Consider the following 55,514-nt stretch of genomic DNA (forward strand, 5'->3'; position numbering starts at 1 on the left):
CGCCAACGGTGGCGATCTGGACTTCGCCAAGCCCAGCAGCTACGTGCCCGAGTTCGCCGCTGCCGTGACCAAGCTGAAGAAGGGCGAAATGACCGATGAGCCGGTCAAGACCCAGTACGGCTTCCACATCATCAAGGTCGAAGACACCCGCGAAGCCCAGTTCCCGGCTTTCGATGATGTCAAGGCTCAGATCGTCCAGCGTCTGCAGCAGCAGAAGGTCGGCGCGTATCAGCAAGAGCTGAAGAGCAAGGCCAAGACGGACTACAAGTTCGCCAACTGATGAGGCCCGTGGTGCCGAGCTCAAGCAGCTGTCGGCTCAAGCGCTGACCGCGCTCGCAGGCACCACGTTTTCTTGTCCGTCCACACACGCCGTACCCGTCAGGCCCAGCCAGACCCAACCCGCGCAAGGCCCTCAGGCTTTCCGCGGGTTTTTTACGGCCAAGGGCACATCGTTCACCGATCGATCCGAGGTTTCGTTTGCCCGCATCCCGTCTCGCCCGCCGCGTCCTGCCGCACCCAGACACTCTGGCCCAGACACCGGGCCTGCGCTGGCTCGGCCATTACCTCGCCCCACGCCCCTGGCTGTGGGTGGCGCACCGGCGTCGGGTCGCCATGGGCGTGGCCGTGGGCCTGGCGATCGGTGTCATTCCGCTGCCGACGCAGATGGTGCTGGCGGCCGTGCTGGCCATCATCTGCCGCGCCAATGTCGCCGCGGCCATTGCGGCGACCTGGCTGACCAACCCCTTCACCCTGGTGCCGATCTGGAGCCTGGCCATCGCGCTCGGTCGCCTGGCTTCGGGGCACAGCGGGCCGATTGCCACGCCGGAGATGCTGGCCATCACCTGGAGCGAACCGGCCAGCTGGCTGCCCTCGGCCTGGGCCTGGGTGCAGGCGCTCGGTGAGCCGCTGCTGATTGGCTTGCCATTGGCCGGCCTGGCCTTGGGTGCGGCGGCCTATTTGGTCGTCTACATCGGCTGGTGGGCCGTCATCCGCGGCGAGCGCTGGCGGCGCCTGCGTCAGCGCGCACGCGCGGCCTGAGCGCGGCGCTCAGGCGGCGGCCGTCGCTTCGTCCCGGAGCTCCGTCGTTGTTTGTTCGACCAGGCGGCCGGCCTCGATCCGCAGCTGACGCTGGCAGCGACGCGCAATCGCCGGATCATGGGTGACCAGCACCAGGGTCGTGCCCGCTTCGCGGTTCAGCTCGAACATCAGCTCCATCACGGCCGCGCCGGTGGCGAAATCGAGGCTGCCGGTGGGTTCATCGGCCAGCAGCAAGGCGGGCCGCACGACAAAGGCGCGCGCCAGGGCCACACGCTGCTGTTCACCGCCAGAGAGCACGCGCGGGTAATGGCCCAGGCGCTCGGACAGCCCCACCCGGCCGAGCATCTGCGTGGCCAGACTGCGCGCCTGCGGCTCGCCGCGCAGCTCCAGCGGCAGCATCACGTTCTCCAGCGCTGTCAGATTGGGCAAGAGCTGGAAGCTCTGGAACACAAAGCCCAGCTCGGCGCCTCGCACCGCGGCCCGCTGGTCTTCATCGAGCACGAACAGGTCTTGCCCGCGCAGACGCACGGTGCCGCTGCTGGGCGTATCCAGCCCGGCAAGGATGGCCAGCAAGGTGCTCTTGCCTGAGCCCGAGGCACCGACGATGGCCACCGACTCCTGTGCCCGCAGGCTGAAGCTGATGTCATGCAGAATCACCAGCTCGCCGGTCGCGTCCTGCACCCGTTTGTTGATGTGATCGACTTCCACAAGAATTTCGGACATGGCGGAACCCAAAGAATGAAGGACAGAAAAGCAGAGCCCGTCACGCAAGCGGCCCGGCGGGCAGCACTGCGCATGGCCTTGCACTGTAGCGTCTGCATCGCGGGCAGTGGGCTCGCGGGTCTTGCCAGCGCACAGACGAACGCCGACGAGCGCACGCTGGTGGTGCTTGGTGACAGCCTGTCCGCCGAATACGGCCTGAGCCGCGGCCAAGGCTGGGTGGCCTTGCTGGAGCAGCGCCTGGCCGAGCAGAAGCTGCCCCAGGGGCGCCGCTACCGCGTCATCAATGCCAGCATCAGCGGCGACACCACGGCCGGCGGTCGTGCCCGCCTGGCCACTTTGCTCAAGCTGCACCGGCCCGCCGTGCTCATCATCGAACTCGGCGGCAACGACGCCTTGCGCGGCCTGCCTCTGGCCAACAGCCGCGAGAACCTGCTCGCCATGGTGCGCGCGGGCAAGGCGGCCGGCGCCAAGGTGCAGTTGCTCGGCATGCAGGTGCCGCCGAACTACGGCGCCAGCTACGGGCGCGAATTCGCCGGCCTGTTCAGCGAAGTGGCCAAGGCCGAGAAGGTGGCCCTGACCCCCTTCTTACTGGCCGGTTTTGCCGAGCGGCCGGATGCCCAGGATTGGTTCCAGGCCGACCGCATCCACCCCCTGGCCAAGGCCCATCCTCTGATGCTGGACCAGGTCTGGCCGGTGCTCAAACCCTTGCTCTGAGCGCAGAGCGACGGAGAAAGAGCAACGCCGCTGCGGCCCAAGGGCCGGCAGCGGCGCTGCAATCAAGAGTCAACCGGAGGTGCCTGTCTTAGCGCTCCCGCTCGCCGTTGCGGCGCGGCGGCCCGTCGGAGTTGCCACGATCCCGCTGCGGGCCTTGTGACTCGCTCTTGCTCGGCTGCTGCGGCTGAGCTTGAGGCTGCGGCGCTGGCGCCGGGCGCATGGGCAGAGAAGAAGGCTCGGCCGAGCGCATACGTTCGGGCGGACGCTCGACTGGGCGTTGTTCCATCGGTCGCTCAGCCGGGCGCTCGAATTGACGCTCCATGCGGCTGTCGCCACGATCCGGGCGCTGCGGGCCGGCCCGTTCGGAACGGTCGGCTCCCGGACGATCGGCCCAGGGCATGTTCGGCGGCACGGCCGGCTGCGCCGGAGCTTGGGGCTGCGCTTGCACCGGCGGCGCTGCACGGTCACGGTCACGGTCACGACCGCGCCAAGGCAGATCGGCCGGGCCGCCCGAACTCTGCGGCGCCGGAGCGCTGAGCTCGCCACGCTGCGGTCCGACGCGCTGTTCACGCGCATCCCTCTCCTCACGCGGGACTTGCTGATCGCGGCGGCGATTGGCGAACGGGTTGTCGTTGCGCCAAGGCACATCGGCCGCGCTGCGTCCAGCCGGGACCTCAGGGCTCATGGCGGGCCGCTGCGGCAGCATCGTGGCCAGCTCCTGGCGCGCCGGAGCCGCAGGCAAGGGCCGCACCGGGCCGCTGTCGGCGGCCGGCATGGCACGGACCGGCCCACCGGCGCCCGGCAGATAGCTGATGGCACCGCCGACTTCGCGGTTGCTGCGTGGCTTGTTGACGGTCACCGGGTCGCGATCGAAATGGTTGTTCAGGCGCTGGACATAGCCCGGGCTGTGGCGGAAGCCCGGCACATAGACTTCACGCGGGGCCAGCGGGTACCAGCCGTAATGCGGGCGCGGCGGGCGAGCGCCGCCCCCGATGCTGATGCCCACCGACACTGAGGGGCCACCCACCCAGGCCACCAAAGCCGGGGCATAGACCGGGCGCGCCACATAGCGGCCCGGTGACCAGCACCAGCGGCCATTCCAGCTGACCCAGCGGCCATAGTGGAAAGGCGCGAAGCCCCAGGGCGCATCGTCCACCCAGCTCCAGCCCCAGTGGCGCGTCCAGGCCCAGTGGCCGTAGCGATACGGTGCCCAGTCGGCCACGACCACGGAAGGGAACCAGACGGCGCCGTACTCGGGCGACTGTTCCCAGCGGCCATGGCGGTCCAGATCTTCAGCGCCGGTCATCTCGGGCGAGACATAGCGCTGGCTCAGGCCTGCGTTGATGCTGTCGCCCTCGCTGCGGCTCTGTGCGTTGAGCCAGTCAATGAAGCCATCACCCTGCAAGCGCTGGCGCTCGGTGCGCGGGCCGCCGGCCCACCAGAACTCGGCCTGCTCGCCGTCCTGCAGCCAGACCGGCAGCGTGCCCTCGCCCTTGCTCGATTCAAAGCGCAAACGGCCCTGCAGGGCAAAGCCACGGCTGCCGCGGTCCATCTGCTCGACCCGGTACAAGCCCTCGCGCTCGGCGAAGAACAGGCCCTCGCGGGTCATCACCTTGTATTCGCTGACGGCCTCCTGCGAACGCAGGCGCAGCCCCATATCGCCCTTGGCCAGCATCAGCAGCACGCGGCCCTCGTCGAGCTGGCTGATCTCCAGGTCGCTGCGCTCATCGAGCCAGAAGCTGCTGGAACCGACTCGCAGGCTGACGCGCGAGCGATCGTCGGTGCGCAGGCGGTCGCCCTCGGAGATGGTCTGGTTGCGCAACACGCGCGTCCATTCCTTGTTCTCGGCGTCAAACAGCCAGGCCTCGCCAATGACTTCGGAGACCCGGCCGGCACGCGTCGGCGGGTCGCTGCCTGGCGCGGCTTGGGCGTGGGCCAGCTGCCAAGCGCTGAGGCCCAGCACCAAGCAGGCCAAGCACAGCCAGCTGCGCCAGGCCCAGGCCAGCGCAGCAGTGGCAGACAAATTTCGGGCGGCAACTTTCATGACAAGCTCCTGTGACCCCAGCTCAACGCGCAGTCTGCTGCCGCGGAGGACCGTCTTTACAAACAATCACCACAGCAGAGTGCGAGGTGCAGGCCACGCACCCGAAAGGTGCGTCTCAATCGTCCGCCGCCGGGTCCAGCTCCGGGAACAGCACCGAGGTGAAGCCAAAGCGGCTGAAATCCTTGACCCGCATGGGATAGAGGACGCCGTCGAGGTGGTCGCACTCATGCTGGACCACGCGGGCATGGAAGCCTTCGGCCTCGCGCTCGAAGGCCTGGCCTTCGGCGTCAAAGCCGCGGTAGCGCAGGCGCGCATGACGCGGCACCACGCCGCGCAGGCCGGGCACCGAGAGGCAGCCCTCCCAGCCCTCTTCATCGGCCGCGCCGAGCAGCTCGATCTCGGGGTTGATCAGCACGGTGGGCGGCACGGGCGGCGCGTCCGGATAGCGCACATTGCTCTGGTAGCCAAAGATGACCAGGCGCAGGTCGACACCGATCTGCGGCGCGGCCAGGCCGGCGCCGTTGGCTGCCTTCATGGTCTCGAACATGTCGGCGATCAGGTCGCGCAGCTCCGGCGTACCGAAGTTCGTGACCGGCTGGGCCACGCGCAACAGGCGCGGGTCACCCATCTTCAAGATTTCATGCACGGCCATGGCAACGTCGCGACATCAGTTAAGGTGGGCGGATTCTAGAAGTGAGCCCGGAGACACCCCCGCCATGCACGATTTTGTCCAGCCCCTCGGCCATGGCATCTATGCCATCGACACCGGCTTCCAGCGCCCGCAGTTCGACGCCGCCTATCTGATAGTGGAGGCCGGCCGCGCCGCCTTCATCGACACCGGCACCAACCACGCGGTACCGCGCCTGCTGGCGGCGCTGGGCGATCTGGGCTTGGGCCCGGAGGCAGTGGACTGGGTGATCCCCACCCATGTGCATCTGGACCATGCCGGCGGCGTGGGCCTGCTGATGCAGTCCCTGCCCCAGGCGCGCCTGGTGGTGCATCCGCGTGGCCTGCGCCATCTGATCGACCCGACCGCGCTCTACATGGGCGCCAAGGCCGTCTACGGCGAGGCCGAGATGCAGCGCTCCTACGGCCGCCTGCTGCCGGTGCCGGCCGAGCGGGCGCAGGCCAGCAGCGATGGCGAGACCCTGCACCTGGCCGGCCGCCCCCTGCTCTTGCTGGACACCCCTGGCCATGCCCGCCACCACCACTGCATCTGGGACGCGCACAGCCGCGGTTGCTTCACCGGCGACACCTTCGGCCTGAGCTACCGCGAGTTCGACACCGCGCAAGGCGCCTGGGCCTTGCCGACCAGCACGCCGGTGCAGTTCGAGCCCGAGGCGCTGAAAGCCTCGATGGAGCGCCTGCTGGCTTTGCAGCCCACGCAGATTTTCCTGACCCACTACAGCCGCGTCGGCGGCAGCGCGGCCGAGGTGCAGCGCCTGGGCCAGCTGCTGCGCGAGCAGATCGACGAGATGGTGGCCCTGGCCCATGCCGCGCCGTTCGGCGCCAGCCCCGAGCGCCACGCTTTTCTGAAAACCGGGCTGGAGGCCATCTACCTGCCGCGCCTGCATGCCCATGGCTGCACGCAAAGCCTGGTGGCGCAGCTGGGCCTGCTGGAGATGGACATCGAGCTGAACGCCCAAGGCCTGGGCGTTTACCTCGACAAGCGCGCCGCTGCGGCCTGAGGAACCTCAGTCCTTGCGGCCCAGTGACAGCAGGGCGTAGAGCAGGATGGCGCCAAAGGTGGCGGTTCCGATGCCGCCCAGCGCAAAGCTGCCCAGCTTCAAGGTGTAGTCGCCGGTGCCCAGCACCAGGGTGATGGCGACCACCAGCAGGTTGCGGCTGTCGCTGAAGTCCACCCGCTTGTCCACCCAGATCTTGGCGCCGGCCACGGTGATCAGGCCGAAGACGACGATGCTGACCCCGCCCATCACCGCCAGCGGAATCGCCTGGATCAGCGCCCCGAACTTGGGGCTGAAGCCCAGCAGCACGCCCAGCAGGCCAGCGATCACGAAGATGGCGGTGGAGTAGATGCGGGTGGCGGCCATGACGCCAATGTTCTCGGCATAGGTGGTCACGCCGGTGCCGCCGGCGGCACCGCTGACCATGGTGGCCAGGCCGTCGCCCATGAAGGCGCGGCCCATGTCGGCGTCGAGATTGCGGCCGGTCATGGCGCTGACGGCTTTCAGGTGACCGAGGTTCTCGGCCACCAGCACCACGACCACGGGCACGATCAGGAGCAGGGCCTGGGGCTCGAAGACCGGGCTGGCAAAACGCGGCAGGCCCACCCAGGCGGCATTGGCCACACCCGACAGGTCGATCGGCTTGCCCAGGCCCAGGCCATTGGTCAGCAGTGCGTAGAGCAGGCTGGCGGCCAGCAGACCCAGCAAGATCAGCAGGCGCTGGGCCATGCCGCGGCTGTACACCGCTACCAGGGCCACGCTCAGAAAGGTGGCACCCTGCATCCAGGCATCGAAGCCGGTGGGTGCCATGTTTTTGATCGGGATTGCGGCCAAGTTCAGGCCGATCACGGCCACCACGGCGCCGGTCACCACCGGCGGCATCAGACGCTCGATCCAGCCCGTGCCCAACCAGGACACCAAGGCGCCGATCGCAAAGTAGACCGCGCCGCAGGCGATGATGCCGCCCAGGGCCAGTCCGATATTGGCGTTAGGTCCCGCGCCGGTGTAGCCGGTGGCGGCGATCACCACGCCAATGAAGGCGAAGCTCGACCCCAAATAGCTGGGCACGCGGCCGCCCACCATCAGGAAGAAGATCAGGGTGCCGACGCCGCTCATCAGGATGGCGACATTGGGGTCGAAGCCCATCAGCAGGGGCGCCAGCACGGTGGCGCCGAACATGGCGATCACATGCTGCAAGCCCATGGCCAGGGTCTGCGGCCAGGGCAGGCGTTCATCGGTCTGTACCGCTTGCCCGTCTTGGGCCGGCACCTCACGCCATTGGAAAAGTCGGCTCATGCTGCATGCGCTCCATCGTGTCTTGACGCCGCAGTGTAGTGAGGCCAGCCGCCCCGCCGACCCAGGGCTTGCACGCAGCCCGGATGGGCCTCAGACGTCCAGGTTCAGTTCCTGAATCTTGCGCGTGATGGTGTTGCGGCCGATGCCCAGCTTTTGCGCCGCCTCGATGCGGCGACCATGAGTCAGCTCCAGCGCGGCGGTGATCAGGCTGGCCTCGAAACGGCGGCTCAGCAGCTCCCAGACCTCGGGCTCGCCGGCGGCCAGCAAGCGGCGGGCTTCACGGGCCATTTCCATCACCCAGGCTTCGCTGGCCACGCCCGCACCAGGCAGGGGCACGGCCGACGGCGCATGCGCCCCAGATTGAGGCGCGGCGGCAGCAGAAACCTCGCCTGAGGTCGCTGGCGCGTCCTCGCTGCGCTCCAGCGTCAGCTCGGTTGAGGTACCCGCTTGCAACAGCTCCTGGGGCAGATCCTTGGCTTCCACCACCTGGCTGGGCGCCATGACGCTAAGCCAATGGCAGATGTTTTCCAGCTGGCGCACATTGCCTGGGAAGTCAAAAGCCAGCAGCTGAGCCAGGGCGGCTTCGCTGAGGCGCTTGGTTTCAACGCCCAGCTCGGTGGCGCTGCGCTGCAAGAAGAAGCGCGCCAGCACACCGATGTCCTCGCGCCGCTCGCGCAGCGGCGGCAGGCGCAGGCGAATCACATTGAGGCGGTGGAACAGGTCCTCGCGGAAGGCGCCCTGGCGCACGCGCGACTCCAGGTTCTGGTGGGTGGCGGCAATCACGCGCACATTGGCGCGCAAGGGGCTGTGGCCACCGACGCGGTAGAACTGGCCGTCGGACAGCACGCGCAGCAGCCGCGTCTGCAGCTCCAGCGGCATGTCGCCGATTTCATCGAGGAAGAGCGTGCCGCCGTCGGCCTGCTCGAAACGACCGCGCCGCGTCGCCTGGGCGCCGGTGAAGGCGCCACGCTCGTGGCCGAAGAGCTCGCTCTCCAGCAGGTCCTTCGGGATGGCCGCCGTGTTGATGGCGACAAAGGGGCCCTCGGCGCGCGGGCTGTGCTTGTGCAGTGCGCGCGCGACCAATTCCTTGCCCGAGCCCGATTCGCCGGTGATCAATACCGTCACATGGCTCTGGCTCAGGCGGCCGATGGCACGGAACACGTCCTGCATGGCGGGCGCCTGGCCCAGCATCTCGGGCACTTGCGCGGCGGCCTCGTCGGCCACGGCCTCGCGCTGGCTTTCTTCCTGGGCGCGGCGGATCAACTCGACCGCACGCGGCAGGTCAAAGGGCTTGGGCAGGTATTCAAACGCACCGCCCTGGAAGGCCGCCACGGCGCTGTCGAGGTCGGAGTAGGCCGTCATGATGATGACGGGCAGATGCGGCAAGCGGGCCTTGACCTTGGCAAGCAGGTCAAGACCTGACCCTCCGGGCATGCGGATGTCGGACACCAGCACCTGCGGGCTGTCCTCCTCCAGCGCGGCCAGCAGATCGCGGGCGTTGCTGAAGGTGCGCACGGGCAGGCCCTCGCGGCTCAAGGCCTTCTCCAGCACGAAGCGGATGGAATGATCGTCGTCGACAACCCAGATGGATTTCATGCGGCTGGTTCCCTCTAGGGCAGGGGCAAGGTGATGCGAAAGTCGGTCCGGCCCGGTTCGCTTTCACAGTCGATCATGCCTTGGTGCTGTTGGGCGATCGTCTGCGCCAGCGTCAGGCCGAGGCCGGAACCGCCCTCTCGCCCCGACACCAGGGGAAAGAAGATGCGATCACGAATCTCGGCCGGAATTCCGGGGCCGTTGTCCTCGACATGCAATTCCAATGCCAAGCGCCAGCGCTGCTTACCAATGGTCACCTGGCGCGCCACCCGAGTGCGCAAGGTGATGGCGGCATCACCGGCCGCCATGCGGGATTGCAAGGCCTGGGCAGCGTTTTGCACGATGTTGAGCACGGCCTGGATCAGCTGTTCGCGGTCGCCTCGGAAGTCGGGCAGCGAGGTGTCGTAGTCGCGCTTGATCACCAGGCCGCGCGGATGTTCGACCAGCACCAGGGCGCGCACGCGCTCGCAGACCTCGTGGATGTTGACATCGGCCACCACCGGCGCGTGGCGGTGCGGCGCGAGCAGGCGGTCGACCAGGCTTTGCAGGCGATCGACCTCGTGGATGATGACTTGGGTGTACTCGCTGAGCTCAGGGCCTAACTCGGTGGGCGCCAGCTCCATGGCCAGCAGCTGCGCGGCGCCGCGGATGCCACCCAGTGGGTTCTTGATTTCGTGCGCCAGATTGCGCGTCAGCTCCTTGGTCGCCTGCACCTGGTCGAGCGTGCGCTCTTCGCGATCCTGGCGGGTCTGCTGTGCGTTCTCGATCAGCTCGATCAAGACCAGGTCGCCACCGCGCGGCGTGGCCGAGCCGGCCTCCAGCTGCGAGACGATCACATGGACCGGCACCAGCACCTCATGCGGCCGCACACCGCGGCGCAGCAAGGCATCGAAGCGGCTGCTGGAATAGGCATTGCGGGCCACGCCCTCGACCGTGTCGCGCAGGCGGCCGGCTTCGGCAAACCAGTCGTAGAGACTGCTGCGCTGCACGGCGCGGCGCGACAGGCCCATGACGTTCTCGAAGGCCGTGTTGGCGAACAGGCATTCGCCATCGGGCCGGACCACGGCCACCATGGTGGCCAGCATGTCCAGCGCATCAAAGACCGGCGGGGTGCGCTCGGCCGCTTGAAAAGCCCCGAGGGGCGTGGGAGCGCTTGGGCTCATGACAACAACTCCTGAGTACGGCTGCGCGGCCCCGGAGCCGGCGCGACGCACCGGGCCTCAGGACGGCGGTAGCTTGCTGATCTCGCGTTTGAGCGCCGCGACATCGCTTTCCTGGCGCGCGATGCTGGCCTTGAGCTCGGCCATGCGGTCCAGGTAGCGCTGGTAGTTGCGCTCGTCGGCGCGTCGCTCGGCGTTGCCGCCGGCGTATTCACGCTGCGTGGTGGCCAGGCGTTCCTCGGCCTCGCGCAGCTCGGTTTCCAGCACACGCCGGCGTTCGCCGTCGCGGCTGCGCTGCTGGTTGGGGTCGACCCGGCCGCCGTCGCTGCTGGCGCGCGCTGGTGGCGCGGCATCAACACGGCCTGCATTGCCGGTACCGGCCGCCCGCGGCTTGGGGGCCTGCAGGATGGTGATGGGCGAACCTTCGATGGTGCGGCAGCCCTTCTCCTGAGCTTCTTTGGCCGACACGGCGTCGGTGTAGAGCACCGGTGGGCCGGGGCAACGGTAGACCGTACCTTGGGCTTGAGCCGCCGCGGCCCAGGCCGACAGCGAGCAAACGGCCCAAACCAGCGGATCCGTGCGGCGCATCGAGCGACGCATCGAGCGGTAGGCGGGCATCGGCGGAGCAGATCGGTTCAACATGGCGCGATTGTGGCCCAAGCGCGGCCGGCCCAAGCGCGCAAGTGCGCGGCCGAAGGCCGGCAAACGCTGCGGCCACGAAAAAGGACGGCCTGAGCCGTCCTTCAAGATGAGCCTGGCGGCTCGTGAAAGCCCGGCCTTCAGCGCACCGATCAGCACGCTGGCGGCCGGCAGCCATCACAGGGCGTAGTACATGTCGAACTCGACCGGGTGCGTGGCCATGCGCAGACGGGTCACTTCCTGCATCTTCAGCTCGATGTAGGCGTCAAGGTAAGCATCGGTAAACACGCCACCCTTGGTCAGGAAGGCACGGTCCTTGTCCAGCGCTTCCAGGGCCTGGTCCAGGCTGTGGCAGACGGTGGGCACCAGGGCGTCTTCTTCCGGGGGCAGGTGGTACAGATCCTTGGTGGCGGCTTCGCCCGGATGGATCTTGTTTTCCACGCCGTCCAGACCCGCCATCAGCAGCGCTGCGAAGCACAGGTAGGGGTTGGCCGAAGGATCGGGGAAGCGTGCCTCGACGCGACGACCCTTGGGGTTGGCCACATAAGGAATGCGGATCGAGGCCGAGCGGTTCTTGGCCGAGTAAGCCAGCTTGACCGGCGCTTCGTAGCCAGGCACCAGACGCTTGTACGAGTTCGTACCGGGGTTGGTGATGGCGTTCAGGGCGCGGGCGTGCTTGATGATGCCGCCGATGTAGTACAGGGCGAAATCGCTCAGGCCGGCATAGCCGTCGCCGGCGAACAGGTTCTTGCCGTCCTTCCAGACCGACTGGTGCACGTGCATGCCGGAGCCGTTGTCGCCCACCAGGGGCTTGGGCATGAAGGTGGCGGTCTTGCCGTAGGCATGGGCCACGTTCTGCACCACATACTTCTGCAGCTGCGTCCAGTCGGCGCGCTCCACCAGGGAGCTGAAGCGGGTGCCGATTTCCATCTGGCCGGCGTTGGCCACTTCGTGGTGGTGCACTTCAACCGGGATGCCCAGTTGTTCCAAGATCAGGCACATCTCCGAGCGCATGTCCTGGCCGCTGTCGACCGGGGGCACGGGGAAGTAGCCGCCCTTGACGGTCGGACGGTAGCCGGTGTTGCCGTGCTCGTATTCCTTGCCGGTGTTCCAGGCGCCTTCTTCGGATTCGATCTTGAAGAAGGAACCCGACATCTCGTTGGACCAGCGCACCGAGTCGAAGATGAAGAATTCAGGCTCAGGACCAAAGTAGGCGGTGTCGCCCAGGCCGGAGGCCTTCAGATAGGCTTCGGCGCGCTTGGCCAGCGAACGCGGGTCGCGCTCATAGGCCTTGCCGTCGGCCGGGTCGACCACGTCGCAAGACAGGATCAGGGTCGGCTCTTCGAAGAAGGGGTCGATATTGGCCGTGTTCGGATCGGGCATCAACAGCATGTCCGAGGCTTCGATGCCCTTCCAGCCAGCGATGGACGAGCCGTCGAAAGCATGGCCGGAGACAAACTTGTCTTCGTCGAAGTGCGAAACCGGCACGGTCACGTGCTGTTCCTTGCCACGGGTGTCGGTGAAACGGAAGTCAACAAACTTGACTTCGTTTTCCTTGACGATCTTCATCACGTCGGCGACGGTCTTGGCCATCAGAAACTCCTAAACGGGTAAGTAGCGGGAGAAAGCTTGCGGATGCGTAGGTATTTGTTTGGCTTGCACTGCGCCGTCAGACACAGGCCGCGCCAGTTCAATAAAGCAGTTTGTGTGCCAGCTTGCGGCACTCCGGTGCGCACTGCGCATGCAGACGGGCACACAGCCCAAGCTGCCGCACCGCGCCGGCGCACAGAGCCGCCGAAGCTGCGGGATTATGGTCCGACCCCAGGCTCGGGAACAGGGCGAGCGAGCGAGTTTTCACGCTCAATCACCAAAACGGTGCGATTCGACGCCACTCATCGCACCAACTCAGTGCTCACAACAGCACCAAATTGGATCACGCCGCTTTTCAGTGCCTGGTAGGCAGCATCCATCTGTTCGGCCGGGCCTTTGACACCCAGCTCGATGTGACGGCCCCACTGCGGGTGGTCCACGCTGGGCAGGCTGAAGACCTTGATGCCGGGGAAGTCCGCCTCCACCCGCTCCATCAGCGGCGTCAAGCTGGCCTCCATCGCGCCCTGGACGATCAGGGACAGTTCCTGGCGCTGCACAGGGCGCTGCAAGTCGGCATGGCGCTGGTCCAGCACCCACTCCATCATCGGGTGGGCCATGACCGGAAAGCCCGGCACGAAGTAGACCGTGCCGACCGAGAAACCCGGGATCTTGTTGAAGGGGTTGGGAACGATGTCGGCACCGACCGGGAACACACCCATCTCCAGGCGGCGCAGGGTGTCGGGGTGCTCGGGGTCGACCGTCTCGCCCTTCTCCGCCGCCATGTTCTGGATGCGCTCCCAAATCAGCGCGCGCGCCTCCGGGTGCAGCGCCAGTTCGCGGTCCAGCGCGGCCGCCGCGGCCTGGCGGGTGTGGTCGTCGGGCGTGGCGCCGATGCCGCCGCAGCTGATCACCAGGTCGCCGCTGGCAAAGGCCTCACGCAGCCGGGCGCTGATGTAGGCGCGGTCGTCGCCCAAGTACTGGGCCCAGTCCAGGCTCATGCCGCGCGCGGCCAGGATCTCGATGAACTTGGACAGATGCTTGTCCTGGCGCTTACCGGACAGGATTTCGTCGCCAATGATGATCAAACCGACTTTCATGACTCTTCTTGCCTAGGCAGGGATTGGATGGGCGTCAGCAGTTCGACGGGGGCGGCGCCGGCGCTGCGGCTCTGGCGCAGCTCCTGGAGTGCGGCCAGACAGTAATGGCTGAACCACAGCGAGGAAAAGGCAAAGATCAAGGTGTAGAGCCAGATCGACACCAGGATCAACAAAGGTGCCAGAGCCACGGCCATCACGCCGAAGGCCCAGATGGCAGCCGGCGCCGCGCCCAGATAGCCGGTCAGCAGGCCCAGCCCCAGCAAAGGCAGGCGGTGCAGACGCAGCAGCTGGCGCCGCTCAGCCACCGAGGCATGTTCGGCCAGGGCGTCGTAAGCGAACACCCGGTAGCCGAGCCAGCCACAGATCAGCGGCGGCAGGATCAGCACCAAGGGCGGGATGAAAAGGAAAGGCAGGCTGATCAGCAAAGCCAGCAAGGCCAGTGCCGCGTGGCCCAGGGACCAGAGCAGCGACTGCACAAAGGCGGCACCCCGCTTGCGCTCCAGCAGCGGAAAGCGACGCTGGGCAACCAGATTGACCGCGGTCGGCGTCAGCAGCAGAGCCACCAGCAGCAGGCTCAGCACCACCACCACCGGCAAGCTCAGGGCCAAGACGAGCAAAGGCGCCAAGGCCGAGCGGAAACCGCCCAGACCGACATAGCTGAGCCAGCCCAGCAGGGTTTCGATCAGGCTCCAGGACTCGAGCGTGGCCCGCACCCCGGACACGGCCGTTTCCCAGAAAAAGTAGCCCAAGCCCAGGGCCAGCGCGCCAGCCAGCAGCAAAGGCAGCAAAGACAAGGCGATCACCCGCGGATGCAGGCAGTAGGCGGCCGCGCGCCAGAAGGCATCGGCGACTCGGCTCAGGGATTGGACGGGCATGGGTGGGGGGGGAGGAGAAGTGAACGGGTGAACGGGTGAACGGGTGAATGGGTGAATGGGTGAATGGGTGAATGGGTGAATGGGTGAATCGTGGATGGAGCTTTCGATCACGGTGCCTTGTTCACCTGCTCACTTGTTCACCCGTTCACCAAAAAAAAGCGGCCCTCGGCCGCTTTTCTTGAATGGGCTGCGCTTCGACCGCCCCCAGCTTACTCGTCGTCGCCGCCGAGCAGGCCACCCAGGATGCCGACACCGGCGGCGCCGGCTGCGAAACCACCCAGCACCGAACCTTCTTCCTTGCGGCCACCGTTCTGCGGCGCGGCCGCAAAAATGCGCGAAGCCAGGCGCGAGAAAGGCAAGCTCTGCAGCCAGATCTCACCCGGGCCGGTCAGCTTGGCCAGGAACAGACCTTCACCGCCGAACAAGGCGGTCTTGATCTTGCCCACGTACTGGATCTCGAAATCCACGCTGGGCGTGTAGGCCACCACGCAACCGGTGTCGACCAACAGGGTCTGGCCGGGTGCCAGCGTGCGGCGCACCACGGTGCCGCCGGCATGCACAAAAGCCATGCCGTCGCCTTCCAGCTTTTGCATGATGAAGCCTTCACCGCCAAAGAAGCCGGTGCCCAGCTTCTGCTGGATGGCGATGCCCAGAGACACGCCGCGCGCCGCGCACAGGAAGGCGTCCTTCTGGCAGATCAGGGTGCCGCCGAGCTGGCGCAAGTCCATGGGCAAGATCTTGCCCGGGTAAGGCGCGGCAAAGGCAACGCGCTGCTTGCTGCTGCCGTTGTTGGTGTAGATGGTCGTGAACAGCGACTCGCCCGTGATCAGGCGCTTGCCGGCGCCGAGCAGCTTGCCGAAGAAGCCACCCTGGTTGGCCGCACCATCACCGAACACCGTGTCCATATTGATGGCGGCATCCATGAACATCATGCTGCCGGCTTCGCCGATGGCGGCCTCGCCCGGGTCGAGCTCGACCTCGACGAACTGCATCTCGGCGCCCTTGATTTCAAAATCGACTACATCCATGGCCATGAAAAAACTCCTCGCTTGGGAAAGACTGCGGGCGCGATGTTAGCCAGTTTTTGCCCGCCCTGACTTGGGTCACCCGGCGCCGCGCACGGCCTCAGCGGACCAGGCCCAGCTGCACCGCACGGGTCAGACCAAGCTCCTGCCTATACTGCCGGCCATGAATGACAACGCCGCGCCCGAACTCGCGCCCAAACCGGGGGACAGCTATGTGCAGTCCTTCGCGCGCGGCCTGTCGGTGATCCGCGCTTTTGATGCCACCGCACCCCGCCAGACCCTGACCGAGGTCTCGCGTCGCTGCGGCCTGACCCGTGCCGGCGCCCGGCGCATCCTGCTGACCCTGGAAACACTCGGTTATGTCAAGAGCGACGGCCGCTTGTTCGCGCTGACGCCCAAGATCCTCGACCTCGGCTTTGCCTACCTGTCCTCGCAGCCGCTCTGGCAGTTTGCCGAGCCGGTGATGCAGCAGCTGGCCGCCGAGCTGAACGAGAGTGTTTCGGCCGCCGTGCTGGAGGGTCAAGATATCGTCTATGTGCTGCGCGTGCCGGCCCGCAAGATCATGAGCATCAATCTCGGCGTGGGCAGCCGCCTGCCGGCCTGGTGCACCTCCATGGGCCGCATCCTGCTGGCCAGCCTGCCCCCACCGGCCCTGGAGGCGCAGCTGGGCCAGCTGAACATCGCGCCCCTGGCCTCTCGGACCGTGGCCAATCTGCCCGATTTGCGCGAGCGCATTGCGCAGACCGGCCGCCAAGGCTGGTGCCTGGTCAACCAGGAGTTGGAAGACGGCCTGGTGTCCCTGGCCGCGCCCATCACCGACCGCAAGGGTCAGGTCATTGCCGCGCTCAACGTCGGCTCGCAAGTGAACCGCCGCTCGCCCGAGCAGCTGCTGGAGCAGACCCTGCCACGCCTGCTCGACGCGGCCGGGCAGATCTCGCGCCTGCTGCAGATCAAAGCCTGAAGACGGCTGGAACCGGCACTGAGCCGTCGTTCGCGGAGAAGTTTCAGCACGCAGAGTTCGCAGAGTTCGCAGAGGACCGCAGAGGACCGCAGAGGACGCTGAGAACACAATCCTCGCTCTTCTTCTCTCTCTGCGGTCTCTGCGAACCTCCGCGCGCTCTGCGTTCGTATTCAAATCTCAGCGAACGACGGTTCTGTGCCGAAGACAGTCATCCAGCCACCGTCACCGCGCCGACGCCGCCCCGCCACGAATCTTTCACACAAGCTGCCTAGCATCGCTCCAGCTCCACCCGGCCTGTTGCCGGTACGGATGCGCAGAACGAATGGGGTGCAGCATGCATGCAATCGAAGTGACGGCGCTGAGCAAGAGCTTTGGCGCACGACGGGCCTTGGACAGCGTCAGCCTGCAGCTGCGCCCGGGCGAAATGGTGGCGCTGATCGGCGCCTCGGGCTCGGGCAAGTCCACCTTGCTGCGCCATTTGTCCGGCTTCGTGGCCGGCGACGCCAGCTCCGGTGAGCTGCGCGTGATGGGCCAGCTGGTGCAGTCGAAAGGCCGCATCGCCGGCAATATCCGCAGCGTGCGCGCCCAGATCGGCTTTGTCTTCCAGCAGTTCAATCTGGTCGGCCGCATGACGCTGCTGAACAATGTGCTGACCGGCCAGCTGCACCGCATTCCCTTGCACCGCAGCCTGCTGCAGTGGTTCACCCGCAGCGAACGCGCCGCCGGCCTGCAAGCTTTGGCCGAAGTTGGTATAGACGACTATGCCTTTCAGCGCGCCTCCACGCTCTCGGGCGGCCAGCAGCAGCGCGCTGCGATCGCCCGCGCCCTGGTGCAAGGCGCCAAGGTGGTGCTGGCCGACGAGCCCATCGCCTCGCTGGACCCGGAGTCCTCGCGCAAGGTCATGGACATGCTGGCTCGCGTCAACCGCGAGCATGGCTGCACGGTTCTGGTGTCCTTGCACCAGGTCGATGTGGCGCTGCGCTACTGCCAGCGCGTGGTCGCCATGCGCGAAGGCCGGGTCGTCTATGACGGCCCCAGCAACGCCCTGAACCCAGCCTTCCTGAACGAGCTCTACGCCAGCGACGCCGACGCCCCGGCCCTGCTGCCCGAGGGCGAGGCCCTGGTCAGCCAGCCCATGCCCCTGCCCAGCGAGGCACCCAGCTCCGCCCCCGCAGCCGCACCGCACAGCCCGCCGCTGCCCGTGGCGGCCTGAGCCCCGACTTTCGACCCCGCCTTTTTCACTTGGAGAGAACCCCATGATCCGCAAGCTCTTGCTCGCCACCAGCACCCTGCTGGCAGCCACCCTGGCCCAGGCTCAGGACATCAATTTCGGCATCATCTCGACCGAATCCGCCTCCCACCTGAAGGCCGACTGGGCCCCCATCCTGGCCGATATGGAAGCCAAGACCGGCTACAAGGTCAAGGCCTTCTTCGCCAACGACTACACCGGCATCATCGAAGCCATGCGCTTCAACAAGGTGCAGATGGCCTGGATGGGCAACAAGTCCGGCATGGAAGCCGTGGACCGCGCCGGCGGCGAAGTGTTCGCACAAACCAGCTATGCCGATGGTGCCTTGGGTTATCACTCGCTGCTGATCACGCACAAAGAGAGCGGCATCAAGAGCGTCGAGCAGGTGCTCAAGAGCCAGCGCGAATACAACTACGGCGCCGGTGACCCGCAGTCCACCTCGGGCACCCTGGTGCCGGGCTACTACCTCTACGCCCTCAACGGCATCGACCCCAAGACCCACTACAAGTCCAGCCGTTCGGGCAACCATGAGTCCAACTTGATGGCGACCGCAGCCAAGCAAGTGGACGTGGCCATCACCAACACCGAAGTCTGGGAAAAGTTCCAGAAGCGCGAAGCTGAGAAGGCCAAGAACATCCAGATCCTCTGGAAGTCGCCCCTGATCGCGGCCGACCCCATGCTCTGGCGTGCCGACCTGCCGGCCGATATGAAGGCCAAGCTCAAGACCTTCTTCATGAGCTACGGCCGCGGCGAATCCGAAGCCTCCAAGCGTGAGCTGGCCAATCTGGCCAAGCTGACCTTCGGCGTCTTCAATGAATCCAGCAACAAGCAGCTGGTGCCCTTCCGCCAGCTCGAGCTGTTCAAGGACAAGGCCAAGCTCGAGAACGACGACAAGCTCGACCCGGCCGCCAAGCAAGCCAAGCTGGCTGAGATCCAGAAGAAGCTGGCCGAGCTGAACGCCCAGCTGGCTCAGGCCAAGTAAGCAATCAATCAAGCCAGCCAGCCGCCCCACCCCACCGCGACGCCCCCAAGCCATGAGCAGCAGCACCAGCACCGCCACCGCCGTTTCACCCAAGGCCCCCACGGACCCCAGTGGCGGCCTGCCGCGGGCCGGGCTCATGAGCTTGGTCGGCTGGGGCCTGGCCCTGGCGCTGTTCGCCTGGGCCTGGCGTGGCGCCGACATGCGCCCGGGCGCGCTCTGGGCCGACTCGGCCAATATGGTGAGCCTGGCCCGCGAGTTCTTCCCGCCCGACTTCACGGACTGGCGCACCTATGTGGCCGAGATGGTGGTGACGGTGCAGGTGGCGCTCTGGGGCACTTTGCTGGCGGTCGTCTGCGCCGTGCCATTCGGCCTGCTCAGTTCGTCGAACATCACGCCGGCCTGGGTGCACCAGCCGGTGCGGCGCCTGATGGACGCCGCACGCGCCATCAACGAGATGGTGTTCGCCATGATCTTCATCGTCGCCGTGGGTCTGGGCCCCTTCGCCGGCGTGCTGGCCTTGTGGGTGCACACCACGGGCATCTTGGCCAAGCTGTTCTCGGAGGCGGTCGAGTCCATCGACCCCCGGCCGGTGGAAGGCATCCGAGCCACCGGCGCCAATGCACTGGAAGAGATCGTCTACGGCGTGATCCCGCAGGTCATGCCGCTCTGGGTGTCCTACACCCTCTACCGCTTTGAATCGAATGTGCGCTCGGCCTCGGTGGTGGGCATGGTGGGCGCTGGTGGCATCGGCGTCATCCTCTACGAAGTGATCCGCAGCTTCCAGTACGCCCATACGGCCGCCGTGATGCTCATCATCATCGCCTTCGTCACCGCCATCGACCTGGTCTCGGCACGCATCCGCAAGGTACTGATCTGATGACGAGTTATCACATTGCCGCCCACAACCTGCCGGCACCGGTGCGTCTGAGCGAAGCGCCCACCCTGGCGAGTGACGCCATCGTCCGCGACAGCTCATTTGGCCGCTGGTGCGAAGTCGGCGCCAGCACCCGCATCGAGCACAGCGTCTTCGGCGACTACAGCTACATCGGCCACCACGCCGAGGTCATGGCCGCCGACATCGGCAAGTTCGTCAATATCGCCAATATGGTGCGCATCAACCCCGGCTTTCACCCGGTCGAGCGCCCTTGCCTGCACCACATCCTCTACCGCGGCAGCATGTATGGCGAAGGTTTCGGCGCCGACGACGCCGAGCTCTTCCACTGGCGCCGCCTGCAGCGCGTCAGCATCGGCCACGATGTTTGGCTGGGCCATGGCGTGATCATCATGCCCGGCGTCAAGATCGGCCACGGCGCCGTCATCGGCAGCGGCAGCATCGTCACCCGCGACGTGCCCGCCTGGACCATCGCCGCCGGCAACCCCTGCCGCGCTATCCGGCCGCGCTTCACGCCGGCGATCGGCAGCGCCATCGAGGCTGTGGCCTGGTGGGACTGGACGCATGAAGAGCTGCAAACTCGGCAGGACGAGTTGAAGGATGTGCGCAAGATGCTGGCCGCGCATGCGGAGAGGCAGGCAGGGTTGGCTGCGTAAGCAAGGCTGTGCCCCGGAACGGAGCGGCTGCCCCTGGGCCGGGCGCAGGGCCTGACGCCTGATACGCGTGGACGAAACGGGCAAGGCGTGAGACGAAGGGTTGGCTTGGCCGCCTCGTTGACCCACTCATCTACGTACAGCCATACCGCCAAACTTCGTCCTAAGCAAAGCGCGACTGGTACTCGCTCGGCAAAACCCCCAGCTGGACGGCAAATGCACGGCGCAGGTTGTATTCCGTGCCATAGCCACTCAGGCGCGCCGCCTGCTTGACGCTCATGCCGGGCTGCTCGAGCAGCCCACACGCCACCTCGGTGCGCAGGCGCACCAGAAACTGCGCGGGGGTGACGCCTGTCTCTTGGAGCAACTTGCGGTTGAGGGTGCGCACTGACACAGCGCAGGCGTCTGCCATTTGGGTGAGCGTGATGCTTTGGGGCAAGCGGGGGCGCAGCCAGTTGACCAGCTGCCCGCTCAGCCCTTGCTCATGGGACTGGGCCAACAGCTCGGAGCTGAATTGCCGCTGCCCGCCCGAGCGCTTGAGGAACAGTACCAAGCGCTTGGCCACACGCAGCGACGCCGCACGACCCAAGTCCTCCTCCACCAGACTCAGCGCCAAGTCCATCCCGGCGCTGATACCAGCAGACGTATAGAACTTGCCATCACGGGTGTGAATGGCATCGTCTTGCACCCGCACCAGTGGGTGCTGGCTGCGCAGTTGAGCCACATCTTGCCAATGGGTCACGGCGCTGCGCTGGTCCAGCAAGCCCGCGCGGGCCAGCACGAAAGCGCCGGTGCATACGGAGCAGCAGCGCGCCACACTGCTGCTGGCGCGCGCCACCCAGCGCAAAGTGAACGGGTCCTGCTTGCCCTCTGCGGAGCTGCCTGCGGCTATCGGCAATTCAGCGGCACTGGCCCCAGCAACGATCAGCGTAGCCCCCTCCAAGCCGCGTCGTGGCAGAGGCCTGGCCAGCAAGCTCACCCCGGCAGAGGATGACACGGCACCGCCGCCCGGTGCGATCAAGTGGATGCGGTACGGCGGCGCCAGTCCAGCGTCGCGGGCCTCGTCGTTGGCGGTAGAAAACACCTGGATGGGGCCTGTGGCGTCCAGCAACAAGAACTGCGGAAACACCAACACCCAGATGTCCCTCGTGACTGGTGCCTCCAGGCTATGGGCTGGGGGCGTGCGTGTCGCTTTGGGAAGGCTCATATTGGCAATTATTCAACCATGAATGGCAGATGTGCCAATCGTTGAGTACCTACGATTGCGTCCAACACACCCACAAGAGGTACCGCCCCTTGCTTGAACTCCGCCCCACCTGCGAACACTGCAACAAGCCGCTCCCACCCGATTCTTTGGAAGCACGCATTTGCAGCTATGAATGCACGTTCTGCGCCCACTGTGTAGATGGCCTGCTGGGCAACGTCTGCCCCAATTGCGGCGGAGGTTTTGAGCCAAGACCCATCCGGCCCGCCAGGAACTGGAAAAACAACAACTTCCTCGGAAACGATCCAGAGAGCACCAAGCTGAAGCACCGCCCGGTTGACCCCGATGTGCACGCGCAGTTTTCAGCGGCAATCAAGAAAATCGCCGCTGACAGAAGGTAAGGACCTGGCCTTGAACTTCATGAAACACCGCCTCACCCGCCCGGCACGCAGGCTCGTCACTGCGCTTTCCTGGGCTTTTGCAGTCACCCAGTCGCTTGCAGCCAAGGCGGCGGTTTTCCCCCTGCCCGATGGGTGTTCACTGGTCCCGCCCAGCGCTGCCTCAGCGCCTGCCCGCCCCTTGCCAAGTCGCCCGTTCCCGGGGGTGGCTCTGCAAGTTCGCACCATGCTTGAGCCGACCATGTTTGCCAGTGCGGGGCGCTACTACCTGATCTACGAACTGGACTTGCAAAACTATTCCGATTCGATGATGACCTTGCTCAGCCTGGAGGTCATGGATGTGAGCCGGAGCCCGATCAGGACCATTGCGACACTGGATGCGGCGCAACTCAATGCGCTCTTGCGCCCCACGGGAGTGAACTACTTGCAGTACCCCAGCCAGCCTCATGTGGACGCCAACCGTGCATTGGATGCGGGCCGCAGCGCCCTGGCTTTTCTATGCCTTGCTTTCGACGACACGGCCTCGGTGCCGCGCCAACTGCGTCATCGCGCCCACCTAGAGAACACCAGCACCGATGGCCCGGTGGTGACCGTGCACCGCGCGCCGCTGCCGGTCTTTGCTCCCTTGCTGGAAGGTTCGAATTGGCACCCACGCAATGGTCCCAATTTGGACACCCATCACCACATGGGCTACATGGTGGAGGGCGGTATGGCGCAAAACGGCAGGCGCTTTGCCATCGACTGGCGCAAGTCCAAGGATGGCAAGCTTCTTGTTGAGGGTGACCCACGCGATGTGCACGCCTACCCGGCCTATGGTGAGCGCTTGTTCGCCGTGGCCGATGGCATCGTCGTCGTGGCCACGGACGGCTACCCAGACAACGTTCCAAAAACAGCCGCCGGCTTTGAACCGGCAGTGCCACTGAACACGTACGAAAGCATTCTCGGTAACAAGCTTGTGCTCCAACTTGCCAATGGTCAGTTTGCCCAATACGCACACATGCAAGCGGGCAGTGTGCGGGTCAAGGCCGGAGACCGGGTACGCCGCGGTCAATGGCTGGGGCGGGTCGGCAATTCGGGTGACTCCCGCAGTCCCCATGTGCATTTTCAGTTGGCCAGCACACCGGATTTTTTGGCAAGCGAGGGCCTGCCATTCGTTTTCGATCGCTTCCGCATGACTGTGCCTGGGCTGGATTGGAGCGAGAGGGCCCAAGAGTTTCCATGGGGTGAGGACACGATGGTGGACTTTGGTGCGAATCGGGCTCAGCGGAAAGCAAGATCGCAATGAGCCCACCGGAGCCAGGCTTCAACAAGCAACTTGCCACACGTAAGCTCTTCATACTCCAGATGCCCGCGATGGCGCGTTTCTGCCTTGCAGGACGAGGGAGCGGATGGTTTCGACGGGTCGGGGCGGCTGCGGACCCTCGTTGAAGAACTCATCCATCCAAAGTAGTGGCGCCAGTTTGCACTTGCCTGGCTTGACCTTGTCCTCGGCCGCCTAACGCGATCTGGTGGTGTACGCCTCGCCCCCGCCTGGCAGTTGCACAGGCACGCTGTGCAGGTGCTCGATCAAGCCCGCCTGCGTCGGCAAGTCCATCAAGAGCTGAAGGTGTAGCGGCGCACAAGCCTGGGCCAGGCGCTGCGCCAGCAGGGCCGGCGCACCAATACAGGCGTGAGCGACGCGACCGGATGGCAGGGCCGTACCGAGCAGCACCGCGCCGCTGGCGATGCCCACGCCAAGCCTGATCTCCGCTTGGCCCGCATCCAAGCGTTCGGCATTGAAGCCGGCCATCACTCCGGCCATGTCTTGGGCCGCCTTTGCGGCAGCGCTGGACTCGGCGAACAAGGCCATCAGGCAGTCGCCGCAGTACTGGACCAGTTCGCCCTTGCTACTGGCCACGGCGTCCAGCATCAGGGTGCCCCAGTTGCTCAGCAGCTCCATCGTCTCCTGCGGCGTCTGCAGCGCGCAAAGGCGCTCCAGTTCATTCAGACAGGCCACCAGCACGACAGCCTGCGGCAGGCGCCGGGCTTGCGCAGGCGCAAGGGGAAGCAAACGGCGCAGCATGTCGGCCTGCAGGTCGGCAAACTGCTTGCGAGCCAGACTGGACTCCACCCGGGCTTTGAGCAGCCAGGGGTCGACCGGCTTGTGCAAAAAATCATCGGCCCCCAGCTCGATGCAGCGCGCCACCGGGGCCACCCCGCCCAAAGAACTGGTCACGATGACGGACACCGCGCGCAAGGCCGCATCTTCCGCGCGCAGCTTCAGCAGGCCGAAGCCATCAAGCTCGGGCATGGCGAGATCAAGCAGCAGCAGATCGAAGCGGTGCTGCCTCAACAAGTCCAGCGCCTCGCGGCCGTTCTCGGCGCTGCTGACGCGGTGCCCCATCAACTCCAGCGAGCGGCACAGCAGCAGGCGGTTGACCTTGTTGTCATCCGCCACCAGCACCCTCGCGGGCAAGGCTGCGGCCACGGGCTGCGGCACGCCAGGGGCCGGTGCGTCCGCCTGCGCGTGGGTTCCCGGCGCCAAGGTGAACTGATAGCCCAGCCCGGCCACGGTCGCAATGGCCCCGGCACCCAGCACTCGGCGCAGGCCGGAGATCTGCACCTGCAGATTGTTTTCCTCCACCACCAGGCCAGGCCAGACCTCGTCCAGCAACTCGTTCTTGCCGACCACGCGATCGCGCTTGTTGACCAAGGCCTTGAGCAGATCGAAACCGCGGCTGCCCAGGGCGATGGGCTTGCCATCCACCAGCAGCAGGCGCTCGGCCAGCCGGAGTTCGACATGCCCGAAAACGAGGCTGGAGGCTTGCGTACCCATCGGCGCCTCAGGCACGCGCCAGGGCCCGCAGGGCCGCCAGCGTTGCCATCAATTGTGTTTCTAGCGCTTGCAGCGCATCCACGCTGACCGCATCGGATGACGGGCCCTGCCACTCCAGCACTCGCGCCATCTCCGCCAGCCGGCTGGCGCCGAAGGTGATGCTGTTGCTTTTCAAGGTGTGCGCCGCCGTCTCGAAACGCTCCGCATCGCCCTGCGCGGCGGCGCTGCGCAGGTCAGCCAGCAGTGCCGGCGCTTCCTCGGCAAAGGCGTCGATCAGGGTGAGCACAAAGTCAGCCCCCGCATTGGCTTGCAGAGCCTCGAAGCAGCGCGCGTCGATCAGGTCTGGCGTCATGGTTCAAGTGTCCCTGCGCATGGCGGTGGCGGCCAATGTCTCGATCAGGGCCTCCACGCGCAGCGGCTTGCTGAGGTGCTCGTCCATGCCGGCGGCCAGGCATTGCGGGCGGTCGCCGTTGAGCGCATTGGCTGTCATGGCCACGATTCTGGGGCGTTGCCCGGCGGCCGGCCAGCGGGCAACGATTTCACGGGTGGCCTGCAGGCCATCCATCTCGGGCATGCGCACATCCATCAGCACCAGATCGTAGGTCTGCCGCGCGAGGCTCTCTACCGCCTCGCGCCCATTGCTGGCCAGGTCGGCACGGTAGCCCATCTGCTCCAGCAGGCGCATGGCCAGCTTCTGGTTCACGCCGTTGTCCTCGGCCAGCAGGATGCGCAGCGGGTGGCGCGTGGCCATCTGCGGGTCCATCGCCACCGGCGTGAAGGCCGGGCGCGGGGGCAACAGTTCCACCGCCACCACAGGGGCCGGGATGCTGAAGAAAAAGCAACTGCCCTGGCCCGGCCCGGCGCTCTCCACGCCCATGCTGCCGCCCATCAGCTCGGCCAGCTGCTTGCTGATGGCCAAGCCCAGGCCGGTGCCGCCGTAGCGGCTGCCGATGCTGCTATCGGCCTGGCTGAAACGCTGGAACAGGCGCGAGCGGCCCTCTTCGCTGAGCCCGATGCCGCTGTCGCGCACCTGAAAACTCAGCTGCCCCGCGCTCGGTGTCGACACCCTCAGCAGCACCTCGCCCGCGTCCGTGAACTTGACCGCATTGCTGAGCAGGTTGAGCAGGATCTGGCGCAGATGCGCCGCATCGCCCGAGACGGCCACGGGCACCTCGTCGTCCACTGCACAGGTCAAGCGCAGGCCTTTTTGCGCGGCCCGCACGCTCACCAGATCGAGCGCCAGGCGCACGCATTCGCGCAGCTCGAAAGGCTGCGCTTCGATCTCGAGCTTGCCAGCCTCGATCTTGGAGAAGTCGAGCACGTCGTTGATGATGGTCAGCAGCGCCTCGGCCGACTCGCGGATGGTCAAGGCATGGTCGCGCTGGTCTTCGCTCAGCGGCGAGTTGAGCAAGAGGCCGCTCATGCCGATCACCCCGTTCATCGGGGTGCGGATCTCGTGGCTCACCGTGGCCAGAAAGGCACTCTTGGCGGCGTTGGCCGACTGCGCTGCCTCGCGCGCCTGCAACTCGGCAGCAAGCTTTTGCTCCAGCAGCTGGGCCTGGGTGCGGGCGGCATCCGCTTGCAGATCCTCTTGCATCATGTCCACCGCCTTGTCCAGGGCGCGGATCTCGTCGGGCCGGTAAGGGGCGGCGTCAGGGCGTGTTTGCAGCAGCACAAAGCCGGTCAGCTCATCCCTATGCCGGATCGGCACGACCAGGCCATCCAGCCCGGTGCGCGCAGTCAACACGGCCGGCAAGCGCTGAGCCTGGATGCTGCGCAGGTCGGAGGCACGCAGGATCAGGGGCTCAGGCACATCGGTGCCAGTGCAAGCCAGGCGCGTGCCCACCTGTGCTTTCTCACCGGGCTGAACCTGGTAGACCGAGGCCTGCGCGCCGCCGGCAAACCGGCTGAAGGCCCGCAGGTAGTGAGCCATCAAGGCCTGCTGGCCTTGCACGCCCACGGCGCCCAAGGCGGCAGACCAGAGTGCCTCCTCCTTGGCAAGCCAGTTGCGATAGAACAGGCGCTGCACCAGCTTGTCGGCCACACCTCGCAGGTGCGGCACGGCGCCGGCAAACACCAGCGCCAAGGGCACGGTCACGCCCGCAGCCACGCGCGGATCGGCCAGCACAGGCAGGCGCATGCCCAGGCGCTGCATCAAGGTCGCGCCCAGCACCAGCACCGCAAGCACCAGACCCCAAACCAAGAGGCGATTGATGGCGAAGCCGAAGCCCAGCACCTTGTAGCGCAAGACCGCGTAGGCCAGGCCCAGCATGGCCAGCACATCCAAGGTGGCCTGCGAAACGTTCACGATCTGCTCGGCTTGGATGTCGCCCCGAGCTGACGATTCCGAGAGCCAGGAAAACAAGAAGCTGCTCAGGGTCAACAAGCTCACGCAAAGCCCGATCCATGCGTAGCGCTGGCGCTCCATCCCTCGGGCTCTCCACCAGGCGAACAGCATGCCAGCCAGGGTCGCAAGCTGGATGACCATGGCGGCCTGTGCAGCGCGCAGACTCACGGGCGGCTGCCACACCTGGCGCGGTAGCCAGCGCAAGGTGTGCAAAGCCTCCAGCACCGCAAAGAACAGGCCTGCACCGACCAATGCGACCAGCAGCCAACGCTGCCAACCCCGGGTCAGCCAGGCGAGATCTTTGGAAAAGTGAATCACGAAGTACAGATAGCCGACCGCGCCGACATACATCTGGATGGTCGGGCCTGTGAGGAACATGAAGGTTTGAAACCAGCCCCCAGGCAGATACTGCAAGACCCCTGCCGCGCTGTACATGGCCAGGGTGGCAGAGAGCGCACGGATGGCCTTGTTGTCGGCGCGCCGCCAGGCCAGCACGGTGGCCACCAGCAGGGCCATGCAGCTGTCCACCCAGTCGGTGAAGGTCATCAGTACCGCCAGGGGCGTGATGCGGCTCGCATCGGGCACGGTGCGTACCTTCAATGAACGCTGTTGCCCGTTCGACTCCACCATGACCGGGATGGTTTCCCCGATGCCCATGAATCGCCAGCTATCACCGGGGATGTCAAAGGACAAGCGGTCGCCCACCTTCACACCTTGGTGCGCCAGATCGGAGTCCGCTTTCAGGCTCTTGATCTCACGCATCCACAAGACGCCCTTGAAACGCCAGCCCAGATCCGCGCCGACGCTGCCTGCCGCCTGCGCTGAGACCATGCGATCCACATGGGCCAGGCCCAGCCAGCGCACGCCCGCGCAGTACAGGCAGAACGCCAGCAGCAACACCTGCCACATCTTGGCGTTAGAGCCCGAGGGTGGCTGCCCGCCTAACAGGGCGCCAGCGTCGGCTTGAGTCAGGGCACTGTTCATGGTTTTTCCGTCCCTTTTTCGATCGTGCACAGAAGCATAGGCAGATCCAGCCGGCGCGCGAGGGCATCAACCCTGAGCAGCCCCGTTGATGCATCGTCAACTCGGCTGCCCGCCCTGTCCTTAAACGCCCTGAAGCCGGGCTGAAGCCTTCTGAAAGCGCAGCGCACGCGCTGCGAACCCGTTATGTCAACGCCCCTTCTCTTTCAGGAAGTTTCAGCGCAGCTTCAGACGCTTTCAGGACAGTCCCACCCGATCGACGCGACAGTCTCGCCACGGCCTCAAGACCTCGTTCAAGACGCCGTGGCACTGGCAGCACAGGCCGCCAGCTTCAACCCCAAATCCCACGGGAGAACGATATGTCGATCATCCTCAAGCGCCCTCTGATCGCGCTGGCCGCGGCCGCCCTCATGGCCGCCAGTGCCACCCCGGTGCTGGCACAACAGCTGCTTGCGCCGGACGCCATGGTGGCGGGCTACAGCCAGAGCTTCATGCTCGCCAAGTTCAGCCAATGGTGGCTGTCTTATCCAGCGGCCACCAGCCCCGTGCTCGACCCGACGGGCGCCCATTCCGCGCTCGGCGACCAGGGGCAGTACTTCTTCCTGCCCGGCTCCTTGGATGGCACGCCCCTCGTGCGCAACGTGACGGTCCGCTCCGACCAAACGCTGTTCCTGGATCTCATGGTCGTCACCGTCTGGCCCGACGCCAACGAGACCGAGGCCGATCTGCGTGCCATCGGCAACAACGTGCTGGGTCACATCAACAGCATGTCGATCACGGTGGATGGTGCACCCGCCTTGCTGCCGGCCGGCTACACATCGCTGGCCCAGTTTCGTCAGTCAAGCAGCTTGTTCCCCCTGAGCGTCACGCCAGACAACCTGGGCGGCTGGCCGCCCGGCGTCTACCCGGCCATCTCTGACGGCTATATGTTCGCGATGGAGGGGCTGTCCCCAGGCACACACCAAATACGGTGGACCTTCGACTCATCGCCGACCGGCCCCTTTGCCGGCCAATGGACCAACCTGCAGGACATCACCTACAACGTCAGCTCCGTGCCCGAGCCCAGCACCTGGCTCAGTCTGGCCCCGGGCCTGCTCGTCCTCGGTTCATTGAAGCTGCGCCGTCACGGCCAGGCCCGCTGACATGCGGCCCTGCGCTGAACACCATCCAAAGGAGACCACCATGTCGACATCCCAAAACCAAGTTTCCCGCCGCTGCCTGCGCCTGGCATCGCTCGCCGTCGCAGCCCTGGCCACCAGCCAAGTCGCGTTGGCGGCCATGCCCAATGTGCCGGGCCAACGCGAGCGCGCGGTGCAGGCCTTGCGCACCGGGCAGCTGAGCCCGCAAAGCCAACAAAGTGCCGTGCGCGCCGCCGCGGGCGCCCTTGAGTCCTGGCAGGGCAGGCTACTGGAGCAGCTGATCATTGACCACCAGCGCTGGATGTTCTCGATTCCGATTGGTGTGAACTCGGCCAACCCGGCCGAGACGGGCGCCAACTGCGGCCTCAACCAGCAAGGCTCGGTCTGGAATCTGGTAGGCCCGGGCGGCCTGCCGGTCTTCAACGTCGAGTGCAGCATCCCCGCGGGCAAGGCCATCTTCATGCCGGCAATGGGCTACTTCTATGAATACCCCTGCACCCCGGACTACCCTCAACTCCCGCCCGGCCAGAAGCTCGAGACTTTCCTGCGCGCCATGACGGCCGAGTTCATCGATGGCATCAGCCTGGCGCAGGCCACGCTCGACGGCAAACCGCTGAAGGTACGCCGCGCTGCGACCGGCATGTTCTCCTTCACCGGCGCCAAGGACTGGGTGAACTACGACAGCTGCATCACCGGCTCACCCCAGGTGGCACAGACCGACGGCCTGTGGCTGCTGATCGACCCGCCCTCGGTGGGCAAGCACACCATCAAGGTGAACGTCACGCACTCGGTCTATGGCGCACTCTTCGACGGCACCTGGGTGCTGAACGTCACGCGGCCGTGAGGCAGGGGGGCTGCCACTTGAGCCAGGCGCGGGACCTGGACACCTCGCCCTGTCTTACAGCGTCCGAGCCTGCTCAGGCATGGCTTCACAGCCTGCGCACAAGTACAAGTGAGACACAGGATCAAAAGGCTCGGCTGATGTGATCGCCGCCCTCCCCCTGCTGCATCTGCCAAGCGCAAGGACATCGCCATGAACCGACCTCCCCAACCGTCGCCCAACAATGCCCCGCGCGACGAAGACCTCGTCGACCAAGCCCATGTTGGCCACGGCGTACCCTCGCAAGACCCAGACCCGGCCGCACAGCAGGCGCTGGCGCCCGAAGACGCCGCAAGAGAGGCGAACTCGGTGCTGACCGGCGGTGGCTTGGTCGGCGGGGCGGCCCTCGGCGCGGTGATCGGTGTCGCGCTGGGCGGACCGGTCGGTGTGCTGGTCGGCAGTTCGGTGGGCGCGGTGGCGGGCGCCCTGGGCGGCTCAGCCGCCAGCGGCTTGATGCCCGAGAAGGACAGCAATCCCGGCGACTCCTCCGCCGCGCTCAAAGCCAAGCCAGCCATCTGATCCCAGCGCGCTGCATTGCCCGACATTGGAGCGGCGACGCCTAGCCCGCACCGCCGCTGCGCTCGCGAGCAGCCCGATCAGTTCGCCCGAAGCAGGCCGCGCGCCCAGAGCGCAGCAGGCCCAGCGAACAGCTCGGCCGCCACCAAGGCCGCGCCATCTGGAGCCAGTTGCAGCCAGGCCAAGGTGTCATGGTGGCTGCCCGGAATCAGGTCTTGCGTCCGCAATGACACCAGCCAGGCGTAGAGCGCAGCGTACTGCCCGGGGTGGCGCATCTGCGTCCAGGCCAGACCGACCAAATCGCCGTAGCCTTCCTCGCGCCGCGCCGCAAACATGGCGCCGTAGGCCTCGCGGTACTCGTCGCTCAGGCCGGCCGGCAGCTTGGGTACAAAACCGGCCGGTACGCTGGCCCAGGCGCCGTCGAGGTAGCGCCTGCAATGGCCCAGCTCATGGGCCACCATCAGTTCCACAGCGGCATCGCGCAGCGGCGCGGGGATGCGGTCCAGGGTTGCTTGCGCTTCCGGGTTGCCGCGCATGGACAGCACCAGCTTGCAGCGCCCGGCCACAAAGGCCATGGCCAGCGGGGCCAGGCCAGCCGCGGCCTGGGGCTGGACGATGATGTCCATGGGCTGGCCCAGGCCTCGGGCGTAGGCGAGGACGGGCGCGGCGGAACGCAGCCATTGGTTTTCGGTCGCACTCAGGTCCGCAGCCAGGGCCGGCAAAGCCAGCGGCCCGCCCAACAGGGACAAGGTCAAGCAGATGATCCAGCAGCGCATGGCAGGTCGCCTCCCTGCCCCGTCATCGGCCCGCGCGGGTCAGGCTTGAGCGACGATGGCCACCGATTCATCCATCGCTGGGCTCAATCGCACGCTTGAGCTGAATTCACGGCAGTCTCAGCAAGGGAACAAGTACGGGCAAGCTTCTGACCTCGCCCGGCCGGCCTGTCCTCAGGCCAGCTCAGCCCCGCTCAGCCGCCAGGGCGTAGCGCGCCACCCCGACCATGTCCGCACCAGGCTCGGCCTCCACAAACAGGCTCAGGGCATCGATCTGCAGGGGCTGCCCCTGCAAGGGCGCGCAGGCCTGCTGCAAGGCCGCTTCGACGGCGGCCAGCTGCTCGGCCGCGAGCGCATCGCTGAGAGTCAGGTGGAAACGGAAGGCTTCCATCACAAAGGGATAGCCCCAGCGCTGCAACAAAGCCTCTTGCTCGCTGCTCAGGCCAGCGCTGCGGCGGCGCTGGAGTTCGGCCACGCTGGGCGAGCGGCGGAAAGGGTCAAGCGACTGCACACAGTCGCTGGCCAAGTCCATCAGCCGCTTGTCCGGGCCAGTGCCGGCGCTGGCTGCGGGCCGCCAAGCCAGGAAGTTGTGCAAGCGAGCCGCCTGCACCGGCAGTTCGAATGGCGCGTGACGGCCGGCCAGGGCATACAAAGCGGCATCGAGCTCCTCGAAGCTGCAGCCCTCGGCCATCTCAAACGGTGGTTTGAGCGTGGCGTGCAAGCCGTAGCGCCGGGCACTGCGGCACAGCGCTGCGCGCGTCTCGTCCCCCAGGCCGCCCAGCGTCTCAGGCGCCAGCAGGCGGCCGGGCTGCCAGGCGTCACGCCCCAACCAGCGGGCGCCGAGCTCGGCATGCGGGCTGCCGGCGGCTGGCGCGTAATAGACGGCGTAACGGTGAACTTTGGCGGGCAGCAGCACCGCAGGAGGTGGAGAGATCAAGGCATTCACAGCAGACGCTCACCTTCGGCCAGATAGACCATGCGGCCCGCACAGAGCGTGGCCACCAGACGGGGCCGGCTCGGCTCCTGCGCGTCCACCACCAGCACATCGGCGCGGCGGCCCTCGCTGAGCTGGCCGCGGTCCTGCAGGCCCAAGGCCTGGGCCGGGTTGGCAGACACCAGGTCCCAAGCGGCTGCGAAAGGCATCACCTCGTCGTGCGCCAGCTTGAAAGCCGCGTTCAGGGGCGCCGGGTAGTAGTAATCGGAGGCGAGGATCTTGCACAGGCCGGCGCCGGCCAGGTCGGCCGCGCGCGGGGCGCCGACATGGCTGCCGCCGCGCAGCACATTGGGCGCACCACACACAACGGGCGAGCGCTCGGCGCTGGCCATGGCCGCCACCTCGGTGCTCAGGGGGAACTCGGAGATGCTGCAGCCCAGATCGCGGAAGCGAGCGCGCGTGGCCAGGCTGTCGTCGTCATGCGAGGCCATGGGGATGCCCAGCCGCCGGCACTCGGCCGCCAGGCGCTCGATCAGGGCCGGCACTTCGGCGCCACGGGCGGCCGCTTTTTCCAGCAGGGCGATGAAGCCGGCGCCGTCGGTGCCGGCGCGGTCGGCGTAGTCTTGCAGCTTCTTGTCCAGCTTCTTGCGCATCATGGGCAGATGCTCGTTGAAGGCCAGCAGGCCAATGCGGCCGCTGCGCAGCCATTCCATGGCTTGGTCTTCGCCCTCGACGTTGTGGCACTCGAAGCGCAGATGCAGGCGGTGATCCACCTGCAGGCGGCCTTCCAGCGAATCGAGCGCGGCCAGCAGCTCGCGCGCCGTGTCGCCGCCGCGCAGGCCGCCTTCCCAGGAATAGGTCAGGCCATGCAAGGCGGTGGTGATGCCATTGCTGGCCAGCTGCCGGTCGGTCTCCAGCATGGCCAGGTCGAGCGGGAAATGCACGCTGGGGCGCGGCATGATCTGGCGCTCGAAGGCGTCGCCGTGGAAATCGACGATGCCGGGCAGCACCAGGCAGCCGCTCGCATCGAGGGCCGGGCCAGGCAAGGCGCCATCGACCAAGCGACCATTCCGGATGCCCAGCACCAGCTCGTTCTCCTGCCATTGCTGGCCGGGGCGCAAGACCTGGCCCCCACGGATGGTGGACAAGGCGGCAACGCGTTGAGGGCTCAGCATGGCGGGTTCACTTCTTTCATCACAGAGTCAAAACCGGTTCATCGCGCCCAGCGTAGCGCCTGGCTTTGACATGGGCATGACGCGGCCATGAATATGAACGCAGAGCAAGCAGCCGAGGGACGCAGAGCTCGCAGAGCACAGGGCTGCAGCCTTCGCTGACACTGAGTGCTCCGCGTCTCCCTGCGACCTCTGCGTGCTGTGTTTCGCCCTGGGTGCCGGGTGCCGCCAACGGCCTTTGATGCAATCAAGGCTCGAAGACCAGCTGCACCCAGTCGCCGCTGAACTGGGCCAGGGTGTGCTGGAAGACGCGCCCCTGCTCGCTGCAGCGGTTGACCGAGTCGACCAGCAGCACCGGCCGCGAGCGCGGCTGGGCCAGCAGGCGCGCGGCCTCTGCATCAGGCAGGGCCGACATCACCCGGGTCTGGCCGCGGGTGTAGTCCTGCACGCCGTAATGCTGCAAGGCCTGGGTGATGGAGCCGCTCTCGCGCAGCAGCGCGTCCAGGCCGACAAAGCGCTTGGCCTCGAAGCTGTGGCGGGCCAGATTGATCGCGCGTGCGGCGACCGCATCCTGAGCGCCGCTACCGGCACTGGCATGGCCCAAGGTCAGCAGTTGCAGCAGCGGCGTGCCCGGTGGCAGCTCCAGGGCGTGCGCGAGCTCCGGCGTGGCCGGCAGCTCGTTGACGCGCAAAAGCTCGATATGGCCGCTGCGGCCCTGGCCGGACAGGTTCTGCGAAAAGCGGGTGCGCTTGCCCACGGTGTAGGCAATCGCATGCTCCTGCACAAACGTGCCACGGCCCTGCTCGACCCGCAGCAGGCCTTCGCGCTCCAGCACACCGAGGGCGCGGCGCACCGTGTGGCGGTTGCAGCCAAAGCGCTCGGCCAGCTCGGTCTCATTCGGGATGCGCTCACCGGCGGCGTAATGCCGCTCGCGGATGTCGCGCAGCAGCGCGGCCTCGATCTGGCGCCACACCGCCACGCCGGTGCCTCGTTCCACCACCTGGCCAAGCTGCTCTTGCATGCTGAGTCTCTATTCCCTGGATCACATTGCCAAACAGCTTAGAGACGATTCACGAAAGATTCATGTCGGCCCTGAAGAATGCGACGCATCGCCAGGACTTGCCGGCATGTTGCCGCCGCAAGTCGTCTAGACGATTAGATGCTTTGACGGGATCCCACGTGTCATCACACATCCCTCTCGCGGCAGCGCAGGACGCACGCCGCCACGCCCTGGGCCTGCTGGCCCGCGCCCGGCCTCAGGATCTGGAGCAGCAGCTGGCCGAGCTGCAGCCCCTGCCCCACTTTGAATGGCTGCGCCGGCCCGAGACCGGCATGCTGATGCTGCGCGGCCGCCTCGGCGGTGGCGGCCAGGTCTTCAATCTGGGCGAGGCCACCGTCACCCGCTGCACCCTGCGTCTGCAGGCAACTGGCCTGCCGGCCAGTGTCGGCGTGGGCACCGTGCGCGGCAGCGACCCGCGCCATGCCGAGCTGGTCGCTCTGGCCGATGCCTTGCTGCAAACGCCCGACTGGGCGCCGCAGCTGCAAGCCCGGCTCTTGCGCCCCCTGGCCGAGGCCGAACAAGACCGCCACGCCCGCCGCGCCGCCGAAGTGGCGCGCAGCAAGGTGGATTTCTACACCCTGGTGCGCGGCGAGGACTGAGCCATGAACATGAATGCGATGAACGCGAGCGCCCCCGCCGCCGGCCTGCACCTCGAGCAGCTGCTGCCCGGCTTTGCCGACCCGGTGCATGACGCGCAGCAGGCCTTCCGCTGCCTGCTGGACGCCATGTCCCGGCCCGGCAGCCTGCAAAGCCTGCCTTTTGAATTGAGCGCACCCGCCGGCCTGAAGCCGGCCTTGACCGCCCTGCTGCTGGCCCTGGCCGACCGCGACACGCCGCTGTGGCTGCCGCCCGAGCTGCGCAGCGGCGCCGCGGGGGAGCACCTGCGCTTCCATGCCGGCTGCCCCCTGGTCGCGGAGATGGGCGAGGCTCAGTTCCTGATGCTGCAGAACCTGGACGCGCTGCCGACTCTGGACGCCCTGCGCCTCGGCGATGCCGCCTACCCGGACCGCTCGGCCACGCTCTTCATCGAGGTGACCGCCTTGCAAGTGGGCGAGGGAACACTGCGCCTGCGCGGCCCCGGCATCCAGGGCGAGACACGCATCGAGGTGACCGGTTGGTCCGCGAGCAGCCAGGCTTTTGTGCAAGAAAACCGCCGTCGCTTCCCGCTCGGCGTGGACCTGGTGCTGTGCGCAGGTCAGCAGCTGCTGGCTCTGCCGCGCACCACCCTCATCGATTGGGAGCTCTGAGATGTACGTTGCCGTCAAAGGAGGCGAGCGCGCGATCGAAGCCTCGCGCGAGCTGCTGGCCCAGGCGCGCCGGGGCGACAGCGCCCAGCCCGAGCTCAGCATCGAGCAGATCAAGCAGCAGCTGCGCCTGGCCGTGGACCGCGTGATGTGTGAAGGCGCGCTCTACGACGAGGACCTGGCTGCCCTGGCCATCAAGCAGGCGCGTGGCGACCTGATCGAAGCGATCTTTCTGCTGCGCGCCTACCGCACCACCCTGCCGCGCCTGAGCGACAGCGAAGCTCTGGACACCGGCCGCATGCGCCTGGAGCGCCGCATCTCCTCGGCCTTCAAGGACCTGCCCGGCGGCCAGCTGCTGGGCCCGAGCTTCGACTACACCCAGCGCCTGCTGGACTTCGGCCTGATGCGCGAGTCCTCCAGCAGCAGCGAGGCGCAGTCCTCTCACAGCGCCGCCCGCGCCGAGCCCCTGCACGCGCCGCGCGTGACCGATCTGCTCAGCCGCGAGGGCCTGCTGGAAGCGGCCGAGCCGGAGGCACTAGGCGCCCCGCCGCCGCCCGACCTGACGCGCGAGCCCCTGCTCTTCCCGGCCGACCGCGCCACCCGCATGCAGAACCTGGCACGCGGCGACGAGGGCTTTTTGCTCGCCCTGGCCTACAGCACCCAGCGCGGCTATGCCACCACCCACCCGTTTGCGGCCGAGCTGCGCTACGGCGCCGTGCCGGTGGAGATGCATATCGAAGAGCTGGGCTTCGCCGTCGAGATCGGCGAGGTCGAGCTGACCGAGTGCCAGCTGATCAACGAGTTCCACGGCAGCGCCGAGACCGCACCGCAGTTCACCCGCGGCTACGGCCTGGCTTTCGGCCACGCCGAGCGCAAAGCCCTGGCCATGGCACTGGTCGACCGCTCGCTGCGCGCCGAGGAGTTTGGCGAGGACAGCGAGCTGCCGGCCAACAACGTGGAGTTCGTACTCTCGCACAGCGACAACGTCGAGGCCTCGGGCTTTTTGCAGCACCTGAAGCTGCCGCACTACGTGGACTTTCAAACCAATCTTGAGCTGCTGCGGCGCTTGCGGGCGGAATGGGACAAGGAGCAAGCGAAATGAGCAATGACTCAAAGCGCCTTGCAGGGCGAGCAACACGAACGCAGAGCAAGCAGCCGAGGAGCGCGGAGTTCGCTGAGTGCTTCGCAAAAGGTCTGAGAGTCTCTGCGCGCTCCGCGTCCCTCCGCGCCCTCAGCGCTCCGAGGTTCTCGGCGAACGCCGCGTCCTTGATAGACGACAGAAGCACCGCCGTGCACTTCAGGAGTCAAGTCCAATGAACAACACCAGCCACAGCCAGCCCGGCTACAACTTCGCCTACTTGGACGAGCACACCAAGCGCATGATCCGCCGCGCCCTGCTCAAGGCCGTGGCCCTGCCCGGCTACCAAGTGCCCTTCGGCGGCCGCGAGATGCCCCTGCCCTATGGCTGGGGCACGGGTGGCATCCAGGTCACGGCCGCGGTGATCGGCCAGAGCGACTGTCTCAAGGTCATCGACCAGGGCGCGGACGACACCACCAATGCGGTCAACATCCGCAGCTTCTTCCAGAAGGTGACCGGCGTGCGCACCACCGAGGCCACACGCGAGGCCACGCTGATCCAGACCCGCCACCGCATCCCCGAGACGCCGCTGCAGGACGGGCAGATCCTGGTCTTCCAGGTGCCCATCCCCGAGCCGCTGCGCTGGCTGGAGCCGCGCGAGACCGAGACCCGCACCATGCACGCGCTGAGTGAATACGGCGTCATGCATGTCAAGCTGTTTGAGGACATCGTGCGCCACGGCCGCATCGCCACCACCTACGACTACCCCGTGATCGTCAACGGCCACTACCTGATGCGGCCCTCGCCCATCCCCAAGTTCGACAACCCCAAGCTGCACCAGAACCCGGCCCTGCAGCTCTTCGGCGCCGGCCGCGAGAAGCGCGTCTACGCCGTGCCGCCCTACACCGATGTGCGCTCGCTCGATTTCGAGGACCACCCGTTTGCCATCGAACGCTGGAGCGAGCCTTGCGCCCTGTGCGGCGCCACCGAGTCCTATCTGGACGAAATCATCCTCGACGACCAGGGCCAGCGCATGTTCGTCTGTTCCGACACCGAGTACTGCAACACGCGCCAGGCCGAGGGCCACCGCGGCACGCAGAACAGCCCCACCAGCGCTGCTGACTTTGCAGGAGCGCAGGCATGAGCCGCCCCTTGCTGCAAGTCCGCGGCCTGGCCAAGCGCTACGGCGCCCGCATCGGCTGCGAAGGCATTGACCTCGACCTCTACCCCGGCGAGGTGCTGTGCATCGCGGGTGAGTCGGGCTCGGGCAAATCGACCCTGCTCAACACCCTGGCTTTCCAACTGCAGCCCGACGAAGGCCAGATCCAATACGACTTGAACGACCGCGGCCTCACCGACCTCGGCACGCTGACCCAAGCCCAGCTGCGCGAGCTCTGGCGCACCGACTGGGGTTTTGTGCGCCAGAACCCGCGCGATGGCCTGCGCATGCAGGTCTCGGCCGGCGCCAATATCGGCGAGCGGCTGATGGCCGTGGGCGCACGGCATTACGGCGACATCCGCGGCGCGGCGGCCGACTGGCTGGCGCGCGTGGAGATCCCGGCCGAACGCCTGGACGACGCGCCCAAGAGCTTCTCCGGCGGCATGCAGCAGCGCCTGCAGATCGCCCGCAATCTGGTCAGCCGCCCGCGCCTGGTCTTCATGGATGAACCCACGGCCGGCCTCGATGTCTCGGTGCAAGCGCGTTTTCTGGACCTGCTGCGCGGCCTGGCCGCCGAGCTGGACCTGGCCGTGATCCTGGTGACCCACGATCTGGCCGTGGCCCGCCTGCTGGCCCAGCGCCTGATCGTGATGCGCCACGGCCGCATCGTCGAGACCGGCCTGACCGACCAGGTGCTGGACGACCCGCAGCACCCCTACACCCAGCTGCTGGTGTCTTCGGTTCTGGCCGCATGAAATGAAGGATCAAGACATGGCCATCAACAAGAATCATCCCGTCCTCGAAGTCCGAGGCCTGAGCAAGACCTTCACCCTGCACCAGCAAGGCGGCCTGGAGCTGCCGGTTCTGAACGCGGTGTCCTTCGAGGTCCACGCCGGCGATTGCCTGGTGCTGGACGGTCCTTCAGGCGCAGGGAAAAGCAGCCTGCTGCGCTGCCTCTACGGCAACTACCTGGCCAGCAGCGGCGAGATCTTGCTGCGCGCGGCGGGCAGCGATGAGATCCTGGACCTCTGCCGCATCAGCCCGCAGCGGCTCACGGCTCTGCGCCGCGACACCGTGGGATATGTCAGTCAGTTCCTGCGGGTGATTCCGCGCGTCAGCAGCTTGAGCCTTGTGGCCGAGCCCTTGCAAGCCCTGGGTGCCGGGCGCGAGGAGGCCATGCAGCGCGCGGCCGAGTTGCTGGCGCGGCTGAACCTGCCCGAGCGGCTCTGGGGCCTGCCACCGGCCACCTTCTCGGGTGGCGAGCAGCAGCGCGTCAATATCGCGCGCGGCTTCATCGCGCCCAAGCCCCTCTTGCTGCTGGACGAACCGACCGCCTCGCTCGACGCGGCCAACCGCGCCGTCGTTATCGCCTTGATCCGCGAGGCCTGCGCCGCCGGCCAGGCGGTGGTCGGCATTTTTCATGACGCCGAGGTGCGCGAGGCCGTGGCCACGCAGCGCCTTCCCCTGCAAGCCCTGAGCTCAGCCGCAAGCCACCCTGAGCTGCGGGCTGCCGCCTGAACATTGCCCGCGAAAGAAGTGCACACGATGAACACCACCTCACCGCTCTACCTCACCCATGCCCACATCGTCCTGGCCGAGCAGGAGCTGCACGACGCCTCGCTGCTGATCGGCGCCGACGGCCGCATTGCCGCCATCAACCCCGAATCCGGCGGCGGCGCGCCCGAGCTGAGCCTGAACGGCCAATGGCTGCTGCCCGGCATGGTGGACCTGCACTGCGACGCGGTGGAAAAAGAGGTGGAGCCGCGCGCCCGCGTGCTCTTCCCCCTGGACTTCGCCTGCATCAATATCGACCGCCGCAATGCCGCGGCCGGCATCACCACGCCCTACCATGCGCTGTCATTTGCTCATGCCGAATGGGGTGTGCGCAACAACGAGACGGCCACCGAGCTGGTGCGCGCCCTGCGCCGCCTGAAAGCCCATGAGCTGATCGACAACCGCGTCCATGTGCGCTACGAGATCACCGACCTCAGCGCCCTGCCCCATGTGCTGGGCCTGTTGGACGAAGGCGGCGTCGATCTGCTCTCCATCATGGACCACACGCCGGGCCAAGGCCAGTTCAAGCATCTGGACAGTTATGTCGCCTACATGATGGGCAACCACGGCAGCAGCGAGCAAGCCGCCCTGCAAATGGCAGAGGAAAAGATGCAGGCCCGCCAAAGCGCCGACGAGCGTGTGCTGGCCGTGATGGAGCGCGCCAAGCAGCGCGGCGTGCCCACCGCCAGCCATGACGACGACGATCCGCAGCGCGTGCTGACCATGAGGAACCTGGGCGCCCGCATGAGCGAGTTCCCCATCAATCTGGAGACTGCCCGCGCGGCTCACGCCGCTGGACTGTCCACCATCCTGGGCGCGCCCAATGTCATGCGCGGCGGCAGCCAGAGCGGCAATATGCGCGCCCTCGACGCCATCCACGCCGGCGTGGCCGATTGCCTCTGCGCCGACTACGCGCCCGCCACCATGCTGGCCGCCGTCGACGCCCTGGTCCATCGCGAAGGCCTGGGCCTGCCCCAAGCCACCCGCCTGGTCAGCCTGGGCCCAGCCCGCGCCGCCGGCTTGAACGACCGCGGCGAGATCGCCGTCGGCCTGCGCGCCGACCTGATCAGCGTGGCCCGGCCCGGCGGCCAGGCGGCGGTGGAGCGCGTCTGGTGCGCGGGCAAGCCGGTGTTTGCGGCGAACTACCAAGGCCGCTGAAGCGGCCGGTTCGCAGGCCGAGGCCGGAGAGCCGGCGAGAATGCTGCACATCTGTGGCATCTTCTTCATGCACTCCACCCGCCTGCCATGTTCAGAGTCCTTCACCTCGCCAAACCGCGCCTGGGCGCTCGGCGTCTAACATCCATGGTCACCGGGCTGAGCGCCGTGCTGCTTCTGATGGCCTGCAGCGAACTCGGCGCCGGCACTGGCCAGATCAGCCAGCGCATCGGCGAGATCACGCGTGACCCGTCCGCGCAGCAGGTCGACCTGGCCAAGCTCACCAGCTTTGGCTGGGATCGGGTGTATCAGTTCGAGCCCGGCAGCACACGCGAAGCCATCTGCGATTTCATCCATGCCGGCCGCAATGTCTGCGGACGCGTCATCCGCTACCCGGCGGTGCCGGCCGATCACCAGGCCCTGGTCTTTGCCCTCGGGCCGCAGCTGACCCATGTTGAGCTGCATGCCCTGGCCCATGGCCGACTGGAGCTGAAGCAGGAGGCGGGCGGCCTGCCGAAATCTCGCGCCACCTTACGCATACGCCGGCTCAGCCTGGGCACGGCTCAGGAACAGATCGTGCTGGAGCCGCAATGAACTGGGCGATCAGGTCTGGGCCTCGGTGGCGCCGCGGCGTGCTTGCACTCGTGATGCTGAGCGTCTTGAGTGGGGCGGGACTGTGGATCGCCGGCGAGCAACTCAGCCGCCCTGCCCGTGCCAGCCTGGGCCCGCCGCCGGCCGATTTGCAGGCGCGCACGGTTCGCATCCCTGTCCCGCGACCCATTCCCGAACTTGCCACCGAGCAAGCGCCCGGCCAGATCAGCGCCTGGTTCTCCCCCGGCCAACCGGGGCGTGGCGCCGTGTTGCTGCTCCACGGCGTGCGCAGCCATCGCGGCCAGATGCTGGCGCGGGCACGCTTGCTGCATGAAGCTGGCTTGGGCGTACTGCTGATCGACCTGCCGGCGCATGGCGAAAGCAGTGGCGAGCGGATCAGCTTCGGCTGGCGCGAATCGCAAGGCGTGGCCGCCGCGCTGAACTTCCTGCGGCGCGAGCTGCCACAGGAAAGGCTCGGTGTGATTGGCGTGTCCCTGGGCGGCGCATCGCTGCTGCTCCTGCCACCGGCGGAGCGCGGGCCGCTGCAGGCGGTGGTGCTGGAGTCGGTCTACCCGACCATCGAGGAGGCGGTGCACAACCGCCTGCGCGTGCGGATCGGTGAGTTCCTGAGCCGTGGTTTGACGCCCCTGCTGCTGAGCCAGCTGCCGCTGCGCCTGGGTGTGGAGCCGGCGCAACTGCGGCCCGAGCAGGCGCTGCGTCAACTCGATGCACCGGTGCTGGTGGCCGGCGGGCAGTTGGACACGCAAACGCCGTCCGCCGAGACCCAGCGCATGGCGGCAGCCGCGCCGCAGCTGCAAGCGCTGTGGCTGGTCGAAGGCGCGCATCACACCGACTTGCAGGCCTTTTCGCCTGAGGCCTACCGCCAGAAGGTGCTGGCTTTCCTGATCCAGCGCTTGCGCGCTGATGCTGCTGCCGCCTCCTCCGCCACACCATGATCTCCATCCATCCCATACGCCCCGAGGATCTGGCCGATGTGGCCGCCTTGCACCGCGAGAGCTGGCGCAGCGCCTACCGCGGTATCTTCAGTGACGCTTTCCTCGACAGCGAACGGGTGGTCGAAACCCGACTGGCCTTGTGGACCCGGCGCCTGATCAGCGAGCCCTCGCCAGGCAGCTTTGGCTACATCGCTCGCGATCCTTCGGGCGAGGCGCTGGGCTTCACCTTTGCGTTTCCCGCCTTCGATGCGCAATGGGGCAGCCTGCTGGACAACCTCCATGTGCGGCCCGATCAAAAGGGTCGGGGCATAGGACGGCAATTGCTGCTGGCCTTGAGCGAGCGCTGCGCAGGCGAGTGGGCCGAGCTGGGCTTGTACCTCTGGGTGTTTGAGGCCAACACGGCCGCCCGCGGTCTACGAGCATCTGGGCGCACGGCCGGCCGAGCAGGTGGTGATCACGCTGCAGGATGGCAGCGAGGCGGCGGAGTGGCGCTATGTGTGGCCATCGCCGGGCGAACTGCTGCGGGTGCTGAGGCGCGAGGCCTAGCGACAAACAAAAAAGCGCCCGGCGTTCACGGCCGGGCGCTGTTTGGGCTGAATCTGCACGGGGCGCAGACCCCGTTGATTGAGGCATGCCTGCTGCCGACGGGCAGCGGGCCGGTCTCAATCACCCCATATGCAGTCCACCATTGCAAGAGAAGTCCGCACCCGTGGTGAAACCGGAGTCTTCACCCGCCAGCCAGGCGACGATGGCGGCGATTTCCTCGGGCGTGCCGAGGCGCTTGATGGGGATGGTGGCGACGATCTTTTCCAGCACATCGGGGCGGATGGCCTTGACCATGTCGGTGCCGATGTAACCGGGGCTGACCGTGTTCACGGTCACGCCCTTGCTGGCCACTTCCTGGGCCAGAGCCATGGTGAAACCGTGCATGCCGGCCTTGGCAGCCGAGTAGTTGGTCTGACCGAACTGGCCCTTCTCGCCGTTCACGGACGAGATGTTGATGATGCGGCCCCAGCCCTTGTCCAGCATGTCTTCGATCACCTGCTTGGTGACGTTGAACATGGAGTTCAGGTTGGTGTCGATCACCGCATCCCAATCACCGCGGCTCATCTTGCGGAACATGCCGTCGCGGGTGATGCCGGCGTTGTTGACCAATACGTCGATGGGGCCATGCTCGGCCTTGACCTTGGCGAAGGCCTCGACTGTCGAATCCCAGTCGGCGACGTTGCCGACCGAGACATGGAAGGTGTAGCCGAGGGCGGCCTGCTCATTGATCCACTTGGTGAAATCACGGCTGGGGCCGCAGCCGGCGATGACCTTGAAACCTTCCTTGTGCAGACGCTGGCACATGGCGGTACCGATGCCGCCCATACCGCCGGTCACATACGCAATCTTCTGGCTCATAAAAAACTCCTTGCCTCCATGGCTTTGAAACGATGACCTCGCGCCGTCGCCGCGTCCTACGCGACGGCCGAGGCTCTGCTGTTGTGTGTTGCCAAAGACGCGCTCAAAGGTTCCCGCAAGCCTTGTCAGGGGTCAAGCGGGTTTGGCCCTAATCTGAAATCAACGCTCGACCGTCAGCGCCACGCCCATGCCGCCGCCGATGCACAGCGAGGCGATGCCCTTCTTGGCGTCGCGGCGCTGCATCTCGTGCAGCAAGGTGACCAGGATGCGAGCGCCCGAAGCGCCGATCGGGTGGCCCAGGGCAATGGCGCCGCCGTTGACGTTCACGCGGCTCAAGTCCCAACCCATTTCCTGATGCACGGCGCAGGCTTGCGCGGCGAAGGCCTCGTTGATCTCCAGCAGGTCCAGGTCTTGCGCCTTCCAGCCGGCGCGCTCCAGGGCCTTGCGGGCGGCGGGCACCGGGCCCATGCCCATGATGGAAGGGTCGAGGCCGGCGCTGGCATAAGAAGCAATGCGGGCCAGCGGGGTCAGGCCCAGCGAGGCGGCCTTGGCCGCGCTCATCAGCATCAAGCCAGCGGCGCCGTCGTTCAAGCCCGAGGCATTGCCGGCCGTCACGCTGCCGGCCTTGTCGAAAGCCGGGCGCAGGCCCGCCAAGGCCTCGGCGTTGCTCTTGCGGTTGATGAACTCGTCGGCCTCAAAAACGATGGCGTCGCCCTTTTTCTGCGGAATGGTGACGGCAGCGATCTCATCCTTGAAACGGCCGGCATCCTGGGCGGCGGCCGCCTTTTGCTGCGAGGCCAGGGCCAGCGCATCTTGCGCTTCACGGTTGATGCTGTACTGCTTGGCCACGTTCTCGGCGGTGATGCCCATGTGGTACTGGTTGTAGACGTCCCAGAGGCCGTCGACGATCATGGTGTCCACCATCTTCCAGTCGCCCATGCGCTGGCCGTCGCGTGAACCCGGCAGCACATGCGGGGACAGGCTCATGTTTTCCTGGCCGCCGGCGATGACGATCTCGCTGTCGCCATCACGGATGGCCTGGGCCGCCAGCATCACCGCCTTCAGGCCGGAGCCGCAGACCTTGTTGATGGTCATGGCCGGCACGGTGTTCGGCAGGCCAGCTTTGATGACGGTCTGGCGGGCCGGGTTCTGGCCCGAGCCGGCGGTCAAGACCTGGCCCAGGATCACTTCGCCAATCTGGCTGCCGTCCAGGCCGCTGCGGCGCAAGAGGTCCTTGATCACCACCGCGCCCAGCTCGGGCGCTGCGGTCTTGGCCAGGCCGCCGCCAAACTTGCCAATGGCGGTACGGGCCGCCGCCACGATCACGATATCGGTCATTTCTCGTCTCCAGGGTGAGGCTGCATCTCAACAGGCGCCGTATTTCGGCACCCACAGATAACAGGTTAGCAGATCAGGGTTTCAACTAGGTTTCAGCAAGGTTTCAAAATGCAGGCAATCGCTCACTCCGCATCGGGAACAAAAAAACAGGACCGGCGCCAGCGGCACACGGTCCTGTTTGAATTCAGGCTTTCTGTTTGACGTAACGCCCGGGCGCCGGCTCGATCACCGGGTATTGCCGGCTGCCCGGCCCCTTGGGCGCGGCCACCTTGGGGCCGGCATGGCTGGCCAACCAGGCGGCCCAGTCGGTCCACCAGCTGCCCGGGTGCTCGACTGCCCCCTCGAACCACTGCTCCGAGGTGGCCGGCAGGGCCGCGGTCTTGCCCAGCCAGTGGCTGCGCTTGCCCTTGGCCGGCGGGTTGATGACGCCGGCGATATGGCCCGAGGCGCCCAGCACAAAGCGCTTCGGGCCTTTGAACACCTGGGTGCTTCGATAGGCGGCGTCCCAGGGCACGATATGGTCTTCGCGCGAGCCGTAGATGTAGACCGGCGCTTCGATCAGGCCCAGGTCCAGCTTCTCGCCGCAGATGGTCAGGCGGCCTGGAATCTTCAGCTCGTTCTGCAAATAGGTGTGGCGCAGATACCAGCAGTACATGGGGCCGGCCATATTGGTCGAGTCGCCGTTCCAGTACAGCAGGTCAAAAGCCGGAGGCGCCTCGCCCTTGAGGTAGTTGCCCACCACATAGTTCCAGACCAGATCGTTGGGGCGCAGGAAGCTGAAGGTGGCGGCCAGCTCCTGGCCCTTGAGCAGGGCCGGGCCCTTGGGGTTGCCCATGCTCTTGTCGCCCAGGCTCATCTCGCGCATCTTGACCATGGCCTCGTCGATGAAGATATCGAGCACGCCGTTGCTGGAGAAATCGATCAAGGTGGTCAGCAGGGTCAGGCTGGACGCCGGCTGCTGGCCGCGCGCCGCCAGCACGGCCAAGGCCGTGGCCAGGATGGTGCCGCCGACACAGAAGCCCAGGGTGTCGATCTGCTCGGCGCCGGTGATGTCTTGCACCACTTCGATGGCCTTGATCGGCGCGTTCTCAATCACCTCATCCCAGGTCCAAGCGGCGCAGGAGGCATCGGGGTTGCGCCAGCTCAGCACAAAGACCCGGTGGCCCTGCTCGACCGCGTAGCGGATCAGCGAGTTCTCGGGCTGCAGATCGAGGATGTAGTACTTGTTGATGCAGGGCGGCACCAGCAAGAAAGGCCGCGCGTGCACGGTGGCGGTCAGCGGCTTGTATTCGATCAGCTGGAAGAAGTCGTTCTCGAACACCACCGCACCTTCGCTGGTGGCGACGTTGCGGCCCACCTCGAAGGCGCTCTCGTCTGTCTGCGAGAGGTGGCCACGCTGGATGTCGGCCCAGAGCTGCTGCATGCCCTTGGCGATGCTCTCGCCCTGGGTGTCCAGCGCCAGCTTCTGCGCCTCGGGATTCAGGGCCAGGTAGTTGCTGGGCGAGGCAGCATCGACAAACTGCTGCACCGCGAAACGGATGCGCTCGCGCGTCTTGGCCTCGCCTTCGAGCTTGTCGGCCATCTGCTGCAAGGTGCGGGCGTTGAGCAAATAGAGCTGGGCAACGAAGCTGGAGGCCGGGTTGGCGCTCCAAGCCTCGGCGGCGAAGCGGCGGTCGCTGAGCGGTTTGGGCTTTGGCGCGGCTTCTTTGGCGGCTTCCCCTTGGCTGGCACCAAACACGCCACCCAGTCCAGCGCCCAGACCGGGCAAGGCCGAATTCCAGAGTTCGCTGGCCTGCTTGAGATAGTTGCTCTGCAGCTCGCTCAGGGCTTGGGCCGGGATCTGCAAGCCAGCCAGGCTGGACCACATCTCGCCCAGACCGGCCATGCCGGCACCGAGCTCGGGCAGAGCGGCCGCCGGGGCCGGGGACTCAGCTGCGGGAGCAGCAGCTGGCGCAGCCGAGGGCGCTGGTGCCGGCGCAGGTGCCTGGGCCGGCCGGCGGCGCGGAGCCGCAGCCTTCTTGGCGGCCGGCGCTGCACTGGCCTGGACCTTCTTGACCGCAGCTTTCCGCGCGGGGCTGGCCGGAACGGCCGGTTTCTTCGTGCTCATGAATATCCTCTGCCGCTGATCCGCGGCTCCACATTGAGATCACGCCTTGGCCAAGACCCTGGCGTGCAAAGACACGAAATCAGGCCGCGTGAGAAAGCGCACGCAATGTTGTACCCTCGCCCGCTTACCTTGCCATGACATTTCATGTATCTGATCGCAATTGCCTGGGGCTATGTTGCCTTGATGATGGCCTTGGCCGAAGCCACCAGCAGCCAAGGCAGCGTGCTGGGCGCCATCATCACCTTTGTTCTCTACGGCCTCTTGCCGATTTCGATTGTGCTGTACGTGCTGGGCTCGCCCAGCCGCCGCGCGGCGCGAAAAAAGCAGGAGCAACTGCAGGCTCAACTCGATTTCCCGCAGGAGCCGACCGAGGCCATGCCGCTGGATCCGCTGGCGCGTGCATCGGCATCACACCAGGCCGATGACCGCCACCATGCGGCCGGTCCGGGCGTCATGCCGGTAGGAAAAGAACCTTGAGGGTTCGCTGAGCGTGCACCAGTGGCCGCCGCTGACATGGCTGAGGCCGGCGGCACGCAGGCGCAGCCGCGCCAGCGCCGGCAGATCGGCCAGCCAGCGCGCTTCGCCGGCGGCATTGGCCCGGTAGACGAACTCCGCACCCGGCTGTGCCTGGCTGCGAGCGAAGGCCGCCAGCACTTCGGCGCCGACCTCAAAACGACCCGGGCCAATGCAAGGGCCCAGCCAAGCGCGCAACTCGCCAGGTGCGCAGCTGGCTGCCGCGCAGAGCGCCGCCACCGTGTTCTCGAGCACGCCACCGGCCAAGCCGCGCCAGCCGGCATGGGCACCCGCCACCGCGCCGGGCGCGGCAAACAGCACCGGCAGGCAGTCCGCCACCTGGATGGCGCAGCCAAGACCGGGCGTGGCCGACACGCTGGCGTCGGCAACCGGCGGCTCGCTGGCCGCCAGCAAATCGGAGCTCAGGCGCTGCACCTCGGCGCCATGCACCTGCTTCAGGAACACCAACGGCGCACCCAAAGCCTCGGCCACCTGGCTCCGGTTGGCCTGCACCCGGGCGGGCTCGTCGCCGACCGCGGCGCCCACATTCATGCTGGCGAACAGACCTTCGCTGCAGCCACCAGCGCGCGTCGTCATGAAGGCGCGAATGCGCGGCCACGCGGCGGGCAGCTGCCAGTCGGGCTGCAGCCAGTCGCGGTGCAGCGCCGCGGGGTTCAAGTCACTCGGCATCCGGGCAGGCCGAGGGCTGGGTCTTGGCGAAGGCGTCCAGGGCCATGCAGTTGCCGAACACGCGCATCACCTCGGGCACATGGTCGAGGCGGCATTCGAAACGCTTGGCATTGAATATCTGCGGCACCAGCACGCAGTCGGCCAGGCCCGGCGTGTCGCCATGGCAGAACTGGCCGGCATGGGCCTTGAGCCGCATTTCCACCACCTCCAGGCCACTTTCGACCCAGTGGCGGTACCAGCGGTTCTTGGTGTCTTCGTCCAGGCCCAGGTCCTTGCCCAGATAGCGCAGCACGCGCAGATTGTTAAGAGGATGGATTTCGCAGGCGATGTCCTGTGCCAGGGCGCGCACCTGGGCGCGGCCCAAGGCGTCGGCCGGCAACAGCGGCGGCTGCGGATGGGTTTCATCGAGGTATTCGATGATGGCCATGGACTGGCTGACCAGCGCGTCGCCATCGCGCAGCAGGGGCACGAGCTTGGACATGGAGGCGCTGGCATAGGCCGGGTCGAACTGCTCGTTCTTGGCCAGGTGCACGGCGCGGTAGTCGTAATCCAAGCCTTTCAACGCCAGCGCGATGCGCACGCGGTAAGAAGCCGAGGAGCGGAAGTAGTTGAAGAGTTCCATGGCGCGGATGATGCCATGGGCAAACAGATAAACTGATTTCCATGTGGCTCTCCCGACGTTTCAAGTTCTGCCCCAGCTGCGGCGCCGAGGTGCACTACCAGGTGCCTGCCGACGACAACCGCGAGCGCGCGACCTGCACCGCCTGCGCCAGCATCCATTACGAGAACCCCATCAATGTGGTGGGCACCCTGCCCGTCTGGGAGCAGGACAGCACTCCGCAAGTGCTGCTGTGCCGCCGCGCCATCGAGCCGCGCCATGGCAAGTGGACCTTACCGGCTGGTTTTCTGGAGCTGGGCGAGACCACGCTGCAAGGTGCGATCCGCGAGACCGACGAAGAAGCCGGGGCGCAGATCGAGATCGGCCCGCTCTACGGCCTGATGAATGTGGTCAAGGCCGGGCAAATCCATCTGTTCTACCGCGCCCGCCTGCTGTCCACCCATTTCAACCCCGGCCCGGAAACCTTGGAAGCGCGCTTGTTCGCCGAGCATGAGCTGCCCTGGGACGAAATCGCCTTCCAGACCGTGCGCGACACCTTGCGCCACTTCTTCGCCGACCATCGCGCCGGGAACGGTTTCCCGCTCCACTGCGGCGATATCAGCTACTGACGCTCAGTCGCTGCCGCCCTGCGCGGTCGCCCAGGGGCCCGTCACGCCGTCGAGTTCGCAATCCCAGAGCGCCTGCACATCCATGGCATCGCGCAAACCTTCGGCGTAGACCTTGAGTGCCAGGCTGCGCAGCATGACCAGCATGCCTCGCACAAAGGCGGCGCGCGCCGCGTCGCCCGAGGCGCCGCTGACGACCGAGGCGTCGAGCTTCACATAGTCCAAGCCTGCCTGGTAGAGCCGGTCGACCTGGGCCAAGCCCGCGCCGGCATGCTCCAAGCCCAGCTTGACGCCCAGCGGTCGCAGCTGCCGACCCATCTCCAGCAAGAGATCGAAATGCTGCACCGCGGCCGTCTCGGCCAACTCCAGGCCCAGCTTGCGGGCGGCTTGTGGCGCCTGGAAGACCTGCTCGCGCAAGCGCGCGACAAAGCCGCCGTCGAGCAGGCTGGCCGGGGCGATATTGACGCAGCGCAGCTTGCCGTCGCGGGCGATCGCCTCCAGCGCCAGGCTGACGGCCAACAGGTCCACCTCGGCCGTCAAGCGGCTGCGCACCGCCAGGGGCAGCCAGCGCGCGGCCGGCTCGAAGGGGCCGTCGGCCTCCAGCTGCAGCTGCAATGGGCATTCCAGATGCACGACTTGACCCTCGCGGTCGAGCAGAGGGAACTGGCTCAGGCGAGCGCGGCGCTCCTTCAGGGCCTCGAGAATCTGCGCGCGCCACACGCGCTCGCCCTGGGCGCTGCTGCCGCCCTCGGCGCCGGCCGTGCCGGCCGCTCCTGCATTGGGGCCGCGGAAAAAGTCCACCACATAGCCGGACTGGGTCTCGGAGCGCGCCAAGGCCGCATCGGCCTCGCCGAACCATTGGCCCAGGCTGAGTTCACGCGGCAGATCCACAGCGCCCAGCGAAACCTGAATGCCCGCGCCCAGACCGGGCAGGCTGACACGCAAGGCATCGGCCAAGGCCTGGGCCGTCTCGGCGGCCACATCGGGGGCGGGCAACCAGAGCGCGAAGTCCGAGCCGTTGAGGCGGCCGCCCAGGCAACCACGCACCCGGTCCGGGTAAGCCTTGACCGCACGCGACAGGGTCAGCAATGCCTGGTCGACCGCCGGCCGGCCCAGACGCTGATTGAGCAGGGCCAGATCACGCAGGCGCAAGAGCACCAGGCCGCCCCGCGCCGGGCCCTCGTCGCGCGTCAGGGCCGACTCCAGCTCGGCCAGGAAATGCTTGCGCGTGCTCATGCCGGTCAAGGGGTCGCAATGGGCTTGCAAGCGCAAGGCCTGCAGCTGTTCGCCCTGGGCTTCGAACATGGCCTTGACGCGCGTCACCATGGCATTCATGGCCTCGGTCAGGCGCTGCAGCTCGGGCACATGGGGCAGCTCAAGCAGGGAAAAATTGCCCTCCATCACGGCTCGCGCCTGGGCCACCGCGTTGTCGAGCGGGCGGCGGATGCGATGCAAGGCCAGATAGGCGCCGACGCTGGCCAGCAGACCCAGGCCCAGCAACAAGGCCGCCATGCGGGTGACGCTGCGCCAGAGTTCGTCGTGCGCATAGGCGCTGTGGCTGAGCACCTCGACCGAGCCGATGGCATTCCAACCACTGGACAGCTGGGCCACGCCGGGCTGCACGGCAATCGGCGTGAGCGCAATAAACCAGGCCGGGGCGGCGCTGGCACGGGCCGGGGCAACACGCTCGAAGGCCAGTTGGCCGTTGGGCTTGCGCCAGGCCACGCGCTGGTAATAGCCGGTATCGAACTGGGCCGAGATCAGCAGCTGCATCAGCTCGGCGTCCCCACCTTGCTGGGACAGAGCCAGGGCCAGGGCCGCCGCGTTGTCGCTGTTCTTGATCTGCAGCTGGGTTTGCAGCAGCTGCCGGGTCGAAACCGTGCTGACCGCGACGCTGCCCAACAAGGAGGCGAGAACCACGCCCAGCACCAGCAGCCAGACTTGACGCATCAAGGACATGGGAAGCACCTCCGCAACTGGGTTTGTTCGTTCGTATTCATGGTCATGGTGATTCAGAACCCTTCCGCCCGGGCTTTGCTGAGCAGATCGCGCCATTGTGAGAGCCGTGCCAGCGGGTCGCCGGCCGACGTGGCACCGACACCCTGCCACAGTCCCTCGCCATTGAAGCTGAAGACCGGCTGCAAATCCGTGCGCTGCGAGGCCGGCTTCACATCGGGCAGCAGGTTGTCCAGGATCAGCGGCTCGGCGCCGGGCTCGGCGTAGTAGGCCAACACCATATGGGCCAGGGTGCGGCCGCCCAGCTGGGCGCGGACATAGACCATGCGCAGCTTGGCCACCGGTGTGCCGCTGTTGAGCAGGCTGAAGTATTTGGCGATGGCGTAGTCCTCGCAATCACCGCGGCCCTTGTCCAGGCTTTCCAGGGGGCTGGCCCAAAAATCAGGCACACCCCAGACCTCGCTGTCATCGCGGAAGGCCAGGTGCTTGTTGACGAAGCTGTTGACCAGGCTCAGGCGCGGCAACTCTTCGACCGCCCCGGCCCGCTCGATCATCTGCAGCAGCTGCTGGGCTTCGCCGACCGTGCGCGGGCCGAAGCGCGCCGCCGCCTCCAGCACCTGCTGCCGGTCCAGGGCCTGGGCCGACTCGGGCGCCAGCGCCGGCAGGCCCAAGAAGGCCAGGGACAGCAGCAAAGCCGCCGGCCGGGCCCAGAACCGCGCACGGCGAACCACCCCAGCCGCCAAGCGCGAAGCAGGTAGCGCTGCAGGCGGCCAATCGACAGTGGGGCTGCATACGCAAAATTGCATGCGTCGGGGCGCCTCGTGAGAGAGAAATGAGGTTCAGGTGAGCCGGCCTGTGCCGATAATTCGAAAGACTGTAACCCTTGCACCTGCCTCCCGGCGCCAGCACAGGCGCCAAATCGCCCCCCAGTTCATGAGCACTGCTTCAATCCGCCAAGAAATTGACAAGTCCCGCGCCAGCGGTGTGCTCAAACAGATCATCATCCCCCCCTGCCCCGAGCTGCTGGCCCGCCTGCAACAGGCCATGAACGCGGCCGAACCCGACCTCAACGAAATCGCCCGCATCGCCGCCAGCGATGTCGCCATGTCGGCCACCCTGCTGCGCATCGCCAACAGCCCTCTGCACATTGCCGACGGCATGCCCTGCACGACCGTGGGCCAGGCCATGACGCGCATCGGCCTCAATGAAACCGCGGCCGTGATGACCGGCTTTCTCTTGCGCCACGCCATTCCCGTCAACAGCCCCCACCTGGCCCGCTTCTGGGAACGCTCGACCAAGCGAGCCCTGGCCTGCGCCTTCATCGCCCGCCAGCTGCCGGGGCTCTCACCCGACCTGGCCCACACCTACGGCCTGTTCTGCCACATCGGCATGCCGGTGCTGCTGCAAAGCCTGCGCGGCTATGGCAGCACCATGGTGGAGGCCGCCGCGCGCATCGACCGCAGCTACATCGCCACCGAGAACGCCAACCACCGCAGCGACCACGCGGTGGCCGGTGCCCTGCTGGCGCGCGCCTGGAATATGGCGCCTGAGCTGATGGCCGCCATCCGCTTGCATCACGACCTGGAGTCCCTGGGCCACGCCGGCATCGAGCCCGAGGTCCACACCTTGGTGGCGGCCGGCTTGGTGGCCGAACATCTGATGCGCCAGCACGAAGGCCTCAGCGAAGACGCCGACTGGGCCCAGCACCACCAGGCCGCCCTCGACTGGCTGCACATCAGCCTGGACGATTTGGAGCATTGGGACGAGCTTTTGCGCCCTATCCTCGATCAGGCCTGAACGCTGTCGGGCTGCCCGGCCCCGGCCTCTAAGCGGCCTAGACCGGCTTCAGCACACGCGTCGCGCCCGTGCGGAAGGAGGCCTTGCGGATGCGTCCGTCCTGCACCTCATAGATGCACAGCATCTCGACCTGACCCAGACCCTCGGGCAAGTTGCGGGTGATCAACTCGAAGTCCACGACCACGGCACCCAGCACGGTGCGCGAGATCAGCTGCGCATGGAGATCGGGCTCGGCAAGGCGGACCGCAAAGCGCTCGCGCATTTGGGCATGTCCTTGGGCCAAGCGCTCCCCATGCAGATTGAACTGCTCAGCGTCTTCCGCATAAGTGGCCAGCAGGCGCTCGATGTCCCGGGCGTTGTAAGCGTCCAGCTGTTCCTGGACGACGGCGAGCGGAGAAGGTGAATGCATCGCGAGAATTTCCGGTGGTTTGCCCACTGGCGGGCGGCGGGCTTAGATTTAGGCCGGCCGATTGTGCATGCCCAGACCCCTCGCTGACCCTTACATTGGCCGAGCCGTAGATTTGCCATCATTCGCCATCACCTATCCCGGAGCCTCGCCATGATCCACAAAGCCATCGCCACCGCCTGCCTGGCCCTGTTCAGCCTGGCGGCTCAAGCGCAGCCGACCGCCCCGGCCGCAAGTTCGGCAGCGGCTGCGTCCCCGTACGACGCCGCCCTGGCCAAGACCCTGGGCGCCGACGAGCGCGGCATGCGCCCCTATGTGCTGGTGATCCTCAAGAGCGGGCCGAACAAGCTGCCGGCCGGGCCCGAGCGCGACGCCATGTTCAAAGGCCATTTCGCCAATATGAGTCGGCTGGCGGCCGAGGGCAAGCTGGCCGTGGCCGGCCCGCTGGACGGCGTCGACGGCTGGCGCGGCCTGTTTGTCTTTGCCGTGGCCGACCTGGAGGAAGCCCGCACCCTGGCCGCCACCGACCCGGTGCTGATCCAGGGCGAGATGGTGGCCGAGTTCCACAAGTTCTACGGCTCGGCGGCACTGATGGCCGTGCGCGAGATTCACGACAAACTGCAGCCGCCCAAGCGCTGAAACACCCCTTTGGCGCTCAGGCTGGCCCGCCGTGGCGCGCCAGCCAGGCATGCACTTCCCCGTACCACTGGCGCGAGTTGGCAGGCTTGAGGATCCAGTGGTTCTCGTCCGGGAACCAGAGCAGGCGCGCATCGACCCCGCGCGCCTTCAAGGTGTTGTAGTAGGCCAAAGCATTGTGCTCGGGCACGCGGTAGTCGAGCGCGCCCTGGGTGATCAGGGTGGGCGTGTCCATGGCTGCGGCGAAGCTGAGCGGGTTCTGTGCCGCCACCTTGGCAGGGTCGGCCCAGTAGGTGGCGCCGAGGTCACGGTGGCGCTGCAAATAGCTGTCGGCGCTCCAGGTGGCGACGCGGTCGAACACGCCAGCGTGGCAGATGTAGGCGCGGTAGCGGCCGGCCGGCACATGGCCATTCATCCAGGCCACCATAAAGCCGCCATAACTGCCACCACTGGCGTACAGGCGCCGGCGGTCGGCCCAGGGCTGGGCCAGCAGCCAGTCGCTGCCGGCCTCGATGTCCTGCAGCTCCAACTCGCCCATGCGGCCCATGATGCTGTGGCGGAAAGCGTGGCCAAAGCCGCTGGAGCCGTGGTAATTCACCATCGCCACAACATGGCCCTGGCTGGCCAGCAGATGCGCATTCCAGCGGTAGCTGAAGGTGTCGCCCGAGGCCGAATACGGCCCGCCGTGGATCACCTGCAGCAGCGGGTGCTTCTTGCGGGCATTGAAGCCAGGCGGGAAGACCAGCCACATCTGCACCGGCTCACCCAGGGCGCCTTTGATCGTGACTTCCTGGACCCGCCCGAGCTGCATGCCGGCCAACAGTTCGTCATTGAAGGCATCGATGCGTTGCAGCGCCGCACCGCCCGGGCCGACCCGGGAAACCGGAGCGAGCGGCCCGGCCAACAGGCGCACCGGGTGCTGCAGGCTGTCGGCCGCCAGCGCCAGCATGGGTTCCGTGGTGCCGGCCGCCGTTTGGCTGGCAATGTCAAAGCTTTGCAGCCAGCCGCCGGTCCAGACCCGCTGCGCGGCCGCTTCGGCCAGCGGGCGGCGCCAGAGATGGCAGCGCCCCTGCTGCTGGGCGGCGAAGAAGATGCTGCGGCCATCGGGCGCCCAGCGCAGCGGCGCACTGGGCTCGATCTCGCAGACCGGCGCCTGCTCGGCCGGCAGCAGCTGCCAGGCCACGGCGGCGCTGTCGATGGCATCGGCGGCAATCAGGGCCAGGCGAGCCAGTTCGGTGTGGGTCGGCTGGCGCGGAGTCGCCAGCAAGGCC

At 66.8% G+C, this 55,514-nt stretch carries 56 protein-coding genes (2 of these 56 running past the window's edge); 28 read left to right on the top strand and 28 right to left on the bottom strand.

The genetic code is table 11. The features are described from left to right. Positions 1-280, top strand: partial view of a peptidylprolyl isomerase gene (locus LNV28_RS07920; protein WP_263518339.1) — the 3' portion only. 524 nt of this gene lie to the left of the window's left edge; the window shows 280 of its 804 coding nt (coding positions 525-804); the start codon falls outside the window, past its left edge; the stop codon is at positions 278-280. Between the two features lie 197 nt (positions 281-477). Continuing rightward, positions 478-1,038 carry a DUF2062 domain-containing protein gene (locus tag LNV28_RS07925; protein ID WP_263518341.1) on the top strand — a complete coding sequence of 187 codons (561 nt, stop codon included), beginning with the start codon at positions 478-480 and terminating at the stop codon, positions 1,036-1,038. A 9-nt stretch (positions 1,039-1,047) separates the two neighbouring features. Here LNV28_RS07925 and LNV28_RS07930 read toward each other — a convergent pair whose 3' ends face one another. Next, a complete protein-coding gene (locus LNV28_RS07930) occupies positions 1,048-1,761 on the bottom strand; it encodes an ABC transporter ATP-binding protein (protein WP_263518342.1) in 714 nt (237 codons plus the stop codon). A 72-nt stretch (positions 1,762-1,833) separates the two neighbouring features. Between LNV28_RS07930 and LNV28_RS07935 the strand changes: the two genes are divergently transcribed. Further along, complete coding sequence (locus tag LNV28_RS07935) at positions 1,834-2,475, top strand: arylesterase (protein WP_263518344.1); 642 nt, start codon at positions 1,834-1,836, stop codon at positions 2,473-2,475. 88 nt (positions 2,476-2,563) lie between these two features. On the opposite strand, the gene LNV28_RS07940 is transcribed toward LNV28_RS07935, so the two are convergent. Together LNV28_RS07940 and def are read right to left on the bottom strand one after the other, a co-directional pair. Beyond that, positions 2,564-4,519 (bottom strand): DUF6600 domain-containing protein, encoded by a 1,956-nt coding sequence (locus tag LNV28_RS07940; protein ID WP_263518346.1) that lies wholly within the window; start codon positions 4,517-4,519, stop codon positions 2,564-2,566. A 115-nt stretch (positions 4,520-4,634) separates the two neighbouring features. Further along, complete coding sequence (def, locus tag LNV28_RS07945; RefSeq protein WP_263518348.1) at positions 4,635-5,171, bottom strand: peptide deformylase; 537 nt, start codon at positions 5,169-5,171, stop codon at positions 4,635-4,637. Positions 5,172-5,235: 64 nt separating this feature from the next. On the opposite strand from def, the gene LNV28_RS07950 reads away from it, so the two are divergent. Continuing rightward, the gene (locus LNV28_RS07950; protein ID WP_263518349.1) at positions 5,236-6,207 is read left to right on the top strand and encodes an MBL fold metallo-hydrolase; all 972 of its coding nucleotides are present in this window, start codon (positions 5,236-5,238) and stop codon (positions 6,205-6,207) included. 6 nt (positions 6,208-6,213) lie between these two features. On the opposite strand, the gene LNV28_RS07955 is transcribed toward LNV28_RS07950, so the two are convergent. The 8 genes from LNV28_RS07955 to LNV28_RS07990 form a co-directional block, all read right to left on the bottom strand. Beyond that, positions 6,214-7,500: a solute carrier family 23 protein gene (locus tag LNV28_RS07955; protein ID WP_263518350.1), complete on the bottom strand. Its 1,287-nt coding sequence runs from the start codon at positions 7,498-7,500 to the stop codon at positions 6,214-6,216. Between the two features lie 90 nt (positions 7,501-7,590). Next, complete coding sequence (gene ntrC / locus LNV28_RS07960) at positions 7,591-9,096, bottom strand: nitrogen regulation protein NR(I) (protein WP_263518352.1); 1,506 nt, start codon at positions 9,094-9,096, stop codon at positions 7,591-7,593. 14 nt (positions 9,097-9,110) lie between these two features. Next, positions 9,111-10,256, bottom strand: coding sequence for a nitrogen regulation protein NR(II) (gene glnL, locus LNV28_RS07965; RefSeq protein WP_411969928.1), 1,146 nt, complete (start codon positions 10,254-10,256; stop codon positions 9,111-9,113). Positions 10,257-10,313: 57 nt separating this feature from the next. Further along, the gene (locus LNV28_RS07970; RefSeq protein WP_263518353.1) at positions 10,314-10,895 is read right to left on the bottom strand and encodes a hypothetical protein; all 582 of its coding nucleotides are present in this window, start codon (positions 10,893-10,895) and stop codon (positions 10,314-10,316) included. A 174-nt stretch (positions 10,896-11,069) separates the two neighbouring features. After that, entirely contained in the window at positions 11,070-12,485 is a 1,416-nt protein-coding gene (gene glnA, locus LNV28_RS07975) for a type I glutamate--ammonia ligase (protein ID WP_263518355.1), read from the bottom strand. A gap of 299 nt (positions 12,486-12,784) precedes the next feature. Further along, a complete protein-coding gene (locus LNV28_RS07980) occupies positions 12,785-13,579 on the bottom strand; it encodes a competence/damage-inducible protein A (RefSeq protein WP_263518358.1) in 795 nt (264 codons plus the stop codon). Then, complete coding sequence (locus LNV28_RS07985; protein WP_263518359.1) at positions 13,576-14,454, bottom strand: EI24 domain-containing protein; 879 nt, start codon at positions 14,452-14,454, stop codon at positions 13,576-13,578. Before LNV28_RS07985 ends, LNV28_RS07980 begins: the two co-directional genes overlap by 4 nt. Before the next feature lie 209 nt (positions 14,455-14,663). After that, on the bottom strand, positions 14,664-15,488 hold the full coding sequence (locus tag LNV28_RS07990) for a TIGR00266 family protein (protein ID WP_263518361.1): 825 nt from the start codon (positions 15,486-15,488) through the stop codon (positions 14,664-14,666). Positions 15,489-15,642: 154 nt separating this feature from the next. Between LNV28_RS07990 and LNV28_RS07995 the strand changes: the two genes are divergently transcribed. The 5 genes from LNV28_RS07995 (at position 15,643) to LNV28_RS08015 (ending at position 20,219) form a co-directional block, all read left to right on the top strand. Further along, on the top strand, positions 15,643-16,440 hold the full coding sequence (locus LNV28_RS07995) for an IclR family transcriptional regulator domain-containing protein (RefSeq protein ID WP_263518363.1): 798 nt from the start codon (positions 15,643-15,645) through the stop codon (positions 16,438-16,440). 334 nt (positions 16,441-16,774) lie between these two features. Further along, positions 16,775-17,653 carry a phosphonate ABC transporter ATP-binding protein gene (phnC, locus tag LNV28_RS08000; protein WP_263518365.1) on the top strand — a complete coding sequence of 293 codons (879 nt, stop codon included), beginning with the start codon at positions 16,775-16,777 and terminating at the stop codon, positions 17,651-17,653. A 43-nt stretch (positions 17,654-17,696) separates the two neighbouring features. Next, positions 17,697-18,671: a phosphonate ABC transporter substrate-binding protein gene (phnD, locus tag LNV28_RS08005; protein ID WP_263518367.1), complete on the top strand. Its 975-nt coding sequence runs from the start codon at positions 17,697-17,699 to the stop codon at positions 18,669-18,671. A 136-nt stretch (positions 18,672-18,807) separates the two neighbouring features. After that, positions 18,808-19,548 carry a phosphonate ABC transporter, permease protein PhnE gene (phnE, locus tag LNV28_RS08010; protein ID WP_263518785.1) on the top strand — a complete coding sequence of 247 codons (741 nt, stop codon included), beginning with the start codon at positions 18,808-18,810 and terminating at the stop codon, positions 19,546-19,548. Continuing rightward, positions 19,548-20,219 (top strand): DapH/DapD/GlmU-related protein, encoded by a 672-nt coding sequence (locus LNV28_RS08015; protein ID WP_263518369.1) that lies wholly within the window; start codon positions 19,548-19,550, stop codon positions 20,217-20,219. The genes phnE and LNV28_RS08015 overlap by 1 nt, the downstream gene beginning before the upstream one ends. Positions 20,220-20,379: 160 nt before the next feature. Here the strand turns inward: LNV28_RS08015 and LNV28_RS08020 are convergent, their stop codons facing one another. Further along, positions 20,380-21,423: a GlxA family transcriptional regulator gene (locus LNV28_RS08020; RefSeq protein WP_263518371.1), complete on the bottom strand. Its 1,044-nt coding sequence runs from the start codon at positions 21,421-21,423 to the stop codon at positions 20,380-20,382. An 89-nt stretch (positions 21,424-21,512) separates the two neighbouring features. On the opposite strand from LNV28_RS08020, the gene LNV28_RS08025 reads away from it, so the two are divergent. Then, entirely contained in the window at positions 21,513-21,821 is a 309-nt protein-coding gene (locus tag LNV28_RS08025) for a DUF1272 domain-containing protein (protein ID WP_263518373.1), read from the top strand. 223 nt (positions 21,822-22,044) lie between these two features. Further along, positions 22,045-23,103 carry a M23 family metallopeptidase gene (locus LNV28_RS08030; RefSeq protein ID WP_263518375.1) on the top strand — a complete coding sequence of 353 codons (1,059 nt, stop codon included), beginning with the start codon at positions 22,045-22,047 and terminating at the stop codon, positions 23,101-23,103. 210 nt (positions 23,104-23,313) lie between these two features. Here the strand turns inward: LNV28_RS08030 and LNV28_RS08035 are convergent, their stop codons facing one another. From LNV28_RS08035 to LNV28_RS08045, 3 genes are read right to left on the bottom strand one after another with little or no spacing between them, the layout of a single operon-like run. Beyond that, positions 23,314-24,633, bottom strand: coding sequence for a response regulator (locus tag LNV28_RS08035; RefSeq protein ID WP_263518378.1), 1,320 nt, complete (start codon positions 24,631-24,633; stop codon positions 23,314-23,316). A gap of 7 nt (positions 24,634-24,640) precedes the next feature. Further along, complete coding sequence (locus LNV28_RS08040; protein ID WP_263518380.1) at positions 24,641-24,985, bottom strand: Hpt domain-containing protein; 345 nt, start codon at positions 24,983-24,985, stop codon at positions 24,641-24,643. Between the two features lie 3 nt (positions 24,986-24,988). Further along, positions 24,989-27,964 carry an ATP-binding protein gene (locus LNV28_RS08045; protein ID WP_263518381.1) on the bottom strand — a complete coding sequence of 992 codons (2,976 nt, stop codon included), beginning with the start codon at positions 27,962-27,964 and terminating at the stop codon, positions 24,989-24,991. A 356-nt stretch (positions 27,965-28,320) separates the two neighbouring features. Between LNV28_RS08045 and LNV28_RS08050 the strand changes: the two genes are divergently transcribed. The 3 genes from LNV28_RS08050 (at position 28,321) to LNV28_RS08060 (ending at position 30,499) form a co-directional block, all read left to right on the top strand. After that, entirely contained in the window at positions 28,321-29,103 is a 783-nt protein-coding gene (locus LNV28_RS08050) for a hypothetical protein (protein ID WP_263518384.1), read from the top strand. Positions 29,104-29,143: 40 nt separating this feature from the next. Next, complete coding sequence (locus LNV28_RS08055) at positions 29,144-29,944, top strand: hypothetical protein (RefSeq protein ID WP_263518385.1); 801 nt, start codon at positions 29,144-29,146, stop codon at positions 29,942-29,944. A 189-nt stretch (positions 29,945-30,133) separates the two neighbouring features. Beyond that, positions 30,134-30,499, top strand: coding sequence for a bacteriocin (locus tag LNV28_RS08060; RefSeq protein ID WP_263518387.1), 366 nt, complete (start codon positions 30,134-30,136; stop codon positions 30,497-30,499). A gap of 77 nt (positions 30,500-30,576) precedes the next feature. Here the strand turns inward: LNV28_RS08060 and LNV28_RS08065 are convergent, their stop codons facing one another. The 4 genes from LNV28_RS08065 to phnF form a co-directional block, all read right to left on the bottom strand. Then, positions 30,577-31,272 carry a hypothetical protein gene (locus LNV28_RS08065; RefSeq protein WP_263518388.1) on the bottom strand — a complete coding sequence of 232 codons (696 nt, stop codon included), beginning with the start codon at positions 31,270-31,272 and terminating at the stop codon, positions 30,577-30,579. Between the two features lie 181 nt (positions 31,273-31,453). Then, positions 31,454-32,206, bottom strand: a complete 753-nt coding sequence (locus LNV28_RS08070) for a DUF1045 domain-containing protein (protein WP_263568787.1) — start codon at positions 32,204-32,206, stop codon at positions 31,454-31,456. Between the two features lie 5 nt (positions 32,207-32,211). After that, positions 32,212-33,378, bottom strand: coding sequence for an alpha-D-ribose 1-methylphosphonate 5-triphosphate diphosphatase (locus LNV28_RS08075; RefSeq protein ID WP_263518390.1), 1,167 nt, complete (start codon positions 33,376-33,378; stop codon positions 32,212-32,214). 244 nt (positions 33,379-33,622) lie between these two features. Then, on the bottom strand, positions 33,623-34,396 hold the full coding sequence (phnF, locus tag LNV28_RS08080) for a phosphonate metabolism transcriptional regulator PhnF (RefSeq protein WP_263518392.1): 774 nt from the start codon (positions 34,394-34,396) through the stop codon (positions 33,623-33,625). Positions 34,397-34,554: 158 nt separating this feature from the next. Here phnF and phnG point away from each other — a divergent pair, with 158 nt between their 5' ends. The 10 genes from phnG to LNV28_RS08130 all read left to right on the top strand — a co-directional run bounded on the left by phnG (position 34,555) and on the right by LNV28_RS08130 (position 42,888). Beyond that, entirely contained in the window at positions 34,555-35,034 is a 480-nt protein-coding gene (gene phnG, locus LNV28_RS08085) for a phosphonate C-P lyase system protein PhnG (protein WP_263518393.1), read from the top strand. Between the two features lie 3 nt (positions 35,035-35,037). After that, the gene (phnH, locus tag LNV28_RS08090; protein WP_318013833.1) at positions 35,038-35,682 is read left to right on the top strand and encodes a phosphonate C-P lyase system protein PhnH; all 645 of its coding nucleotides are present in this window, start codon (positions 35,038-35,040) and stop codon (positions 35,680-35,682) included. 1 nt (position 35,683) lies between these two features. Then, the gene (locus LNV28_RS08095) at positions 35,684-36,781 is read left to right on the top strand and encodes a carbon-phosphorus lyase complex subunit (protein WP_263518395.1); all 1,098 of its coding nucleotides are present in this window, start codon (positions 35,684-35,686) and stop codon (positions 36,779-36,781) included. A 211-nt stretch (positions 36,782-36,992) separates the two neighbouring features. After that, the gene (locus tag LNV28_RS08100) at positions 36,993-37,901 is read left to right on the top strand and encodes an alpha-D-ribose 1-methylphosphonate 5-phosphate C-P-lyase PhnJ (protein ID WP_263518397.1); all 909 of its coding nucleotides are present in this window, start codon (positions 36,993-36,995) and stop codon (positions 37,899-37,901) included. Then, complete coding sequence (phnK, locus tag LNV28_RS08105) at positions 37,898-38,671, top strand: phosphonate C-P lyase system protein PhnK (protein ID WP_263518399.1); 774 nt, start codon at positions 37,898-37,900, stop codon at positions 38,669-38,671. Before LNV28_RS08100 ends, phnK begins: the two co-directional genes overlap by 4 nt. A gap of 16 nt (positions 38,672-38,687) precedes the next feature. Then, positions 38,688-39,434 carry a phosphonate C-P lyase system protein PhnL gene (phnL, locus tag LNV28_RS08110; RefSeq protein ID WP_411969929.1) on the top strand — a complete coding sequence of 249 codons (747 nt, stop codon included), beginning with the start codon at positions 38,688-38,690 and terminating at the stop codon, positions 39,432-39,434. Positions 39,435-39,461: 27 nt separating this feature from the next. After that, positions 39,462-40,628 carry an alpha-D-ribose 1-methylphosphonate 5-triphosphate diphosphatase gene (locus LNV28_RS08115; protein ID WP_263518400.1) on the top strand — a complete coding sequence of 389 codons (1,167 nt, stop codon included), beginning with the start codon at positions 39,462-39,464 and terminating at the stop codon, positions 40,626-40,628. Between the two features lie 87 nt (positions 40,629-40,715). Further along, positions 40,716-41,219, top strand: coding sequence for a hypothetical protein (locus LNV28_RS08120; RefSeq protein WP_263518401.1), 504 nt, complete (start codon positions 40,716-40,718; stop codon positions 41,217-41,219). Between the two features lie 38 nt (positions 41,220-41,257). After that, complete coding sequence (locus tag LNV28_RS08125; protein ID WP_263518403.1) at positions 41,258-42,172, top strand: alpha/beta hydrolase; 915 nt, start codon at positions 41,258-41,260, stop codon at positions 42,170-42,172. Beyond that, entirely contained in the window at positions 42,169-42,888 is a 720-nt protein-coding gene (locus LNV28_RS08130) for a GNAT family N-acetyltransferase (protein ID WP_263518404.1), read from the top strand. Before LNV28_RS08125 ends, LNV28_RS08130 begins: the two co-directional genes overlap by 4 nt. Here the strand turns inward: LNV28_RS08130 and phbB are convergent. The 3 genes from phbB to phaC all read right to left on the bottom strand — a co-directional run bounded on the left by phbB (position 42,839) and on the right by phaC (position 46,799). Continuing rightward, positions 42,839-43,576 carry an acetoacetyl-CoA reductase gene (phbB, locus tag LNV28_RS08135; RefSeq protein WP_263518405.1) on the bottom strand — a complete coding sequence of 246 codons (738 nt, stop codon included), beginning with the start codon at positions 43,574-43,576 and terminating at the stop codon, positions 42,839-42,841. The genes LNV28_RS08130 and phbB overlap by 50 nt on opposite strands. 159 nt (positions 43,577-43,735) lie before the next feature. Next, a complete protein-coding gene (locus LNV28_RS08140) occupies positions 43,736-44,914 on the bottom strand; it encodes an acetyl-CoA C-acetyltransferase (protein ID WP_263518408.1) in 1,179 nt (392 codons plus the stop codon). A gap of 184 nt (positions 44,915-45,098) precedes the next feature. Further along, complete coding sequence (gene phaC / locus LNV28_RS08145; RefSeq protein ID WP_263518790.1) at positions 45,099-46,799, bottom strand: class I poly(R)-hydroxyalkanoic acid synthase; 1,701 nt, start codon at positions 46,797-46,799, stop codon at positions 45,099-45,101. 366 nt (positions 46,800-47,165) lie between these two features. Here phaC and LNV28_RS08150 point away from each other — a divergent pair, with 366 nt between their 5' ends. Beyond that, on the top strand, positions 47,166-47,498 hold the full coding sequence (locus LNV28_RS08150) for a hypothetical protein (RefSeq protein WP_263518410.1): 333 nt from the start codon (positions 47,166-47,168) through the stop codon (positions 47,496-47,498). Here the strand turns inward: LNV28_RS08150 and pgeF are convergent. Both pgeF and maiA read right to left on the bottom strand, forming a co-directional pair. Further along, entirely contained in the window at positions 47,430-48,212 is a 783-nt protein-coding gene (pgeF, locus tag LNV28_RS08155; RefSeq protein ID WP_318013834.1) for a peptidoglycan editing factor PgeF, read from the bottom strand. The two genes, LNV28_RS08150 and pgeF, sit on opposite strands and share 69 nt — an antisense overlap. A gap of 1 nt (position 48,213) precedes the next feature. Beyond that, positions 48,214-48,846: a maleylacetoacetate isomerase gene (maiA, locus tag LNV28_RS08160; RefSeq protein WP_263518411.1), complete on the bottom strand. Its 633-nt coding sequence runs from the start codon at positions 48,844-48,846 to the stop codon at positions 48,214-48,216. A 41-nt stretch (positions 48,847-48,887) separates the two neighbouring features. On the opposite strand from maiA, the gene LNV28_RS08165 reads away from it, so the two are divergent. Beyond that, on the top strand, positions 48,888-49,451 hold the full coding sequence (locus LNV28_RS08165; protein ID WP_263518413.1) for an NUDIX hydrolase: 564 nt from the start codon (positions 48,888-48,890) through the stop codon (positions 49,449-49,451). Positions 49,452-49,454: 3 nt separating this feature from the next. On the opposite strand, the gene LNV28_RS08170 is transcribed toward LNV28_RS08165, so the two are convergent. Both LNV28_RS08170 and LNV28_RS08175 read right to left on the bottom strand, forming a co-directional pair. Continuing rightward, positions 49,455-51,407, bottom strand: a complete 1,953-nt coding sequence (locus tag LNV28_RS08170) for a bifunctional diguanylate cyclase/phosphodiesterase (protein ID WP_263518415.1) — start codon at positions 51,405-51,407, stop codon at positions 49,455-49,457. Positions 51,408-51,460: 53 nt separating this feature from the next. Beyond that, entirely contained in the window at positions 51,461-52,135 is a 675-nt protein-coding gene (locus LNV28_RS08175) for a transglutaminase-like cysteine peptidase (protein ID WP_263568788.1), read from the bottom strand. Between the two features lie 202 nt (positions 52,136-52,337). Here LNV28_RS08175 and LNV28_RS08180 point away from each other — a divergent pair, with 202 nt between their 5' ends. Continuing rightward, positions 52,338-53,201 (top strand): HDOD domain-containing protein, encoded by an 864-nt coding sequence (locus LNV28_RS08180; RefSeq protein WP_263518418.1) that lies wholly within the window; start codon positions 52,338-52,340, stop codon positions 53,199-53,201. 37 nt (positions 53,202-53,238) lie between these two features. Here the strand turns inward: LNV28_RS08180 and LNV28_RS08185 are convergent, their stop codons facing one another. Then, the gene (locus tag LNV28_RS08185) at positions 53,239-53,610 is read right to left on the bottom strand and encodes a nuclear transport factor 2 family protein (RefSeq protein ID WP_263518420.1); all 372 of its coding nucleotides are present in this window, start codon (positions 53,608-53,610) and stop codon (positions 53,239-53,241) included. Between the two features lie 150 nt (positions 53,611-53,760). Here LNV28_RS08185 and LNV28_RS08190 point away from each other — a divergent pair, with 150 nt between their 5' ends. Then, positions 53,761-54,246 (top strand): YciI family protein, encoded by a 486-nt coding sequence (locus tag LNV28_RS08190; RefSeq protein ID WP_263518422.1) that lies wholly within the window; start codon positions 53,761-53,763, stop codon positions 54,244-54,246. Between the two features lie 16 nt (positions 54,247-54,262). Here LNV28_RS08190 and LNV28_RS08195 read toward each other — a convergent pair whose 3' ends face one another. Beyond that, on the bottom strand, positions 54,263-55,514 hold the 3' portion of the coding sequence (locus LNV28_RS08195; RefSeq protein WP_263518423.1) for a S9 family peptidase. 830 nt of this gene lie beyond the right edge of the window; the window shows 1,252 of its 2,082 coding nt (coding positions 831-2,082); its start codon lies beyond the right edge, outside the window — the gene reads right to left on this strand; it ends in the stop codon at positions 54,263-54,265.

It is taken from the genome of Paucibacter sp. DJ2R-2 (assembly GCF_025717675.1).
Classification (GTDB): Bacteria; Pseudomonadota; Gammaproteobacteria; order Burkholderiales; family Burkholderiaceae_C; genus Paucibacter_A.

Coding starts and splice junctions, on each gene's coding strand:
- LNV28_RS08120 (WP_263518401.1), top strand. CDS start 40,716: ATGTTCAGAGTCCTTCACCTCGCCAAACCGCGCCTGGGCGCTCGGCGT.
- LNV28_RS08075 (WP_263518390.1), bottom strand. CDS start 33,378: ATGCTGAGCCCTCAACGCGTTGCCGCCTTGTCCACCATCCGTGGGGGC.
- LNV28_RS07990 (WP_263518361.1), bottom strand. CDS start 15,488: ATGGCCATGGATGTAGTCGATTTTGAAATCAAGGGCGCCGAGATGCAG.
- LNV28_RS08180 (WP_263518418.1), top strand. CDS start 52,338: ATGAGCACTGCTTCAATCCGCCAAGAAATTGACAAGTCCCGCGCCAGC.
- glnL (WP_411969928.1), bottom strand. CDS start 10,256: ATGAGCCCAAGCGCTCCCACGCCCCTCGGGGCTTTTCAAGCGGCCGAG.
- LNV28_RS08170 (WP_263518415.1), bottom strand. CDS start 51,407: ATGTCCTTGATGCGTCAAGTCTGGCTGCTGGTGCTGGGCGTGGTTCTC.
- phnE (WP_263518785.1), top strand. CDS start 18,808: ATGAGCTTGGTCGGCTGGGGCCTGGCCCTGGCGCTGTTCGCCTGGGCC.
- LNV28_RS08095 (WP_263518395.1), top strand. CDS start 35,684: ATGTACGTTGCCGTCAAAGGAGGCGAGCGCGCGATCGAAGCCTCGCGC.
- phnK (WP_263518399.1), top strand. CDS start 37,898: ATGAGCCGCCCCTTGCTGCAAGTCCGCGGCCTGGCCAAGCGCTACGGC.
- phnD (WP_263518367.1), top strand. CDS start 17,697: ATGATCCGCAAGCTCTTGCTCGCCACCAGCACCCTGCTGGCAGCCACC.
- glnA (WP_263518355.1), bottom strand. CDS start 12,485: ATGGCCAAGACCGTCGCCGACGTGATGAAGATCGTCAAGGAAAACGAA.
- phnL (WP_411969929.1), top strand. CDS start 38,688: ATGGCCATCAACAAGAATCATCCCGTCCTCGAAGTCCGAGGCCTGAGC.
- phbB (WP_263518405.1), bottom strand. CDS start 43,576: ATGAGCCAGAAGATTGCGTATGTGACCGGCGGTATGGGCGGCATCGGT.
- LNV28_RS08050 (WP_263518384.1), top strand. CDS start 28,321: ATGTCGATCATCCTCAAGCGCCCTCTGATCGCGCTGGCCGCGGCCGCC.
- LNV28_RS08140 (WP_263518408.1), bottom strand. CDS start 44,914: ATGACCGATATCGTGATCGTGGCGGCGGCCCGTACCGCCATTGGCAAG.
- LNV28_RS08045 (WP_263518381.1), bottom strand. CDS start 27,964: ATGAACAGTGCCCTGACTCAAGCCGACGCTGGCGCCCTGTTAGGCGGG.
- ntrC (WP_263518352.1), bottom strand. CDS start 9,096: ATGAAATCCATCTGGGTTGTCGACGACGATCATTCCATCCGCTTCGTG.
- maiA (WP_263518411.1), bottom strand. CDS start 48,846: ATGGAACTCTTCAACTACTTCCGCTCCTCGGCTTCTTACCGCGTGCGC.
- LNV28_RS08040 (WP_263518380.1), bottom strand. CDS start 24,985: ATGACGCCAGACCTGATCGACGCGCGCTGCTTCGAGGCTCTGCAAGCC.
- phaC (WP_263518790.1), bottom strand. CDS start 46,799: ATGGCCGGTCTGGGCGAGATGTGGTCCAGCCTGGCTGGCTTGCAGATC.
- LNV28_RS07955 (WP_263518350.1), bottom strand. CDS start 7,500: ATGAGCCGACTTTTCCAATGGCGTGAGGTGCCGGCCCAAGACGGGCAA.
- LNV28_RS08185 (WP_263518420.1), bottom strand. CDS start 53,610: ATGCATTCACCTTCTCCGCTCGCCGTCGTCCAGGAACAGCTGGACGCT.
- LNV28_RS08115 (WP_263518400.1), top strand. CDS start 39,462: ATGAACACCACCTCACCGCTCTACCTCACCCATGCCCACATCGTCCTG.
- LNV28_RS07980 (WP_263518358.1), bottom strand. CDS start 13,579: ATGAAAGTCGGTTTGATCATCATTGGCGACGAAATCCTGTCCGGTAAG.
- phnF (WP_263518392.1), bottom strand. CDS start 34,396: ATGCAAGAGCAGCTTGGCCAGGTGGTGGAACGAGGCACCGGCGTGGCG.
- LNV28_RS07930 (WP_263518342.1), bottom strand. CDS start 1,761: ATGTCCGAAATTCTTGTGGAAGTCGATCACATCAACAAACGGGTGCAG.
- LNV28_RS08055 (WP_263518385.1), top strand. CDS start 29,144: ATGTCGACATCCCAAAACCAAGTTTCCCGCCGCTGCCTGCGCCTGGCA.
- LNV28_RS08030 (WP_263518375.1), top strand. CDS start 22,045: ATGCTTGAGCCGACCATGTTTGCCAGTGCGGGGCGCTACTACCTGATC.
- LNV28_RS08165 (WP_263518413.1), top strand. CDS start 48,888: ATGTGGCTCTCCCGACGTTTCAAGTTCTGCCCCAGCTGCGGCGCCGAG.
- LNV28_RS08020 (WP_263518371.1), bottom strand. CDS start 21,423: ATGAGCCTTCCCAAAGCGACACGCACGCCCCCAGCCCATAGCCTGGAG.
- phnC (WP_263518365.1), top strand. CDS start 16,775: ATGCATGCAATCGAAGTGACGGCGCTGAGCAAGAGCTTTGGCGCACGA.
- LNV28_RS08190 (WP_263518422.1), top strand. CDS start 53,761: ATGATCCACAAAGCCATCGCCACCGCCTGCCTGGCCCTGTTCAGCCTG.
- LNV28_RS08130 (WP_263518404.1), top strand. CDS start 42,169: ATGATCTCCATCCATCCCATACGCCCCGAGGATCTGGCCGATGTGGCC.
- phnH (WP_318013833.1), top strand. CDS start 35,038: ATGAACATGAATGCGATGAACGCGAGCGCCCCCGCCGCCGGCCTGCAC.
- LNV28_RS07995 (WP_263518363.1), top strand. CDS start 15,643: ATGAATGACAACGCCGCGCCCGAACTCGCGCCCAAACCGGGGGACAGC.
- LNV28_RS08060 (WP_263518387.1), top strand. CDS start 30,134: ATGAACCGACCTCCCCAACCGTCGCCCAACAATGCCCCGCGCGACGAA.
- LNV28_RS08015 (WP_263518369.1), top strand. CDS start 19,548: ATGACGAGTTATCACATTGCCGCCCACAACCTGCCGGCACCGGTGCGT.
- LNV28_RS08150 (WP_263518410.1), top strand. CDS start 47,166: ATGTATCTGATCGCAATTGCCTGGGGCTATGTTGCCTTGATGATGGCC.
- LNV28_RS08100 (WP_263518397.1), top strand. CDS start 36,993: ATGAACAACACCAGCCACAGCCAGCCCGGCTACAACTTCGCCTACTTG.
- LNV28_RS07940 (WP_263518346.1), bottom strand. CDS start 4,519: ATGAAAGTTGCCGCCCGAAATTTGTCTGCCACTGCTGCGCTGGCCTGG.
- LNV28_RS07950 (WP_263518349.1), top strand. CDS start 5,236: ATGCACGATTTTGTCCAGCCCCTCGGCCATGGCATCTATGCCATCGAC.
- LNV28_RS07935 (WP_263518344.1), top strand. CDS start 1,834: ATGGCCTTGCACTGTAGCGTCTGCATCGCGGGCAGTGGGCTCGCGGGT.
- LNV28_RS07970 (WP_263518353.1), bottom strand. CDS start 10,895: ATGTTGAACCGATCTGCTCCGCCGATGCCCGCCTACCGCTCGATGCGT.
- LNV28_RS08065 (WP_263518388.1), bottom strand. CDS start 31,272: ATGCGCTGCTGGATCATCTGCTTGACCTTGTCCCTGTTGGGCGGGCCG.
- LNV28_RS08035 (WP_263518378.1), bottom strand. CDS start 24,633: ATGGGTACGCAAGCCTCCAGCCTCGTTTTCGGGCATGTCGAACTCCGG.
- LNV28_RS07985 (WP_263518359.1), bottom strand. CDS start 14,454: ATGCCCGTCCAATCCCTGAGCCGAGTCGCCGATGCCTTCTGGCGCGCG.
- def (WP_263518348.1), bottom strand. CDS start 5,171: ATGGCCGTGCATGAAATCTTGAAGATGGGTGACCCGCGCCTGTTGCGC.